Annotated in this window: 48 protein-coding genes (2 of these 48 cut by a window edge); 31 read left to right on the forward strand and 17 right to left on the reverse strand. The window is 75.8% G+C overall.

Annotated elements, in window-relative coordinates; genetic code table 11:
• Positions 1-420 carry the 3' portion of a DedA family protein gene (locus SH587_RS04300; RefSeq protein ID WP_320669338.1) on the forward strand. The gene continues 300 nt to the left of window position 1, outside the view, so the window shows 420 of its 720 coding nt (coding positions 301-720); its start codon lies off the left edge, out of view; the stop codon is at positions 418-420.
• On the opposite strand, the gene SH587_RS04305 is transcribed toward SH587_RS04300, so the two are convergent.
• The gene (locus SH587_RS04305; RefSeq protein ID WP_320669339.1) at positions 308-916 is read right to left on the reverse strand and encodes a TetR/AcrR family transcriptional regulator; all 609 of its coding nucleotides are present in this window, start codon (positions 914-916) and stop codon (positions 308-310) included. The two genes, SH587_RS04300 and SH587_RS04305, sit on opposite strands and share 113 nt — an antisense overlap.
• 105 nt (positions 917-1,021) lie before the next feature.
• Here SH587_RS04305 and polX point away from each other — a divergent pair, with 105 nt between their 5' ends.
• Positions 1,022-2,752: a DNA polymerase/3'-5' exonuclease PolX gene (gene polX / locus SH587_RS04310; protein ID WP_320669340.1), complete on the forward strand. Its 1,731-nt coding sequence runs from the start codon at positions 1,022-1,024 to the stop codon at positions 2,750-2,752.
• Positions 2,753-2,797: 45 nt separating this feature from the next.
• On the opposite strand, the gene SH587_RS04315 is transcribed toward polX, so the two are convergent.
• The 3 genes from SH587_RS04315 to SH587_RS04325 are packed head-to-tail and all read right to left on the reverse strand — an operon-like array spanning position 2,798 to position 6,995.
• The gene (locus tag SH587_RS04315) at positions 2,798-4,561 is read right to left on the reverse strand and encodes an ABC transporter ATP-binding protein (protein ID WP_320669341.1); all 1,764 of its coding nucleotides are present in this window, start codon (positions 4,559-4,561) and stop codon (positions 2,798-2,800) included.
• The gene (locus tag SH587_RS04320) at positions 4,558-6,327 is read right to left on the reverse strand and encodes an ABC transporter transmembrane domain-containing protein (protein WP_320669342.1); all 1,770 of its coding nucleotides are present in this window, start codon (positions 6,325-6,327) and stop codon (positions 4,558-4,560) included. Before SH587_RS04320 ends, SH587_RS04315 begins: the two co-directional genes overlap by 4 nt.
• 11 nt (positions 6,328-6,338) lie before the next feature.
• The gene (locus tag SH587_RS04325) at positions 6,339-6,995 is read right to left on the reverse strand and encodes a TetR/AcrR family transcriptional regulator (RefSeq protein ID WP_320669343.1); all 657 of its coding nucleotides are present in this window, start codon (positions 6,993-6,995) and stop codon (positions 6,339-6,341) included.
• A gap of 77 nt (positions 6,996-7,072) precedes the next feature.
• On the opposite strand from SH587_RS04325, the gene SH587_RS04330 reads away from it, so the two are divergent.
• Entirely contained in the window at positions 7,073-7,942 is an 870-nt protein-coding gene (locus SH587_RS04330; protein ID WP_320669344.1) for an SDR family oxidoreductase, read from the forward strand.
• Here SH587_RS04330 and SH587_RS04335 read toward each other — a convergent pair.
• The 3 genes from SH587_RS04335 to SH587_RS04345 all read right to left on the reverse strand — a co-directional run bounded on the left by SH587_RS04335 (position 7,939) and on the right by SH587_RS04345 (position 11,347).
• Complete coding sequence (locus SH587_RS04335) at positions 7,939-8,979, reverse strand: fatty acid desaturase (RefSeq protein ID WP_320669345.1); 1,041 nt, start codon at positions 8,977-8,979, stop codon at positions 7,939-7,941. The genes SH587_RS04330 and SH587_RS04335 overlap by 4 nt on opposite strands.
• A gap of 184 nt (positions 8,980-9,163) precedes the next feature.
• Positions 9,164-10,366 carry an acyl-CoA dehydrogenase family protein gene (locus SH587_RS04340; protein ID WP_320669346.1) on the reverse strand — a complete coding sequence of 401 codons (1,203 nt, stop codon included), beginning with the start codon at positions 10,364-10,366 and terminating at the stop codon, positions 9,164-9,166.
• Positions 10,367-10,486: 120 nt separating this feature from the next.
• On the reverse strand, positions 10,487-11,347 hold the full coding sequence (locus SH587_RS04345; protein WP_320669347.1) for an oxygenase MpaB family protein: 861 nt from the start codon (positions 11,345-11,347) through the stop codon (positions 10,487-10,489).
• Positions 11,348-11,464: 117 nt separating this feature from the next.
• On the opposite strand from SH587_RS04345, the gene SH587_RS04350 reads away from it, so the two are divergent.
• From SH587_RS04350 to SH587_RS04400, 11 genes are all read left to right on the forward strand, one after another.
• A complete protein-coding gene (locus SH587_RS04350; protein WP_320669348.1) occupies positions 11,465-12,607 on the forward strand; it encodes an acyl-CoA dehydrogenase family protein in 1,143 nt (380 codons plus the stop codon).
• Between the two features lie 18 nt (positions 12,608-12,625).
• Positions 12,626-13,543, forward strand: coding sequence for an oxygenase MpaB family protein (locus SH587_RS04355; protein ID WP_320669349.1), 918 nt, complete (start codon positions 12,626-12,628; stop codon positions 13,541-13,543).
• Positions 13,544-13,786: 243 nt separating this feature from the next.
• Entirely contained in the window at positions 13,787-14,581 is a 795-nt protein-coding gene (locus tag SH587_RS04360; RefSeq protein ID WP_320669564.1) for an MlaE family ABC transporter permease, read from the forward strand.
• Entirely contained in the window at positions 14,581-15,366 is a 786-nt protein-coding gene (locus tag SH587_RS04365) for an MlaE family ABC transporter permease (protein WP_320669350.1), read from the forward strand. The genes SH587_RS04360 and SH587_RS04365 overlap by 1 nt, the downstream gene beginning before the upstream one ends.
• Positions 15,363-16,676 (forward strand): MlaD family protein, encoded by a 1,314-nt coding sequence (locus SH587_RS04370; RefSeq protein WP_320669351.1) that lies wholly within the window; start codon positions 15,363-15,365, stop codon positions 16,674-16,676. The genes SH587_RS04365 and SH587_RS04370 overlap by 4 nt, the downstream gene beginning before the upstream one ends.
• On the forward strand, positions 16,673-17,938 hold the full coding sequence (locus SH587_RS04375; protein ID WP_320669352.1) for an MlaD family protein: 1,266 nt from the start codon (positions 16,673-16,675) through the stop codon (positions 17,936-17,938). Before SH587_RS04370 ends, SH587_RS04375 begins: the two co-directional genes overlap by 4 nt.
• The gene (locus SH587_RS04380; protein WP_320669353.1) at positions 17,935-19,365 is read left to right on the forward strand and encodes an MlaD family protein; all 1,431 of its coding nucleotides are present in this window, start codon (positions 17,935-17,937) and stop codon (positions 19,363-19,365) included. Before SH587_RS04375 ends, SH587_RS04380 begins: the two co-directional genes overlap by 4 nt.
• A complete protein-coding gene (locus tag SH587_RS04385; protein ID WP_320669354.1) occupies positions 19,362-20,891 on the forward strand; it encodes an MlaD family protein in 1,530 nt (509 codons plus the stop codon). The genes SH587_RS04380 and SH587_RS04385 overlap by 4 nt, the downstream gene beginning before the upstream one ends.
• On the forward strand, positions 20,891-22,165 hold the full coding sequence (locus SH587_RS04390; RefSeq protein ID WP_320669355.1) for an MlaD family protein: 1,275 nt from the start codon (positions 20,891-20,893) through the stop codon (positions 22,163-22,165). The genes SH587_RS04385 and SH587_RS04390 overlap by 1 nt, the downstream gene beginning before the upstream one ends.
• A gap of 31 nt (positions 22,166-22,196) precedes the next feature.
• Complete coding sequence (locus SH587_RS04395; protein ID WP_320669356.1) at positions 22,197-23,591, forward strand: MlaD family protein; 1,395 nt, start codon at positions 22,197-22,199, stop codon at positions 23,589-23,591.
• Positions 23,588-24,880 (forward strand): oxygenase MpaB family protein, encoded by a 1,293-nt coding sequence (locus SH587_RS04400; RefSeq protein ID WP_320669357.1) that lies wholly within the window; start codon positions 23,588-23,590, stop codon positions 24,878-24,880. The genes SH587_RS04395 and SH587_RS04400 overlap by 4 nt, the downstream gene beginning before the upstream one ends.
• 7 nt (positions 24,881-24,887) lie before the next feature.
• On the opposite strand, the gene speB (SH587_RS04405) is transcribed toward SH587_RS04400, so the two are convergent.
• The 4 genes from speB (SH587_RS04405) to SH587_RS04420 form a co-directional block, all read right to left on the reverse strand.
• Positions 24,888-25,844, reverse strand: coding sequence for an agmatinase (gene speB / locus SH587_RS04405; protein ID WP_320669358.1), 957 nt, complete (start codon positions 25,842-25,844; stop codon positions 24,888-24,890).
• A gap of 41 nt (positions 25,845-25,885) precedes the next feature.
• On the reverse strand, positions 25,886-27,058 hold the full coding sequence (locus SH587_RS04410) for a CaiB/BaiF CoA transferase family protein (RefSeq protein ID WP_320669359.1): 1,173 nt from the start codon (positions 27,056-27,058) through the stop codon (positions 25,886-25,888).
• A gap of 82 nt (positions 27,059-27,140) precedes the next feature.
• Positions 27,141-28,703 carry a 4-hydroxyphenylacetate 3-hydroxylase family protein gene (locus tag SH587_RS04415; protein ID WP_320669360.1) on the reverse strand — a complete coding sequence of 521 codons (1,563 nt, stop codon included), beginning with the start codon at positions 28,701-28,703 and terminating at the stop codon, positions 27,141-27,143.
• Between the two features lie 74 nt (positions 28,704-28,777).
• Positions 28,778-30,094 carry a PucR family transcriptional regulator gene (locus tag SH587_RS04420; protein WP_320669361.1) on the reverse strand — a complete coding sequence of 439 codons (1,317 nt, stop codon included), beginning with the start codon at positions 30,092-30,094 and terminating at the stop codon, positions 28,778-28,780.
• Positions 30,095-30,352: 258 nt separating this feature from the next.
• Between SH587_RS04420 and SH587_RS04425 the strand changes: the two genes are divergently transcribed.
• Together SH587_RS04425 and SH587_RS04430 are read left to right on the forward strand one after the other, a co-directional pair.
• Entirely contained in the window at positions 30,353-32,080 is a 1,728-nt protein-coding gene (locus SH587_RS04425) for an aldehyde dehydrogenase family protein (RefSeq protein ID WP_320669362.1), read from the forward strand.
• Between the two features lie 119 nt (positions 32,081-32,199).
• On the forward strand, positions 32,200-32,643 hold the full coding sequence (locus SH587_RS04430) for a VOC family protein (RefSeq protein ID WP_320669363.1): 444 nt from the start codon (positions 32,200-32,202) through the stop codon (positions 32,641-32,643).
• A gap of 3 nt (positions 32,644-32,646) precedes the next feature.
• Here the strand turns inward: SH587_RS04430 and speB (SH587_RS04435) are convergent, their stop codons facing one another.
• Entirely contained in the window at positions 32,647-33,606 is a 960-nt protein-coding gene (speB, locus tag SH587_RS04435; protein ID WP_320669364.1) for an agmatinase, read from the reverse strand.
• A gap of 75 nt (positions 33,607-33,681) precedes the next feature.
• Here speB (SH587_RS04435) and SH587_RS04440 point away from each other — a divergent pair, with 75 nt between their 5' ends.
• The 5 genes from SH587_RS04440 to SH587_RS04460 all read left to right on the forward strand — a co-directional run bounded on the left by SH587_RS04440 (position 33,682) and on the right by SH587_RS04460 (position 39,122).
• Positions 33,682-35,181 carry a helix-turn-helix domain-containing protein gene (locus SH587_RS04440; protein WP_320669365.1) on the forward strand — a complete coding sequence of 500 codons (1,500 nt, stop codon included), beginning with the start codon at positions 33,682-33,684 and terminating at the stop codon, positions 35,179-35,181.
• A gap of 113 nt (positions 35,182-35,294) precedes the next feature.
• On the forward strand, positions 35,295-36,782 hold the full coding sequence (locus tag SH587_RS04445) for an APC family permease (protein WP_320669366.1): 1,488 nt from the start codon (positions 35,295-35,297) through the stop codon (positions 36,780-36,782).
• Positions 36,779-37,483 carry an SDR family NAD(P)-dependent oxidoreductase gene (locus tag SH587_RS04450; protein ID WP_320669367.1) on the forward strand — a complete coding sequence of 235 codons (705 nt, stop codon included), beginning with the start codon at positions 36,779-36,781 and terminating at the stop codon, positions 37,481-37,483. The genes SH587_RS04445 and SH587_RS04450 overlap by 4 nt, the downstream gene beginning before the upstream one ends.
• A gap of 5 nt (positions 37,484-37,488) precedes the next feature.
• The gene (locus SH587_RS04455) at positions 37,489-38,268 is read left to right on the forward strand and encodes an SDR family NAD(P)-dependent oxidoreductase (RefSeq protein WP_320669368.1); all 780 of its coding nucleotides are present in this window, start codon (positions 37,489-37,491) and stop codon (positions 38,266-38,268) included.
• Positions 38,265-39,122 (forward strand): polysaccharide deacetylase family protein, encoded by an 858-nt coding sequence (locus tag SH587_RS04460; protein WP_320669369.1) that lies wholly within the window; start codon positions 38,265-38,267, stop codon positions 39,120-39,122. Before SH587_RS04455 ends, SH587_RS04460 begins: the two co-directional genes overlap by 4 nt.
• Here SH587_RS04460 and SH587_RS04465 read toward each other — a convergent pair.
• Positions 39,119-41,545, reverse strand: a complete 2,427-nt coding sequence (locus tag SH587_RS04465) for a hypothetical protein (protein WP_320669370.1) — start codon at positions 41,543-41,545, stop codon at positions 39,119-39,121. The genes SH587_RS04460 and SH587_RS04465 overlap by 4 nt on opposite strands.
• A 223-nt stretch (positions 41,546-41,768) precedes the next feature.
• On the opposite strand from SH587_RS04465, the gene SH587_RS04470 reads away from it, so the two are divergent.
• From SH587_RS04470 to SH587_RS04490, 5 genes are read left to right on the forward strand one after another with little or no spacing between them, the layout of a single operon-like run.
• On the forward strand, positions 41,769-42,797 hold the full coding sequence (locus tag SH587_RS04470) for an LLM class F420-dependent oxidoreductase (RefSeq protein WP_320669371.1): 1,029 nt from the start codon (positions 41,769-41,771) through the stop codon (positions 42,795-42,797).
• Positions 42,798-42,834: 37 nt separating this feature from the next.
• Complete coding sequence (locus SH587_RS04475) at positions 42,835-43,401, forward strand: RNA polymerase sigma factor (RefSeq protein WP_320669372.1); 567 nt, start codon at positions 42,835-42,837, stop codon at positions 43,399-43,401.
• Positions 43,398-44,645, forward strand: coding sequence for a hypothetical protein (locus SH587_RS04480; RefSeq protein WP_320669373.1), 1,248 nt, complete (start codon positions 43,398-43,400; stop codon positions 44,643-44,645). Before SH587_RS04475 ends, SH587_RS04480 begins: the two co-directional genes overlap by 4 nt.
• A 26-nt stretch (positions 44,646-44,671) precedes the next feature.
• A complete protein-coding gene (locus tag SH587_RS04485; RefSeq protein WP_320669374.1) occupies positions 44,672-45,949 on the forward strand; it encodes a hypothetical protein in 1,278 nt (425 codons plus the stop codon).
• 15 nt (positions 45,950-45,964) lie between these two features.
• Positions 45,965-46,168 (forward strand): hypothetical protein, encoded by a 204-nt coding sequence (locus tag SH587_RS04490; RefSeq protein ID WP_320669375.1) that lies wholly within the window; start codon positions 45,965-45,967, stop codon positions 46,166-46,168.
• Between the two features lie 7 nt (positions 46,169-46,175).
• Here the strand turns inward: SH587_RS04490 and SH587_RS04495 are convergent, their stop codons facing one another.
• The 3 genes from SH587_RS04495 to SH587_RS04505 form a co-directional block, all read right to left on the reverse strand.
• On the reverse strand, positions 46,176-46,544 hold the full coding sequence (locus SH587_RS04495; protein WP_320669376.1) for a cupin domain-containing protein: 369 nt from the start codon (positions 46,542-46,544) through the stop codon (positions 46,176-46,178).
• 39 nt (positions 46,545-46,583) lie between these two features.
• Positions 46,584-48,023, reverse strand: coding sequence for an NAD(P)/FAD-dependent oxidoreductase (locus SH587_RS04500; RefSeq protein WP_320669377.1), 1,440 nt, complete (start codon positions 48,021-48,023; stop codon positions 46,584-46,586).
• 91 nt (positions 48,024-48,114) lie between these two features.
• Complete coding sequence (locus SH587_RS04505) at positions 48,115-49,020, reverse strand: hypothetical protein (protein WP_320669378.1); 906 nt, start codon at positions 49,018-49,020, stop codon at positions 48,115-48,117.
• Positions 49,021-49,170: 150 nt separating this feature from the next.
• Here SH587_RS04505 and SH587_RS04510 point away from each other — a divergent pair, with 150 nt between their 5' ends.
• Entirely contained in the window at positions 49,171-50,793 is a 1,623-nt protein-coding gene (locus tag SH587_RS04510) for a PucR family transcriptional regulator (protein WP_320669379.1), read from the forward strand.
• A 109-nt stretch (positions 50,794-50,902) separates the two neighbouring features.
• On the opposite strand, the gene SH587_RS24595 is transcribed toward SH587_RS04510, so the two are convergent.
• Positions 50,903-52,333 (reverse strand): GNAT family N-acetyltransferase, encoded by a 1,431-nt coding sequence (locus tag SH587_RS24595; RefSeq protein ID WP_375341730.1) that lies wholly within the window; start codon positions 52,331-52,333, stop codon positions 50,903-50,905.
• Here SH587_RS24595 and mmsA point away from each other — a divergent pair.
• The 4 genes from mmsA to SH587_RS04535 form a co-directional block, all read left to right on the forward strand.
• Positions 52,235-53,761, forward strand: coding sequence for a CoA-acylating methylmalonate-semialdehyde dehydrogenase (gene mmsA / locus SH587_RS04520; RefSeq protein WP_320669381.1), 1,527 nt, complete (start codon positions 52,235-52,237; stop codon positions 53,759-53,761). The genes SH587_RS24595 and mmsA overlap by 99 nt on opposite strands.
• 29 nt (positions 53,762-53,790) lie before the next feature.
• Positions 53,791-55,233 (forward strand): aspartate aminotransferase family protein, encoded by a 1,443-nt coding sequence (locus SH587_RS04525; RefSeq protein ID WP_320669382.1) that lies wholly within the window; start codon positions 53,791-53,793, stop codon positions 55,231-55,233.
• Position 55,234: 1 nt separating this feature from the next.
• Positions 55,235-56,338: an alanine dehydrogenase gene (ald, locus tag SH587_RS04530; RefSeq protein WP_320669383.1), complete on the forward strand. Its 1,104-nt coding sequence runs from the start codon at positions 55,235-55,237 to the stop codon at positions 56,336-56,338.
• Positions 56,339-56,444: 106 nt separating this feature from the next.
• Positions 56,445-57,671, forward strand: the 5' portion of a protein-coding gene (locus SH587_RS04535) for a gamma-aminobutyraldehyde dehydrogenase (protein ID WP_320669384.1). The gene runs 225 nt beyond the window's last position; only the first 1,227 of its 1,452 coding nucleotides appear in the window; its start codon is at positions 56,445-56,447; its stop codon lies off the right edge, out of view.

Genomic DNA, 57,671 nt, shown 5'->3' on the forward strand with positions numbered 1-57,671 from the left:
GCCCGCGACACGCTGGTGCAACGGGGCGGCACGATCCTGATCGTCGCCCGCTACATCCCGGGCGGCCGGACGGCGGTGACCCTGACCGCCGGTGCCGTCGCCTACCCGCGGCGGACGTTCACCCCCTTCGTCGCGGTCGCCGCGCTCTCGTGGGGCGTCTACAGCGCGATGATCGGCTACCTCGGCGGCCACGCCTTCGAGGACCAGCCGCTGAAGGGGCTGGCGCTCGGGTTCGGGCTCTCGCTGCTGCTGGCCGGGGCGATCGAGCTGGCGCGCCACCGCGCCGCGCGCCGCCGGCGGACGACCGCTACGCCGCCGGCCCCAGCATCGCGTCGACCCCGTCGTCGACGACGCTCGCCGCCTGCGCCCGATCGATCAGGCTCGACCGCAGCGACGGCGCCAGCCCGTCGACCACGGTGATCAGGAACAGCGCGACCCGCTCGCGGTCGACGCCGTCGGCGATGCTGCCGTCGGCCTGACCGGCCTCGATCAGGCCGGCGACGTGGGTGATCCAGGCCGCCTGGCGGGTCCGGACCGCCTCGTGGATCACGGTCGAGAAGGTCGCGTGGGTCCAGACCTGGTGCCACAGCTCGAGGCCGTCGTCCGGCTCGGCGTCGGCGCGGACGCAGCCGTGGAGGAACGTCGTCAGCCGCGCGCGACCGGGCGCGTCGGCGTCGTCCTCGGCCTGGAGCGCCTGCAGCGAGCGCTCGTCGGCGCGCACGAACGCCTCGAGGATCAGCTCCTCGCGCGAGCGGAAGTGGGTCGAGACGAGCGGCTGCGAGACCCCGGCCTCGTCGGCGACGTCGCGGATCCGGAAGGCGTGCAGACCCTGGGCGACGATCACGCGGGCGGCCGCGTCGAGGATCTCGGCCCGACGCTCGGCGAAGGTCAGGCGGGTACGAGGTGCCCCGGACATCGGTCCCAGTATCCCAGTCCTGGCGCGCCACGACCCCACCACCGCGGCGCACGCCGGCCGCCGCGCTCGGGCCGTGTGGAGCAGGCGCTAGCCTCGCACCCAGCCATGGCCGCCGCGAAGGATCCCTCGAACGCCGCGATCGCCGAGCTGCTGGACGAGCTCGGCGACCTCTACGAGCTGGACGGTGCGGTGGTCCACCGCGTGCTCGCCTACCGCAACGCGGCGAAGGCGATCCGCGACGCGCCGCGGTCGGTGGCGGCGATGACCCGCGAGGGCACGGTCACCGAGCTGGCCGGCGTCGGCAAGACGCTGGAGGAGAAGCTGACCGCGCTGATCGAGACCGGCACGATCCCGGCGCTGGAGAAGCTGCGCGGGCGGGTGCCGGCCGGCCTGATCGTGATCACCCGGCTGCCGGGACTGGGGCCGAAGCGGGCCCGCAAGCTGTTCGACGCGCTCGGGGTCGACGGCCCGCAGGCGCTGCGGACGGCGATCGAGCAGCACAAGGTCCGCGACCTGGCCGGGTTCGGGGCCAAGAGCGAGGAGAAGCTGCTGGCCGCGCTCGACGCCGCCGGCGACGCGGTCGACGGGCCCAAGCGCGAGATCCTGTCGCGGGCGCTGGCCGTCGGCGAGGCGCTGGTCGAGGAGCTGCGCGCCCACCCGTCCAGCGACCGGGTCGAGCTGGCCGGCTCCGCCCGCCGCTGGGCCGACACGGTCAAGGACCTCGACATCATCGCCACCGCCGACGATCCGCGGGCGCTGATCGACGCCTTCGCCGGCTCCGAGCTGATCGCCGAGGTCGAGCGCTCGGGCGTCGCCGGGGCCCACGCCGTCGCCCAGTCGGGGATCGCGATCGACCTGCGGGTGGTCGCTCCCGAGCAGTTCGGCAACCTGCTCCAGCACTTCACCGGCTCGAAGGCCCACAACGTCGCGATCCGCGAGGCGGCGGTCCGCCGCGGGCTGCACGTCTCCGAGTACGGGATCCTCGACGACGAGACCGGCCAGAGCGAGCGGTTCGCGCGCGAGGAGGACGTCTACGCGCGGCTCGGGCTGCCGTGGATCCCGCCGGAGCTGCGCGAGGACCGCGGCGAGCTGCAGCTGTCCGAGCTGCCGCCGCTGATCGAGCCGGGCGACCTGCGCGGCGACCTGCACATGCACACCACCGCCAGCGACGGCACCGCCAGCGTGCGCGAGATGGCGGAGGCGGCGCGGGCGCTCGGGCTCGACTACGTGGCGATCACCGACCACTCGGCGTCGCACGGGTTCGGCAACGCGGTCTCGCCCGAGCGGCTGCGGGAGCTGATCGCCGAGGTCCGCGCGGTCGACGACGAGCTGGAGGGGATCACCGTCCTCGCCGGCAGCGAGGTGAACATCGGCGTCGACGGCTCGCTCGACTACGACGACGAGCTGCTGGCCGAGCTGGACTGGATCGTCGCCTCGGTCCACACCGCCTTCACCAGCGACCCGACCGCCCGGATCGTCGCCGCCTGCGAGCACCCGCTGGTCGACGTGATCGGCCACCCGACCGGCCGCAAGCTGGAGGAGCGGTTCCCCTACGACCTCGACGTCGACGCGGTGATCGCGGCGGCCAAGCGGACCGGCACCTTCCTGGAGATCAACGGCTCGCCGCGCCGCCGCGACCTCAACGACGTCCACGCCCGCGCGGCGCGCGACGCCGGGGTGCTGCTGACGATCGACTCCGACGCCCACCGCACCGACACGCTGACCAACACCCGCTGGGGCGTGGCGACCGCTCGCCGCGCCTGGCTGTCGGCCGCCGACGTCGCGAACACGCGCCCCTGGCCCGAGCTGCGGGCGCTGCGCAAGGGCGGCCGCTAGGCCGTCGAAGCTCTCGCGTGGCGGATCGGCCCCGGACGCCGGGGGTCAACCGCCACGCGAGCGGGGGGCGGACCAGGCGCTCCACAGGCGCGCGTAGCGGCCGCCGCGGGCCAGCAGCTCGTCGTGAGCGCCCTCCTCGACCACCCGGCCGGCCTCGAGCACCACGATCCGGTCGGCGCTCGCCGCCTGGGTCAGCCGGTGGGCGACGACCAGCGCGGTGCGGCCGGCCAGCGCCCGGTCGGCGGCGGCCTCCAGCGTCCGGGCGCCGGCGCTGCCGGCCTCGGCCGTCGCCTCGTCCAGCAGCACCACCGGTGGGTCGCGCAGCACCACCCGCGCCAGCGCCAGCTGCTGCGACTGGGTCGCCGTCAGCCGCTGGCCGCCCTCGCCGACGACGGTCGCGAGCCCGTCGGGCAGCGCCCGCACCCAGTCGGCGGCCCCGACCTGGTCGAGCGCCGACCACAGCCGCGGCTCGTCGGCCTCGGGCGCGGCCAGCCGCAGGTCGTCGGCGAGCGTCCCGGCGAAGACGTGGACCTCCTGGGTGACCAGCGCGACCGTCCGCCGGGCCCCGTCGGCGCCGAGTTCCTCGAGCCGCGCGCCGCCGATCCGGACGTCGCCGTCGGTCGGCCGGTGGATGCCGGCGATCAGCTTCGCCAGCGTGGTCTTGCCCGCGCCGGTGGTGCCGATCAGGGCCACCCGGTGGCCGTCCGCCACCCGCAGGTCGATCCCGTGCAGGACCGGGTGGCCGTCGACGTAGCCGTGGCGGACGCCCTCGACCGCGATCGACCCGTCGCCGGGCCGGGCCGGGCGCTCGGGCTCCGGCTCGGGCGCGAGCTCGGCCACGCCGACCAGCCGCGCGACGGCGGCGGTCGCCTCCTGGAGGTCGTCGAAGAGCATCAGCAGCTCGCCGATCGGGTCGAACGCGCGGTGGAAGTAGAGCGCGCCGGCGGTCGCGGTGCCGACGGTGATCGCGTCGGCGTCGACCAGCAGGAAGCCGGTCACGAGCACCGCCGACAGCCCCAGCAGCTCGGCCCCGTTGAGCACGTGGAGGAACCCGCGCAGCCGCGCGACGGCCAGCATCGCCACGTCGAGCGCGGTCTGCGACCCGGCCCGGACCCGCTCCTCGCGGCCCGCGCCGAGCCCGAGCGCGCGGGCGGTCGCGGCACCGCCGACCGCGTCGAGCAGCTGCTGGGTGCGCTCGCCCTGGGCCTCGCGCTGGCGGCGGTAGATCGGCACCACCGTCCGCAGGTACCAGCGCAGGCCGAGCAGCTGGATCGGCGCCGCCACCAGCGCGGCCAGCGCCAGCCGCCAGTCGAGCAGCAGCAGGCCGACGACGGTCAGTGCGACCGTCAGCCCGGCGCGGGCGATCGCGGGGAAGACGAACGTGACCGCCTGCGAGACGACCGCGACGTCGCCGCTGACCCGGCTCAGCAGGTCGCCGGTCCCGGCCCGCTCCAGCCGTGCGACCGGGATCGCCAGCGCCCGCGCCACCACCCGCTCGCGGAGGCGGGCGAGGATCGTCTCGCCGAGTCGCGCGGTCAGCGCGGCGCCGGCCCCGGAGAGCAGGCCCTGGACGAGCGCCGCCGCGGCCAGCAGCAGCGCCGGCGCGGTCAGCGCGCCCGACCCGTCGCCGTCGACGACCACGTCGACCAGCCGCCCCAGCAGCGGCGGCACGACCAGGCCGACGGCGGCCGCGCCGAGCAGCACCAGGAGCGTCGCGACGGCCAGCCCGCGGTGGTCGCGGGCGAGCGCGGCGACGGTCCGGCGGGCTTCGCGCGGGGTCGCGGTCGGCAGCAGCTCGGGGGCGCTCACCGCAGCACCGCCTCGCGGTAGCGGTCGACGGTCCGGGCCAGCTCGTCGTGGGCGCCGGCGGCGGCGATCCGTCCGCCCTCCAGCAGCAGCACCCGGTCGCAGGCGGCCAGCAGCGCGGGGCTGGTGGCGATCACCAGCGTGGTGCGGTCGCGGCGGATCGCGGCCAGGCCGGTGGCGATCCGGGCCTCGGTGACGGCGTCGACCGCGGTCGTCGGGTCGTGGAGCACGAGCACCGGCGGGTCGGCGGCCAGCGCCCGGGCCAGCGCCACCCGCTGCCGCTGCCCGCCGGAGAGTCGTCCGCCGCGCTCGCCGACGGGGGAGTCGGCGCCGTCGGGCAGCGCGGCGATCGCCTCGTCGGCTCCCGACGCGGCCAGCAGCGCGGCGCGGCGGTCGCCGTCCAGCGGCGGCCCGGCGACGGCGGCGGTCAGGTTCTCCTCGACGCTGCCGGCGAAGAGGTCGGCGTCGTGGTCGGCGACCAGCAGCAGCCGGTAGGCGTCGGCCACCGGCAGCGCGTCGATCGCCGTCCCGTCGACCGCGATCGTGCCCGCCCGCGGGTCGCGGCGGCGGGCCAGCCGGTCGAGCAGCCGGGTCGCCTCGGCGGGGTCGGGGGCGACGATCCCGACCTGCTCGCCGGCGGCGACGTGGAAGGTCAGCGGCCCGCCGGGACCGAGGTCGAGCCCGTCGACCCGCAGCGCCCCGGCCGGCTCCGGGGGCAGCGGCGCGCTGCCGCCGGCGACCGCCGGCGGGACGGCCAGCACCGTCGCCACCCGGCCGGCCGATCCGCGCGCCTGGGCCAGCAGCCCGAGCGCCCAGCCGAGCCGCTGGAGCGGGCCGATCAGGAACTGGGTCAGGCCGACCGCGGCTACCAGGTCGCCGATCGAGATCTGGCCGTCGAGCGCCAGCCGCCCGCCGACGTAGGCGACCAGCGCCAGGAAGGCGCCGCCGATCAGGACGTTCGCGCCCTCCAGCACGCTGTCGGCGACCGCCGCCCGCAGGGTCGCGTCCTTGGCCCGCTGGCTGGCCCCGCGGTAGCGCTCGACCGCGGCCCGCTCGCCGCCGATCCCCTTCAGGACGCGGATCCCGCGGACCAGGTCGCTGGCGACGCTGGCCGCCTCGGCGGCGCGCGCCTGCTGGGCGGCGCTGCGCCGTTCCAGCGGCCGCGCGATCAGGGCCAGCGCCACCACCACCGGCGGGGTGCCGAGCAGGATCAGCAGTCCCAGCGGCAGCGAGATCGTCAGCAGCGCGACGGCCGAGACGGCGAGCGCGGCGACGGCGGCGATCCCGACCACGACGCCCTGCAGCCCCTGGGCGGTCTCGCGCGCGTCGGAGCCGGCGACGTTGACCAGCGCCCCGGTCGAGCCGACCGCGTCGGCCGGCGCGTGGGAGCCGCCGACGGCGATCCCGGCCGGGTCGAGGATCCGCCGGGTCAGCCGCAGCCGCAGGTCGTGCTCGCGCTCCTCGCGGGCCCGCATCCCGACGGTGAACTGGATCCGGTAGGCGAGGGTCAGGACGACGAACAGCGCCGCCAGCAGCGCCAGCCACAGCACCAGCGCGCCGCCGTCGCCGGGGGCGATCGCGCGGTCGACGACGACGCCGATCACGACCGGGACCAGCGCCTCGGTGGTCTGGTGCAGGATCCCGCCGGCCGCGCTGATCGCGATCCGTCGCCGCTCGTCGCGCACGACCTGACGGAACAGGTGGGCGCCGCGGACCGGTGGGTCGGGAGGAGGCGCGACGTCGACGGCACCCGGGAGCGGGGCGGACATCGCGAGTTAGGTTACCCTGACGCGCTGCCCGCCGGCGGCCGCCCGAAGACCATCTCGGCGGCCGCGACGTAGAGCGCCGACGCCTGCTCGACCAAGGTCTCGCGCGGGGCCCGGGTCGGGTCGTCGAGCCACCAGTTGGCGAGCACGCCGACGCCGCCGGTCAGCATCAGGCTGACCACCCGCGCCGCGTCGTCGTCGGCGTGGGCGCCGTAGAAGCGCTCGCCGTGGCGGCGGCTGAGGTGGGCCCACTTCTGGAGCATCGTCTCGCGGGCGGCGGCCAGCGACGGGTCGACGGCCGAGTCGGCGAAGACGATCCGGCCCTTGCGCGGGTCCTCCTCGAAGATCCGCAGGCAGCCCTCGATCGCCGCCCGGACCTTGCTGCGGGCGTCGTCGGGCGCGGCCGCCGCGGCGCGGAAGATCTCGTCGGAGATCTCGCGCGCGACCGCGTCGTAGAGCGCGGTCAGCAGCGCCTCGCGGTTGGCGAAGCTCTCGTAGAAGTAGCGCGTGGCGAGGCCGGCGCGGCCGCTGACCGAGCGGACCCCGATCCCGCTCAGGCCCTCCTCGCCGAACAGCTCGAGCGCCGCGGCCAGCAGCCGCGCGCGCCGCTCCTCGCCGCGCTCGTCCGCGGTCTGGCCGCCGTAGGTCCGGGTGGTCGCCACGAGCGCCATCTTGACACGACCGTACGCAGATGCAACCCTGCGGCTCTGCGCACGACCGTGTGCAGATCGACCGCGAGGAACCCGAGATGACCACCGACCGCACCCTCTCCGGCAAGACGATCCTGATGTCCGGCGGCAGCCGCGGCATCGGCCTGGCGATCGCGCTGCGGGCCGCCCGCGACGGCGCCAACGTGGCGCTGCTGGCCAAGACCGACCAGCCGCACCCGAAGCTGGAGGGCACCGTCCACACCGCGGCGGCGGAGATCGAGGCCGCCGGCGGCCGGGCGCTGGCGATCGTCGGCGACGTCCGCGACGGCGACGCGGTGGCCGACGCCGTCGCGCGCACGGTCGACGCCTTCGGGGGGATCGACGTGGTGGTCAACAACGCCTCGGCGATCGACCTGCGACCGACCGCCGAGCTGCCGCTGAAGTCGTTCGACCTGATGCAGCAGATCGAGATCCGCGGCACCTTCGCCCTGGTCCAGGCCGCGATGCCGCACCTGAAGCGGGCGCCGAACGGGCACGTCCTGACCCTCTCGCCGCCGCTCGACCTGGACCCGCGCTGGTTCGGCGGCCACCTCGGCTACACGCTGGCCAAGTACGGGATGTCGATGACCACGCTCGGCTTCGCGGAGGAGCTGCGCCCCGACGGCGTCGCGGCCAACTCGCTCTGGCCGCGGACCCTGATCGCGACCGCGGCGGTCCGCAACCTGCTCGGGGGCGAGGAGTCGATCGCCCGCGCCCGCACGCCCGAGATCATGGCCGACGCCGCCCACGCGATCCTCACCCGCGACGCCCGCGGCTGCACGGGCAACTTCTTCGTCGACGACGAGGTCCTCTGGGCCGAGGGCGTCGAGGACCTCTCCGGCTACCGCACGATCCCCGGCGACGCCCCGCTCGGGATCGACATCTTCCTGCCCGACGCGCCGGTCGCCGACCGCGCGCCGGCGGCCTAGGCGGCCGGCGCCGCCGCGACCCGCGCCTCGGCGAAGGTCACCAGCCGGCGGCGCTCGCGGCACCACAGCTTCAGGCGGGTGGCGCGGAAGCCGTCGGCGATCGAGAGCACGGGGACGCCGTGGAAGATGGCGTTCTCCTCGTGCGCGCGCTGGAGGTTGTAGTTCGGGATCCGCGCGCTCAGGTGGTGGACGTGGTGGAGCCCGATGTTGCCGGTGAAGAACTGGAGCGGCTGGGGCAGCTTCAGGTACGAGGAGCCCTGCAGCGCCGCGTCGGCGTAGCTCCAGTTCTCGCCGCACTCCCAGTAGACGTCCTCGAACTGGTGCTGGACGTAGAAGAGCCAGACGCCCGCGCCGCCGGCCAGCAGCACCAGCGGCGCCTGCACCAGCAGGAACTGGACCGGGCCCATCAGCAGGCAGAGGCCGGCGATCGCCAGCGCCAGCACCACGTTGGTCAGGTGGATGCTGCGCTTGATCCGCGGCCGCGCGTCCTTCGGCACCAGCCGCGGCTGGATCACCAGCGCGTAGAACGGCCCGATCGTGAACATCACCCACGGGTTGCGGAACAGCCGGTAGCCGAGCCGGCCGCCCCACGACATCGCCAGGTACTCGTCGACGGTCAGCGTCGGCACGTCGCCGCCGCCGCGCCGGTCCAGGTCGCCCGCCGTCGCGTGGTGGATCGCGTGGTCGTGGCGCCAGGCGCTGAACGGCGTGTAGACGATCAGCGCCATCACCCGGCCCAGCCACTGGTTGCCGCGCTTGGTCGGCAGGAACGACCCGTGGGCGCAGTCGTGGAAGACGATGTAGGTCCGCAGCAGGAACCCGGCGGCCGGCACCGACAGCGCCAGCGTCAGCAGGTACGAGACGTCGAGCGCCAGGTACATCGCCGCGAACAGCAGCACGTAGGGCACGACCGAGGTCAGCAGGTCGAGCAGGCTGCGACCGACGTGGGGCCGGGCGTACGGCGCCAGCGTCGCCTTCCACGAGGAGGGCTCGGGCGGCGCGGCGTCGCTGGCGGCGGCGGGCGTGATGGTGGACATCGGACTCCGTCGGATCTTTCGGTTTCGAAGGATCCGACGGGCGTACACGTCCGCTGGATCCGGGCCGCGCATTCTCCTGTTCGGGCGCCCTTCGTGTCGCGCCAGGGACGAAAGATCCGGGTTCTGGAGCCGAAGTTGGCGCGTCGCCGCTCGGGTTGGCGCGCCGGAGCGTCGTTCGTGAGAGTCAGCCGTCGCGGCGGGCCGCCCGCACCACCCGCCGCGCGATCGCCCAGCGGTGGGTCTCGGACGGTCCGTCGTAGATCCGGAACGGTCGAACCTCGCGCAGGTAGCGCGACAGCAGCGCGTCGCCCGAGACCCCCAGCGCCCCGCACAGCTGCAGCGCCCGGTCGACCACCCGCCAGGTCGCCTCGGCGCAGAAGGTCTTGGCGATCGCGCTCGACTGGGCGCCCGAGCGGCCCTGGTCCAGCTCCCAGCACGAGCGCACGATCAGCCCGCGCGCGGCGGCGACGTCGATCTCGTTGTCGGCGATCATCGCCTGCGCCATCCCCAGCTCGGCCAGCGGCGAGCCGAACAGCTCGCGCTCGGCCGCCCGCGCGACGGCGATGTCCTGGGCCCGGCGGGCGATCCCCAGCCAGCGCATGCAGTGGGTCAGCCGCGCCGGCGCCAGCCGCACCTGGGCGTAGCGGAAGCCCTCGTCGAGCGCGCCCAGGATCGCGTCGTCGCCGACCCGGCAGTCCTCGAACGTCAGCTCGCAGTGGCCGCCGAAGAAGGTCTGGTCGAGGGTGTCGATGTGGCGGCCGACGGTCATCCCCGGCGCGCCGGCGTCGACGAGGAACATCGTCGCCCCGCCGCGGTCGCCCGCGGCGCCCGACGTCCGCGCCATCACGATCGCGAAGCCGGCCCCGTCGGCACCGGTGATGAACCACTTGCGGCCGTCGATCCGCCAGCCGCCGTCGACCCGGGTCGCGGTCGTCGCCAGCGCGGCCGGATCCGAGCCCGCGCCCGGCGCCGGCTCGGTCATCGCGAAGCAGGAGCGGGTCGCGCCGCTGGCCAGCGGCGCCAGGTAGCGCTCGCGCTGCTCGGGGTTCGCGACCTCGGCCAGCAGGTGGACGTTGCCCTCGTCGGGGGCGGCGATGTTGAGCGCCAGCGGGCCCAGCAGCGAGTAGCCGGCGGCCTCGAAGACCGGCGCCCGGTCGCTCATCCCGAGTCCGTGCCCGCCGACGTCGACCGGGGCGTGGGGGGCGAAGATCCCGGCCGCCTTGGCCGCGTCCTGCAGCCGCGACCGCAGCGCCTCGCCCTCGCCACCGGCCGGCCCGGGCACGCCGCCCAGCGCCTCCTCCTCGGGGATCACCGTCTCGCGCACGAAGGCCGCCGTGCGCTCGCGCAGCTCGGCGCTCTCGGGGCTGGGGTTCAGGTCGATCGGCATCCGGGGACCTCGTCGCGTTCGGGGCTCGCCGGCGGTCCGGAGCGGCCGCCGGTACCGCACGGTACCGACCGCTGGCGGGCGCGGCACCCGCCGATCGGCCGGACCGCGGACCGCCGCCGTCTAGGCCGCGGCGGCCGTCCGCCCGGCCGCGCCCGGCGCCCGCTGGGCCCGCCCGTAGGCCGCCTGCGCCAGCGGCAGGTAGCGCAGCCGCCACGGCAGCAGGTCGACCCGCCGGGCCGCCGTCCGCAGCAGCTCCAGCTCCAGCTGCATCCGGCCGCTCCAGGGCAGCTCCAGCCGCTCGCGGACCGCCGGCGGGAGGGTGCCGATGCTGGCCACCGTCGCCGCCCGTCCGGCCGCGATCCGCATCGGCAGCCAGGCCAGCGCCGGCACGTGCGGGGGCGGCGGGCTGGCGCCGAGGGTCTCCAGGAAGGCGTCGACCATCGGCGTCCGCTCGATCCGCTCGCGCAGCATCTCGCCGTACCAGCGGTCGAACGCGGCCAGGTCGGCCGGCATGTCGCGGTCGCGGAGGCCGAAGCGGCGGCCGACCTCGCGGAACTCGTCGTACATCCGCGCCTCCTCGCCGCGGGTCAGCGGGTGCCTCGACCAGCCGCGCAGCGTGCGGTTGCCGTCGACGCCGGTGGCCAGCACCCACCAGTAGGCCTCGGGCTCGAAGGCGCTGTAGCGCGAGCCGTCGGGCTTGACGCCGCGGATCCCGCGGTGCGACGCCCGCACCTGGGCGCCGACCGCGGCCCCGTCGGCGCCGTAGATCGTCCGCAGCACCAGCCCGAACGAGCCCTGCAGGCGGCCCCACGGGTCCTCGCGGAAGCTCGAGTGGTCGGCGACGCCGGCGCCGATCGTCGGGTGCGCCACCTGCAGTAGGAAGGCCCGGCCCAGCAGCAGGAAGACGCGCACGTCGCCGGCCACGCGCCAGAGCACGCTGTCGGCGTCGAGCAGGGTGGGCTCGTCGGATAGGTCGGTCATCGTGCCGTCTCCACGGGTTGAGACAAGTTAGCGACAGATGTACCATCGTCCGCGCGGCCGCCCACGTCAAGTCCGACGTCGCCCGCGGCCGCCGCCGTTCCCACCGCAAGGAGCACCGTGCCCCTCGATTTGACCGACGAGCAGCAGGCGCTCGTCGCCGCCATCCGCGACTTCTGTGCCCGCGAGTGCGGCACCCGCGAGCAGCGCGACGCGCTGACCGACGGCGGCAGCCAGCCCCACAGCGAGCCGCTGAACCGCAAGCTCGCCGAGCTCGGCTGGCTGGGGATCGCGTTCCGCGAGGAGCACGGCGGGCTCGGCGGCAGCACGGTCGACATGTGCCTCTTCCTGGAGGAGAGCCAGCGCGGCCTGGCCCCGATCAGCGGGATCGGCCCGACCTGGATCGTCGGCGCCGCGTTCGAGAAGTTCGGCAGCCCCGAGCAGCAGCGGGCGGTGATCGGCGGGATCGTGGCCGGCGACTCGCAGGCGATCGCGATGTCGGAGCCCGAGGCCGGCTCGGACGTCGGCGCGCTCGCCTGCCGGGCCGAGCGGGTCGAGGGCGGCTGGCGGATCAACGGCCAGAAGACCTGGATCAGCAACGGCCCCTGGTGCCGGCACATCCTGCTGGTGGCCCGCTCGACGCCGGGTGGCGCCAAGCACGAGGGGCTGACGATGTTCGACGTGCCGGTCCCGACCGAGGGGGTCGAGATCCGCGCGATCAGCACGATGGGCGGCCGCGAGCAGGCCGACGTGTACTTCACCGACGCCTTCCTGCCCGACGCGGCCGTCGTCGGTCGGGTCGACGGCGCCTGGACCCAGCTGATGGCCGGCCTCAACACCGAGCGGCTGATCCTCGGCGCGATGATGCTCGGCCGCGCCCAGCGGGCCTTCGACGACACGCTCGCCTACGTCAAGCAGCGGCAGCAGTTCGGCCGTCCGATCGGCAGCTTCCAGGCGCTCAAGCACCGGCTGGCCGACATCGCGCTCGAGCTGGAGTGCGCGCGGCTGCTGACCTACGACGTCGCCCGCCAGGTCGACGCCGACCCGACTGCGATGCTGGCCCGCGAGAGCTCGATGGTGAAGCTGAAGACCACCGAGCTGGCCAAGCACGCGGCGCTCGAGGGGATGCAGATGATGGGCGGGTACGGCTACGCGACCGAGTTCGACATGGAGCGCCACGTGCGCGACACGGTCGTCTCGACGATCTACGGCGGCACCTCCGAGATCCAGCGCGACATCATCGGCAAGACGCTCGGTCTCTGAGCGGAGAGCATCGGCGCCATGGCCCCGTCCGTCCTCCCTCCGCCCGAAGAGGCCGCCGCGCTGGTGCCGTCGCGGCGCGGCGTCACCTGGCGCTACGGCTCCGACCTGCGGATGGTCGGCTCGTCGGTCTACGTGCTGCTGCTGCAGGTCGCCCACCCGACCGTCGGCGCCGGCGTCCACGAGCACTCGGCCTTCGAGCTCGACCCGTGGGGCCGCCTCCACCGGACCCTCGACTTCGTCTCGACGATGGTCTACGGCGGACCGGAGGCGGCGGCCGAGATGGGCCGGCGGGTGCGGGCGATGCACCGCGGGATCCGCGGGGTCGACGAGCAGGGCCGCCGCTACAACGCGCTCGAGCCCGAGGCCTACGCCTGGGTCCAGCTGACCCTGGCCGAGGGCATGATCGGCGGCCACCGGGCGCTCGGCCGGCGGCTGCGGCCGGCCCAGCGCGACCAGCTGTGGCAGGAGTGGCGGCGGGTCGGGCGGCTGCTCGGCGTCCGCGAGCGCGACCTGCCCGACAGCTGGGAGCAGGCCGAGGCGCTGCGCGACCGCACGATCGCCGAGCGGCTGGAGCACACGCCGGCGGTCGACCAGGTGCTGCGGCTGGTGCTGGCCCCGCCGGCGCCGCCGCTGCCGGGGCTGCCCGGGTGGCTCTGGCGGATCGTCAGCGCACCGGCGGCGCGGATCGGGCTGCTGATCACCGGCGGGCTGCTGGGGCCGGTCCTGCGCGAGCGCTTCGGGCTGCCGTGGAACCGTCGCCGGCAGGCGATGTTCCGGCTGCTCGCCGGGCTCTCGCGGTTGGCGACGCCGGTCTTCTGGCTGCTGCCGCCGCTGCGGATCTTCGGCCCCACCTACCTGCGGATCCGGCGCGGGATCACACGCCGGCCGGCGGTCGAGCGGGTGGCCGTCGACCTGCCGCCTCGGGTCCCCGAATGACGCGCGCGGGGCCTGCGAGGCTGGCCCGCGACCACGTCCCCGATCGCCCGCGGACGGCACGGCCGTCCACCGTTCGTCCACCCCTGATCGCGTGACGCTGATACTGCTAGGGTCACATCGTCCCATGCTGGCGGGAGGCCTTCATCCGGGAGTGGGAAGCCCCCTGCGCGCACGCCGGTCCGGGGCGCGATCAGCTGCGGCCCGCGACGCGTCCGGCCGGTCGGAGAGGGTCCCGTCGTGAGCATGGTGCCGGTCACCGGCGGACCCCTGACCGCGCTGCCGGGCACGGTCGGCGCGATGGGCGTGCTGCTGCTGCGCACGACCCGGGCGATCATCCGCACGCCGCTGGCCTTCGGGCCCGAGCTGGTCTCCCAGATCGCGTTCGCGATGCGGGTCGGCTGGATGCCGTTGGTGCTCGCCGCGGTGGCGATGTCGTACGGGCCCGCGGGGATCCAGGCCGCCGGCTTCCTCAACCTGGTCGGGGCGATCGACCGGATGGGCGGGCTCTTCTCGATCACCGTGATCCGCGAGTTCGCGCCGCTGGTCTGCGCGATCGTGATGGCCGGGGTGGCCGGCACGGCGATGTGCGCCGACCTCGGGGCGCGCAAGATCCGCGAGGAGCTGGACGCGCTCTCGGTGCTGGGCGTCGACCCGATCACCAACCTCGTCGTCCCGCGGTTCCTGGCGCTGGTGATCGTGACGATGGTCTTCAACGTCTTCGCGCTCGTCTTCGGCTCGCTCGCCGGGCTGCTGGTGGCGATCGTCAACGGCTCGTCGAGCGGCGTCTTCTTCCACGCCTACTTCGACAACGCGGCCACGCTCGAGGTGGCGGCGTCGTTCGTGAAGACGGCGATCTTCGGCGGGATCATCGCGATCGTCTGCTGCTACAAGGGGCTGACCGCCGAGGGCGGCGCGGCCGGCGTCGGGCGGGCGGTCAACGAGGCCGTGGTGCTGACCTTCCTGGCCGTCGGGCTGGTCGACTACGCCTTCACCCAGGCGCTGCTGGCGCTCAGCCCCGACCTCTCGGCGGTCCGCTGATGGCCAGCGCGCGCGACGGGCTGGAGCGGTTCGGCGAGATCCTGCACTTCGCCTGGCAGGTGATCGTGCGGGTCCTCAGCGGACGCGTGCTGGCCTTCGCCGGCGAGTCGGTCCGCCAGGCCGGGATCCTGATCTCCGGCTCGGTCGGGGTGGTCTTCCTGCTCGTCTTCGCGCTCGGGCTGCAGTGCGGGATCCAGGGCGCGTACGGCACCCAGTCGATCGGCGCGCCGTCGATCGCCGGCGCCTTCACCGCGGTCTGCAACCTGCGCGAGGTCACCCCCTACGCCTTCGGCTACATGATGGCCGCGAAGGTCGGCACCGGGATCGTCGCCGAGCTCGGCGCGATGCGGATCAGCGACGAGATCGACGCGCTCGAGGTGATGGGCTTCGACGCGATCACCTACCTCGGCGCGACCCGCCTGCTCGGGTACATGATCGTGCTGCCGTTCGTCTTCATCGTCGCGGTGGCGGTCGGCTTCGCCGGCTCGTACATCGCGGTCGTCTGGCAGTTCGGGCGGGTCTCCGCGGCGGCCTACCTGGAGATCTTCTGGGTCTTCCAGACCCCGCTCGACATGGTCTTCTCGCTGATCAAGGGGATGAGCATGTCGGCGTTCGTGATCCTCGTCGGCTGCTACTTCGGCTACAACGCGAGCGGAGGACCGGTCGGGGTCGGGACGGCGACCGCCCGCTCGATGGCGGTCAACATCGTCGGGATCCACGCGATCGGGCTGCTCTCGACGCAGCTCTTCTGGGGCAGCGACCCGCGATCGCCGGTGGGCGGATGAGGCTGCCCCCGCGGCTGGTCCTGCCGGCCTTCCTGGTCCTGGCCGCGCTCGCCGTGGTGGCGATCGTGCGCGGCGGCGAGAACGACTACCGGATCGCCTTCCGGGTCGCCGACGCCGGCCAGCTGATCCCCGGCAACGACGTCACCGTCGCCGGCCAGCGGGTCGGGGCGGTGACCGCCGTCGGTCTGGCCCCCGACCGGCGGGCGCGGATCGAGCTGCGGATCGACGACGACCGCTGGCGGCCGCTGCGGCGCGGCACCCGCGCGGCGATCACCCCCGGCGGCCTGGCCGGGCAGTCGAACCGGGTGGTGGCGCTGGAGCCGGGCCCGCGCGACGGCCCGCGGATCGCCGACGGCGGCGAGCTGGCCGCGGCCGACGTCCGCGGGATCGTCGACCTCGACCACGTCCTGACCGCGCTCGACGCCCGCACCCGCGGCCGGCTGGCGCGGCTGCTGCGGCGGGCCGACGCGAACCTGGCCGGGACCGGGCCTGACGGCGCCCGGACGCTCGACGCCGCCGGTCCGGCCGTGACCGCCGCCGGCGACCTGCTGTCCGACGTCGCGGCCGAGGAGCCGGCGATCGACCGGCTGCTGCGCAGCGCCGACGCCCTGACCGGCACGATCGCCGCCCACGAGCAGGACCTGCGCGTCGGGCTGCGCTCGACCCGGCGGGTGGTCGGGACGGTCGCCGAGCACCGGGCCGAGCTGACCCGGACCCTGGAGCGCTCGCCGGCGCTGGTCCGTGACGCGACCGCGACCCTCCGCCGCGCCCGCCCGACGCTGGTGCGGCTGCAGCCGACGATCGACGCGGCGGCGCCGCTGGTCGGGCCGCTGACGGTGCTCGCGCGCCGGCTCGACGCCTCGGGGCCGCGGCTGCTGGCGGCGCTCGCCGACGGCGCCGACCTGGTCGATCGCGCCGGCCCGCTGCTCGACCGGCTGCCGGGGCTGCTGCCGCAGATCGAGACCGGGCTCCGCGACGTCCGCTCGACGCTGCGGACGCTGGTGCCGGCGATGGACCAGATCCGGCCCTACGTCCCCGACGTGCTCGGCGGCTTCACGGCCGGGTTCGCGGGCACCGCCGGCGGCTACTACGACGCCAACGGCAACTACGGCCGCGCCAGCGTCAACCTCGGCGCCGGCCTCTTCGACGGGATCCTGCCCAACCTGCTGCCGAACCTGCTCGGCCAGAAGGGGATCCGGACCGGGCTCACCAACCGCTGCCCGGGATCGGCCGCCGCCCCGGCCGCCGACCGCTCGAACCCGTGGGTGCCGGCCGGCGTCCACTGCGACCGCGAGGACGACGAGCGGTGAGTCGCAAGGCGCTGCTCGCCCTGGTCGCGCTGGCCGCCGTCGCGGTCGCGGTGGTGCTGGTCGTCCGCAACGGCGAGGACCAGCCGCGGACCCGGATCGACGTCGTCTTCGACAGCGCCCGCGGGATCCAGGAGGGCTCGCTGGTGAAGGTCGCCGGGGCCCGCGTCGGCCGCGTCCGCCAGATCGCCCTGACGCCCGAGAACCGCGCGCGCGTGGAGCTGGAGCTGGAGCGCGACGTGGCCGATCTCCGGCAGGACGCCAGCTGCGCGATCCGGCCCGAGGGGCTGATCGCCGAGAGCTACGTCGGCTGCGAGCCGGGCGACCGCCGGCGGCCGCCGCTGCGGGGCCGCGACGGCCGGCCGCCGACGATCCCCGTCGCCCAGACCGGCCGCCCCGTCAACCTGGCCGACCTGCTCAACCTGTGGTCGCTGCCGACCGGCGAGCGGACGCGGGTCCTGATCAGCCAGCTGGGCCTGGGGCTGTCGGCCAAGGGCAAGGACCTGAACGAGATCCTCGGCCGCACCAACCCCGCCCTCCAGCAGGGCCGGCGGCTGCTGGCGATCGTCGACCGCCAGCGCGACCGGCTGCGGCGGACGGTCGAGCGGACCTCGCGGGTCGCCGCGCTGCTGGCCGAGCGGCGCGGCTCGATCCACCGGATGGCGGTCAGCGGCGGGGCGCTCGGGCGGCGGGTCGCCCGCCACCGCGGCGAGCTGGCCGAGGCGGTGCGGCGGCTGCCGGCGCTGCTCGACCAGGCCGATCCGGCGCTGGCCGAGCTCGACGGCCTCAGCGCCCAGGCCGGGCCGCTGCTCGACGCCGCCGACCGCTCGGCGCCGGGGATCGCGCGGCTCAGCCGGACCGTCGGCCCGGTCGTCCGCCAGGCCGATCGGACCCTCGGCCAGCTGCGGACGCCGCTGCGCCAGACCCGCCGCGCGGCCCGCGAGCTGGCGCCGCTGCTGCCGCGCGTGGCCCGCGACCTGACCGACTTCGGCCCGACCGTCGCCTCCAGCGACCGGACCCTCTCGTCGCTACGTGACGCCGGCTTCTTCGAGGGGCTGTGGGGCTTCCTCTACTACGCCGCCGCGGCGATGGCCCGCTACGACTCGACCAGCCACGTGATCGCGGGCAACATCCTGATCACCCGCTGCATGCTCTACGCGCAGACGCGCGACCCGGAGTGCTCGGGCTGGCTGCGCGACGACCCGGCCGCGCGCCCGGCCGCGCTCCGCTCGACCCCGCCGGCGACGATCGGGGGCCGGCGGTGAGCCGCCGCAGCCCGCACGACCTGCTCGACCGGCTGGAGCAGCGCCAGCGCTGGTTCGGGCTGGTGCTGGTGGCGATCGCGCTGGTCGTCTTCGCGATCTCGTGGGGCGCCAGCCGCGGCCTGCCGTGGCGCGACTACCAGCGGGTCTCGGTGCTGGTGCCGGACGCGGCCTCGCTGGTCAAGGGCGACGACGTCCGGATCGGCGGCGCGCGGGTCGGCCGGCTCGACCGGATCTCCGCCCACCCGCTGCCCGACGGCCGGATCGTCGCCCAGCTCGACCTCCAGCTCGACCCCGACCAGGACCCGCTGCCGGTCGACAGCACCGTCGCGGTCCGCCCGGTCAACGTCTTCGGCAACAAGTACGTCGACGTGATCCGCGGTCACGCCCGCGCGACGGTCGCCGGCGGCCACGAGCTGCCGCTGCGGCAGGCCCGGCGGGTGGTCGAGCTGACCGACGTCCTGGCCGACGCCGACGCGACCTTCGCCCGCCGCTTCCGCACGATCCTCGACGAGGCCGGGACCGCCTTCGCCGGCCGCAGCCGCGAGATCACCGAGGCGGTCGACGCGGCGCGGGTGCTGCTGCCGCGGTTCGAGCGCTTCGCGGCGCTGCTCGCCGACCCGGTCAACCGGCTCGAGCCGCTGCTGGCCCACCTCGACGACACGGTCGGGCTGCTCGACGGCCTGCGCCCGCTGCTGCCGCAGCTGATCGACGACACGACGACCGTGCTCGGGGCGCTGGAGGCCTCGGGCCCGGCGCTGGAGCGGACGATCGCCGCCGCGCCGGCGACCGAGACGGCGGCGACCTCGGCCCTGCGCACCGCCCGCCCGCTGCTGGCCGACCTGCGGGTGCTGGCCGAGCGGATGCGGCCGTCGGCGGCGCGGCTGCCGCGGACCGTCGCCGCCGCCGAGCGGCTGCTGTCCGAGACCCGCCGGACCCTGGCCCCGGCGACCGGGGTGGTGGCGACCGCCCAGGGCGGCGGCCGGATCCTGACCACCCTCGCCGGCCTGCGCCCGACGCTGGAGACGATCTTCGACGACGTCGAGCGGACCAACCAGCCGCTGCGGCAGACGATGGACGCGGTCGGCGACGCCCAGGTCCACTGCAACAGCGGCGGTCTGCTGGGCCGCAACCTGACCAGCGCCGTCTCCGCCGGCGACCGCGCCGGCAGCTGGCTGGGCGGGATCTTCCTGATCGACCCGCGGCAGCTGCTGCCGGCCGCCGAGCAGTCCGACGACCTCCACGTCGACCCCTACCCGCGGCAGGACGCGACCGCCTGCGTGGCCGGCAACCAGCGCTACGCGCCCGGCCGCCGGGTCGGTCCGGCCGCGGCCGACCGGACGGTGGTGCCGACCGCGCCGCCGCCCGGGGTGCTCGACCGCGCGCGGCGGGCGGGGCTGCTCGACCGCTTCGAGGGGACGGGCCGGTGAGCGCCGCCCGGCGACGGCGACCGGCCGGCGGCGACCGCCGTCCGCCGTACCTGGCGATCGGCCTGGTCGGGACCGTCGTGCTGCTGCTGGTCGCCGCGCTGATCGTCAGCGGCCAGGGGCTTCCGGGCAGCGGCGGACGCCAGCTGCGCGGGGTCTTCAACGGCACGATGGGCCTGCGGGTCGGCTCGCCGGTGCGGGTCGCCGGGGTCCAGATCGGCAAGGTCAGCGGGGTCGACGCCGGGCCCGGGGCGACCGCCCGGGTGACGATGGAGCTGCGCGACGACGCGCCGCCGCTGCGGGCCGGCACGCGGCTGCGGATCCGCCCGCGGGTGTTCCTGGAGGGCGGCTACATCGTCGAGGTCGAGCCGGGCCCGCCGGGCGCGGCGCCGCTGGCCGACGGGGCCACGATCCCCCGCCGCGACACCGCCCTGGCCGTCTCGCTGCCGTCGGTGGTCGGGCTGCTCGATCGCGACGCGCGCGCCCAGATCACCACCAGCGTGAGCGAGCTGGACGTGGCGCTCGGCCGCAGCGGCAGCGCGGCCCCGCTGCTGCGGGCGCTGCCGCCGACCCTGCGCGACGCGACCCGGCTGGCGGTCGCCGCCCGCGGCACCCGCCCGGGCGAGCTGCGTGAGCTGCTGCGCAACGCCGACCGCGCGACCGCCGCCCTCGCCGCCCACCGCGACGGCCTCGGCCAGACGCTGGCCGGGGTCCGGCGGGTGACGGGGATCGTCGCCGACGAGGACGCCGCCACCCGCGCCGTCCTGCGCGAGATCCCGCGGATCGCCGAGCGGGCGCCCGGCGCGCTGCGGGCGATCCGCCGGGCGCTGCCGGTGGTCGACGGGCTGGTCGCCGACCTGCGGCCGGCGCTCGAGGTCGCCCCGCCCGCGCTCACCGCCGCCGACCGCACGCTGCGCCAGGCCGACCGGCTCTCGCGCCCGGCCGAGCTGCCGGCGCTGGCCCGCGCCGCGCGGCCGCTGCTGGACGAGTTGCCGGACGTGCTCGACCTCGGCAGCGCGACCCTCGCCCAGGCGACCCCGCTGGTCCGCTGCCTGCGCGACAAGATCCTGGTCGGCTTCGACCAGCGGGTCCCGGACGGCGAGCTGTCGACCGGCACCACGGTGCTCCAGGAGCTGCTGTCGCTGGCGGTCAACCTGGCCAGCGCCGGCCAGGGCTTCGACGCCAACGGGGCGAACGTGCGGCTGGCCGCGGTCCTCGGCCCGAAGATCTTCGCCGCCGACGCCACCACCGGCCTCGGCCCGCTGACCGCCACCACCGGCGACGAGATCGACGGCGCGCGACCGGCCTGGTACGGCACCAACGGGCTGCCGCCGTTCCGTCCCGACCTGGCCTGCGTCGACCAGCCGCTGCCGCCGCTGCGCTCGGCGACCGTCCGCGCCGGCACCACCCGCCCCGCGCCGGCCGGCGGCGCCGCGGGCACCCCGGCCGGCCCGGCCGACCGGGCGACGCTGCGGCGGGCCGTCCGCGCGCTCGACGCGCTGCTCGGCGAGCCGGAGGGGCGGCGCTGATGCTGCGGCGGCTGTGGCGCCAGCAGGGACGGTGGCTGGCGGTGATCATCGCCTTCGTCGCGCTGGCGGTGGTGGTCGGTGGCTACGTGGTCAGCCAGCAGCGGCTGCGGCTGCCGTTCCAGGACCGCTACCGGATCGACGTCGCCTTCACCACGGTCCAGTCGCTGACCCCGAACACCGGTCAGCCGGTGGCGGTGGCCGGGGTCCAGGTCGGCGAGGTCACCGGCGTCCGCCTGCGCGACGGGCGTCCGATCGTGTCGCTCTCGATCGACCCCCGCAAGCTGCCGCGGGTCCACGCCAACGCGCGCGCCGAGCTGGTGCCGCTGACGCCGCTGAAGAACATGCAGGTCGACCTCGACCCCGGCGACCGCTCGGCGCCGGTGCTGCGGTCGGGGGCGACGATCGACCCCTCGCAGACCTCGACCACGATCGACGTCGACCAGATCCTGGCCGCGCTCGACGCCGACTCGCGGCTCTACCTGGAGCAGCTGCTGGCGACCGCCGGCGACGGCCTCGACGGCCGCGGGCGGGAGCTCGGCGACGCGCTGGCGCAGCTCGGCCCGACCGCCCGGCAGGGCCGCCGGATCACCGCCGCGCTGGCCGACCGCGACCGCCTGATCCGGCAGCTGGTCCACGACCTGACGCTGGTCGCCGACGCGACCGGCGACGACGGCGAGCGGGTCGGCCAGCTGCTCGACGACCTCGGCGGGACGCTCGGCAGCCTCGGCCAGCAGGACGCGGCCCTGCGGCGCTCGCTGCGGCGGCTGCCGAGCACCCTGCGGCACGCGTCGAGCACCGTCGACCGCACCAGCGACCTGATCCGGACCGCCACCCGCACCGCCCGCACCCTGCGTCCGGCGATCCGGCGGCTGCCGGCCACCACCCGCGACGTCCGGCGGGTGCTGCGGACGGCCGAGCCGTTCCTCCGCGACGACGTCCGGCCGCTGGTCCGCCAGATCACGCCGACGATCCGCAGCGCGGTCCCGGTGCTGCGCCAGATCGAGGCGATCGCCCCGCCGGCGCGGCGGATCATGGCCGCGCTGGCCTACGGCTTCAACGAGCTGGTCGCCGATCCGGGCGACGGCCGCAAGGGCTACCTGTACTGGGGCTCGTGGTTCTTCCACAACGCCAACTCGATGCTCTCGACCGCCGACGCGGCCGGGTCGGCGTGGCGGCTGCTGCCGCTGGTCAACTGCTCGGCGCTGACCGCCGACCCGATCCTGGGCGCGGTGCTGAAGCCGCTGCTCGGCGGCCTGCTGGGAGCCTGCTCGTGAGCGTCGATCGGAGCCGCCCGTGCTGACCCGGATGCCCCAGCGGTCGGTGATCGTGGCGGTGATCCTGGTCGTCGCCACGGCCGCGGTCGCCGCGATCGCGCTCTGGGTCCGGGTCGACGGCGTCGTGCCCTTCCAGCCGAAGGCCTACACCGCGTCGGTCCGCTTCCCCGACGGCACCGGCCTGGTGCGCAACGCCGACGTCCGGATCTCGGGGGTCAAGGTCGGCCGCGTGGTGCGGGTGACCCCGGTCGGCACCGCCACCGACGCGCGGCTGGAGATCGAGCCGCGGTTCGCGCCGCTGCCGCGCGACACCCGCGCGCTGCTGCGCAGCAAGTCGCTGCTCGGCGAGCGGTTCGTGGCGCTCTCGCCGGGCACCGCGGGCGGGCCGACGATCGCCGAGGGCGGCCGGCTCGACCCCTCGCTGGTCGACGTCACGCCGACCGTCGGCGACGTCCTCGACGCGCTCGACCCGCCCACCCGGAAGGCGATCCGGCGGCTCTCGCGGACCCTCCAGGTGACCCTCCGCGGCCGCGGGACCGAGCTCAACCAGCTGCTCGGCCAGGTCGGCCCGACCACCCGCGACCTGGAGCGGACGACGGCGATCGTCGACCGCCAGCAGCCGCTGGTGGCGCGGCTGCTGCGGCAGAGCGACACGGTCCTGGCCGCCGTCGCCGAGAGCGGCGGGAGCCTCGACGGGATCGTCCGCGACGCGCGCGGGATCGTCGCCGACGCGGCCCGCCGGACGACGCCGCTGCGGCAGACGGTCGACGGCCTGCCGGCGCTGCTCGACGAGACCCGGCGGACGCTGGCCGTCGCCCAGCGGCTCAGCCGCCGCGCCGCCCCGACCGTCCGCCGGCTGCGCGACGCGGCGCCGGTGCTGCCGGGCGCGCTCGACGCCGCCAACCGGCTGGTGCCGGCGATGGCCGACCTGCTGCACGACGCGCGCCCGCGGCTGCGGCAGGCGAAGGCGGTCCTGCCCCGCACCGAGGCGGTCGTCGGCGAGCTGCCGACGCTGCTGCCGGCGGCCCGCGGCGCGACCCGCCAGATGCCCGGCTTCTTCGGGATCCTGGCCGCCTACCGCGAGCAGCTGGTGGCGTGGGCGGCGAAGCTCGGGGCGATGACCCAGACCACGATCCGCGGCGCCGACGGCCGCCGTCAGCACATCATCCGGCTCGCGGGCCTGGCCACCAACAGCTCCTTCTACGGCCTCAGCGAGCGCCAGCCGAGCTTCCGCGCCACGCCCTACCCGGCGCCGGGCGCGCTGCGGATGCTGAGCGGCGGCAACCTGCCGGCCTTCGACTGCCGCGACGCGGACAAGCCGCCGTCGTTCCTGGCCCTCGGCCCGGCGCCGCCGTGCGTGCCGCAGCCGCCGTGGCGCTTCGACGGCGTCGACCGCTCCTACCCGCACGTCGAGGCCCGACCGTGAGCACCGCGACCCCGACCCCGACCCCGATCCCGATCCCGACCGAGTTCCGCTACTGGGACCGCCGCGACGACCGCCGCGTGCAGCTGGCGCGGCGCGCCTGGCGGACCCTCTGGCGGTTCGACCCGCAGCCCTCCGAGGAGCTGGTGCGGGCCTTCGCCGCCGACTACTACGCGGCCGATCCGGTCGCCGAGGCGTTCGTCGACGAGGTCTACCTCCAGCGCGGCGCGGCCGAGGGCCGGCGGCTGCTCGACCAGGCGATCGAGCACGGGATCGAGTCGCTGCCCGACGCGCCGGCCTCGATGGTGGCGCTGTTCGAGGAGTTCGAGCGCGACCCGGCGTGGCTCGACCGCGAGCAGGTCGAGCTGGGCGCCCGGGTCTTCCGCCGCTGGGGCACGGCGGTCTTCAGCTTCGCCACCACCAGCACGCTGGAGATGTACTCCGAGTCCTCGATCACGATGCCGCTCTCGCTCGCCGGCGGCTACGCGGGCGACACCGCTCACAAGCGCCAGCTGGAGACGACCCGCTTCTGGATCGACGTCTCCGAGCCGGGCGGGCTCGACCGCCGGACCGGCGACGTCGCCCCCGACTCGCCGATCGGCCGTGGCCGCGCGACGGCGATGCGGGTGCGGGTGATGCACGTCTTCATCCGCCGGCGGCTGGTCCGCCACCCGGAGTGGGACTCCGAGGCCTGGGGCGTGCCGATCTCGATCAGCGACGCGACGCTGACCCTGATGGGGGGCAGCACGGTGCCGGGGCTGGCGCTCTGGAGCCTGGGCCACCAGACGACGATCCGCGAGATCGAGGCCACGCTCCACTACTGGCGCTACATCGGCCACCTGCTCGGGGTCCAGCCGGCCTGGTACCCGGAGACGTTCGAGGACAGCGTCCGGCTGATGTTCGCCGCCTTCGTCAAGCGCGCCTACGCCGCCGGCCGCCACGGCGAGGAGCTGGTCGAGTCCTACCTGCCCGCCTTCCGCCCGACGCCCGGCAGCCCCTGGCGCAAGCGGCTGCGGGACGAGCTGAACTACCGGGTCCAGATCGGCTACACCCGCTTCTGGTCGTTGCCGGGCACCTACCGCCGCCACCGGATGCCGTTCCCGTGGCCGTGGGCGATCCACCCGCTGCTCCAGTTCCCGGTCAACATGACGCTGGAGACCGGCCGGCGGCTGCTGCCGGGGCTCGACGACGTCGCCGACCGCGTCCAGCGCTGGCGACGCGAGCGCTGGTACCGCAACGAGACCGGCGGCCGGGCGGCGGAGTTCCAGCCGGTCGAGGAGTTCCGCCGCTGAGCCGCGGTCAGGCGGCGGCCCGGGCGCGGCGGGCGGCGGTGATGGCCAGGAACTCGAAGGCGATCCCGGCCGCGGTCAGGGCGGTGGTCTGGCCGGGACCGTCGTAGGGCGGCGAGACCTCGACCAGGTCGAAGCCGACGAACGGCACGTCGACCAGCGAGCGGACGAAGGCCAGCGCCTCGTGCGGCAGCACCCCGGCGATTTCGGGCGTGCCGGTGCCGGGCGCGAAGGCCGGGTCGAGCACGTCGATGTCGAAGCTGAGGAACGCCGGGCCGTCGCCGACCCGCTCGCGGACCAGCGCCCCGTACTGCTCCGGGGTCAGCGCCCGCAGCTCGTCGGTGGTCAGGATCCGGAAGCCCCAGTCGCGCGGCTCGTCGAGGTCGGAGGCGGCGTAGAGCGGGCCGCGCATCCCGGCCAGCAGCGACCGCGACGGGTCGATCAGGCCCTCCTCGAGCGCGCGCTTGAAGGGCGTGCCGTGGAAGTAGCGCTCGCCGTAGTACTGCTCCCAGGTGTCGGCGTGGGCGTCGAGCAGCACCACCGCCAGCGGCCCGTGGACCGCGGCGTGGGCGCGCAGCTCGCCGAGCACGATCGAGTGGTCGCCCCCGAGCACGATCGGCGTCGTCCCGGCGGCGAGCACCGGCGCCAGGCCCTCGGCGATCTGGGCCGCCGTCCGCTCGGCGTTGCCGGGGGTGACGTGCAGGTCGCCGCCGTCGATCACCGACAGCGTGGCGAAGACGTCGACCGCCAGCTGCGGGTGCCACGGCCGCAGCAGCTGGCTCTGGTCGCGGATCGCCGCCGGGCCGAAGCGGGGGCCGGGGCGGTAGCTGGTGGCGGTGTCGAACGGCACCCCGAGCAGCGCCACGTCGGCCTCCGCCCACTCGCGCAGGTGCGGGCAGCGGGCGAAGGTCCGGACCCCGGTGTAGCGGGGGGCGAGCGAGGCGTCGGGGGGACCGTGATGGGGCATGGCCGGCGAAGTCTCGCCGATCGCGGCCCGTCCGTCGCGGCTCAGATCTGGGCGATCGCGCCCGACGCCAGCAGCGCGTCGATCTCGTCGCCGTCGAAGCCGGCGTCGAGCAGCGTCGCGCGGGTGTCGGTGCCGGGGATCGCCGCCGCGTGGGGGCGGGTCGGCGGGGCGCCGTCGAAGCGCGGCGCCGGCGCGGGATGGGTCTGGCCGCCGACGTCGACGAAGGCGCCGCGGGCGACGTTGTGCGGGTGGCTCGGGGCCTCGCTCAGCTCCAGCACCGGCGCGTAGCAGGCGTCGCTGCCCTCGAACAGCGCGTCCAGCTCGTCGCGGGTGCGCTCGGCGACGACGGCCGCCAGCTTCTGCTTCAGCTCCGGCCAGCGGGCCTGGTCGAACTGGCTGCTACGGAGGTCGTCGTCCAGCTCCAGCACGTCGCACATCAGCGCGTAGAACTGCGGCTCGACCGGCCCCAGGCTGACCCAGCGGTCGTCCTTGGTCCGGAAGACGTCGTAGAAGTGGGCCCCGGTGTCGAGCATGTTGGTGCCGCGCTCGGGGTTCTGGAGGCCCGCGTTGTGGAGCCCGTGGAACATCGCCATCAGCGCCGAGGCGCCGTCGACCATCGCCGCATCGACCACCTGGCCGCGGCCGCTGACGCGCGCCTGCACGATCCCGCAGACCAGGCCGTAGGCCAGCAGCATCCCGCCGCCGCCGAAGTCACCGACCAGGTTCAGCGGCGGGATCGGGCCCTCGCCGCGGCGGCCGATCGCGTGCAGGGCGCCGGTCAGGGCGATGTAGTTGATGTCGTGGCCGGCCCGCGGGGCCAGCGGCCCGTCCTGGCCCCAGCCGGTCATCCGGCCGTAGACGAGCGCCGGGTTGCGCGCCTGGCACTGCTCGGGCCCGACGCCCAGCCGCTCGGCGACGCCCGGCCGGTAGCCCTCGAAGATCGCGTCGGCGCCCTCGCACAGCCGCAGCACGGTCTCGATCCCCTCGGGGCTCTTCAGGTCGACGGCGATCGAGCGGCGGCTGCGGTAGAGCACGTCGTGCGGGGGCGCGATCGCGAACGGGTTGCCGCCCGGACGGTCGATCCGGATCACCTCGGCGCCCATGTCGGCGAGCATCATCCCGGCGAACGGTCCGGGGCCGATCCCGGCCAGCTCGAGGATCCGCACGCCGGCCAGCGGCGCGGTCGCGGTGGGGGCGGTGTCGGGCGTGCTCACGGTCGCACCATCATACAGACCGTCTGGTCTGTACATACGCCCTGACCGGACGTGACGTTCCGGTCGCCGGACGACCGAAACGTCACACCGGCGCGTCGTCGTCGATGCCGGCCAGCGCCCGCGCCAGGCCGCGCTTCTCGTCCAGCCGCGCCCCGCGCAGGATCTGGATCCGCTGGCCCTGCGGCGATCCGGCCCCGTGCAGCGACTCGGTCAGGTAGCCGACGGCGTTGCGGCCGAGGGTCAGGTTCTCGATCAACCGCAGGATCCGCATCCGGTCCTCGGTCGAGACGTCCTCGCGCCCGGCCAGCATCCGCTCCAGCAGCGGACCGACCTCCTCGGAGCGGAAGTCGGCCTCGGACGGCATCGTCACCACGATCCCGCCGGCCAGGTCCTGGGCCAGCCGCGCGATCTCGTAGGGGAAGCGGGTGACGTTGTGCTTGCAGACGTTGGCCAGCATCTCGTCGTTCATCCAGATGCCCGAATCGAGCTGCGTCGCGCGCGCGGCCGAGGCGATCGAGGAGCTGTAGATCGTCTCGTTCAGGTGCACCATCTCGACCAGCTTGTCGCGCACGTGGGCCGCGGCGGCGACGCCGTTCTGGTCGGCGATCTCGGCCGCGGCGCCGGTCATCACGTCGCCGAGGCCGGTCTTGCAGACGTAGCTCGCCCGGTGGTAGGCGGTGAAGCGGCTGACCAGCGTCTGGGCGACCTCGGTCTCGCCGTCCAGCAGCACGTGCTCCCAGGGCACGAAGACGTCGTCGAAGTGGACCAGCACCTCCTGGCCGCCGAAGCAGGCGTTGCCCTGGTCGATCGTGCCCGGCTCCATCGCGCGGGTGTCCGACGCCTGGCGGCCGTAGACGTAGGTCAGGCCCTCGGCGTCGCCCGGCACCAGCGCCACCACCGCGTAGTCGCGGTCGGCCTCGCGCAGGTTCATCGTCGGCAGCACGCAGATCCAGTGCTGGTTCCAGCCGCCGGTCATGTGGGCCTTGGCCCCGCGCAGGTAGAGCCCGCGCTCGTCGCGGCCGGAGACGTGCAGGAACAGGTCGGGGTCGGCCTGCTGGTGGGGCGGCTTCGAGCGGTCGCCCTTCGGGTCGGTCATCCCGGCCGCGATCAGCACGTTCTTCCTCTGTGCCTCGCGCAGGAACTCCAGGTAGCGCTGGTGGTACGCGGTGCCGTGCGCGCGGTCGACGTCGAAGGTCACCGAGTGCAGCACGCTGATCGTGTCGAGCCCGGTGCAGCGCTGGAAGCAGGTGCCGGTCAGCTGCCCCAGCCGCCGCTGCATCTGGTGCTTGGCGATCAGGTCGTCGGGCGACTCGACCACGTGCAGGAAGCGGTTGACCGGGGCGTCGATCAGCGGCGAGTGGGCGGTGGCCAGCTCGGGCTCGGCGATCGCCAGGTCGTAGGTCGCCTTCAGCGCGTTGATCGAGGGCCGGATGATCGGGTGGTCGGCCGGCTCCGCGACCGGCTCGCCGAAGAGGAACAGCCGGGTCCCGCGGCCGCGGATCGACGCCAGGTAGTCCTCGCCGGTGACGATCGTCGGGATCCGCGCCCACCGCTCGGCGGCCGACTCCCGGCGCCGGGCGGCCCCGCCCGGCGCGGTGGCGACGTCCCCGCCGCGCTGCTCGATCAGCTGCTCGCTGGGCTCCATGCTCGGTACAACGTAGTCCCGATTGTCTCGCAGGGCAACCGCGACGGGGCGGGCGCCGCGCGGCGCCCGCCGGCTCAGGCCGCCGGCTCGAGCAGCTCGGGGCCGAGCGCGTCGACCAGCATCAACGCGCTCTCCAGCTCCACGCGGCGGTCCATCATCGTCTCGCCGACCAGCGAGGTGATCCGGCGGATCCGCATGTAGACCGTGTTGTGGTGCATGTTCAGCGCGCCGGCGGCGTGCTTGTAGCTGGCGCCGTGGACGAAGAACGCCCGCAGCGTGTGGCGCAGCTCGGCCGCCGACGGCTCGTCGATCGCCAGCGGGCCCAGGCGGCCGCTGACGAAGCGCCGCGCGCGGTCCAGGTCGCTGGCCAGCAGCGAGACCAGCTCGACCGCCGAGTAGGCCGTCACCGAGCCGCCGCTGGGGGCGAAGCGGGCCGCCTCGCGCGCCTCCTCGTGGCTGACGCGGAAGCCCTCGATCCCGCGCGCGGGACGGCCGACCGCGGTCCGCACGCCGTTGTGGGAGCGGGCGTCGCCGATCCGCTCGACCAGCTCGCGCGGGCCGATCGACGGCAGCGCGCACCAGGCCCAGACCGTCGTCGGGCCGCCGGCCACGATCAGCGGACCGGCGCAGCCGATCCGGCTGGCCGCGGTCAGCGCCTGGCGCTCCAGCAGCTTGGTGGTCGTGACGTCCGGATCGACCGCGTCGACGACGATCCCGACGTGGTGGGCGTCGAGGTCGTAGCCCAGGCGGGCGCTGGCCTCGCGCTGGTTGTGGACCGTGCCCTCGAGGATCGCGTAGGCCGTCTCCGCCCGCACCGCCGAGGCCGAGCGGGTCCACTGCTCGAACTCCTCGCGGTAGGTGGCGGCGACCGCCGTCGAGCCGTGGTCGATGTAGTCGAAGAGGAACCGCGAGACCGTGTCGAGGGTCGGGAAGAGCCGCTCGGGGTCGTCGTAGAGGTTCTCGCGCAGCGCCCGGCTGGTGGTGTCCCAGACGAAGGCGTGGCCGACGCGGTACTTGCGCAGCACCGTCTCCAGCGGGACCTTGCGGCGGGCGAAGCCGCGGACCAGGTCGATCGCGGGCTCCGGCATCACCATCCCGTCGGCGCCGGTCCCGCTCTGCAGCAGGCGCGAGACCTCCTCCAGGTGGGACGAGCAGCAGGTCTGCATCTCGACCGGCGCCGAGCGTTCGCGGATCTCGGGGATCTCGCGCCGCATCAGGTCGGACATCGCGGTCCCCAGCTGCTCGATCCGCTCCGCCAGGTCGGAGGCGACGCTGCGCGCCACCTCGGCCCCGGAGCCGACCATCAGCGCGGTGCCACCGGCGCCGTCGGGGGATCCTGCTGCCGTCAACGCGCGGTCTTCCCGCGCACGCGTCTGCTGCCTTCCGGCCATCACTCCTCCTCCCTCCTGGTGCGATTGAACCACATTCGGCGACCGTCGTTCGACACGGTGTCAGACAGCCCACCCAGTCCGGGGGTCCCAAGAACGTACGCCGTGTGCCGGCCTCAGAGCCCGAATCGGTGTGCGGTGGCCACAGATGGCGGGGACGGTTCTGTCGCCCGGGCCTGCCCGTCCGGCGCCGCCGATCGGGCAACGTGAGAGCGACGAGACGTCCGCCCGACGGACGTCCACCGCCCCAGGGAGCAGCGCATGTCCACCGTCACGGAAGGGCCCTCCGAGGCCGCCGTCCCCGACGCCTTCGACGCCGACCTCGCCGCCCTGCGCGCCGCCGCCGGCCGCTGGGCGCGGCTGCCGCTGGCCGACAAGCGGCGGATGCTGAGCGGGCTCCACGACGCGGTCGCCGAGCAGGCCGAGGAGTGGGTGCGGCTGACCTGCCAGGGCAAGGGCCTGGACCGCGACGCGCCGCTGGCCGGCGAGGAGTGGATCTCCGGCCCGTGGGTCCAGCTCGGCTTCACCGCCGCGCTCGGCCGCAGCCTCGACGCGCTGCTGGACGACCGCTCGCCGCTCGACGCGGTCGGCGTCGGGCTGGCCCCGGGCGGGCGGCTGTCGGTGCCGGTGCTGCCCTTCGACGTCTTCGACCGGCTGCTGCTCTCCGGCTTCAAGGCCGAGGTCTGGCTGCAGCCGGGGATCACCCTCGACGAGGCCCGCCGCCAGGCCGCCTCGCGACTCAAGCAGCCCGACGACGGCGGCGTCGCGCTGGTCCTCGGCGCGGGCAACATCTCGTCGATCGCGCCGCTCGACACGCTCCACAAGCTCTACACGGACAACCGCGTGGTGCTGCTGAAGCTGAACCCGGTCAACGCCTACCTGCTGCCGGTGCTGGAGCGGGTCTTCCACGAGTTCATCGCCGCCGACTTCGTCCGGATCGTGGCCGGCGACGGGGCGGTCGGCGCGCGGCTGGTCCACGACCCGCAGGTCGACGAGATCCACGTCACCGGCTCGGCGGCGACCCACGACGCGATCGTCTTCGGCGGCGGCGAGGAGGGCGCGCGGCGGAAGGCCGCCGGCGAGCCGCAGATCGCCAAGGAGGTCACCAGCGAGCTGGGCGGCGTCTCGCCCGTGATCGTGGTGCCGGGACGCTGGAAGGCCGCCGACCTGAAGTTCCAGGCCGAGCACGTCGCCACCCAGCGGCTCCACAACGGCGGCTACAACTGCATCGCCGCCCAGGTCGTGATCCTGCCCGCGGGCTGGGAGCAGGGGCCGGCGTTCCTCGAGCACCTGCGCGAGGCGATCGCCCGCGCCCCCGCCCGTCCGGCCTACTACCCGGGCAGCGACGCGCGGGTCGAGCGGGCGATCGAGGTCCACGGCGACGCCCACGTCTGGAGCGACGCGCCCGGCCGCTCGCTGGTCCAGGTCGACGCGCAGGCCTTCGACGACGCCTTCTGCACCGAGTACTTCGCGCCGGTGCTGGCCGTCACCGAGCTGCCGGCGCCGGGTCCGCAGGAGTTCCTCGACGCGGCGGTCGCGTTCGCCAACGAGCGGCTGGTCGGGACGCTGGGGGCGAACCTGATCGTCGACCCGCGGACCAAGCGCCAGCTGGGCGCCGGGCTGCGGGCGGCGGTCGCCGACCTGCGCTACGGGACGGTCGCGATCAACTGCTGGACCGGCGTCGGCTACATGACGCCGCGGGCCCCGTGGGGCGCCTTCCCCGGCCACAGCGCCGAGGACATCCAGAGCGGCGTCGGCGTGGTCCACAACGCGCTGCTGCTGGAGGGCACGGAGCGGACGATCGTCGAGGGCCCGTTCCGGCCGGCGCCGCGGGCGCTGCTCGGCGGCGAGCTGACGATGTCGCCGAAGCCGCCGTGGTTCGTCACCAACCGCACGGCCCACCGCACCGCCCGGCGGCTGACCGCGTTCGCCGCCCGTCCGCGCTGGTCGCGGCTGCCGGGGATCTTCGCCTCGGCGCTGCGGGGGTAGTCGAGCGGCGCCCGGCGAGCGGCAACGCGCCAGAATCGCGGCGGGGCGATGAGTCCCCGCCGCGGCCCGGGTCTTGTGCGGCGAACCCGAGACCACCCCCTCCGGAGGAGCCCCACACCATGTCCCAGTCCCGCCTGCTGTTCGTGAACCTGCCCGTCGCCGACGTCCAGGCCAGCCGTGCCTTCTTCGCCCAGCTCGACTTCGGCTTCAACGACAAGTTCGGCGACGACGCGACCGCCTGCATGGTCGTCAGCGACCAGGCCTACGTGATGCTGCTGCAGCGCGACAAGTTCGCCGAGTTCACCGTCAAGCCGGTCGCCGACGCCGGCCAGGCGACCGCGCTGACCGTCTGCGTCTCGGCCGACAGCCGCGAGGGCGTCGATCAGCTGGCCGACGCCGCCCTGGCCGCCGGGGCCGGCGAGGCGAAGGACCCCCAGGACTACGGCTTCATGTACGGCCGCAGCTTCCACGACCTCGACGGCCACCTGTGGGAGGTCATGTGGATGGACCCCCGCGCCGCCGAGCAGGGCCCCGAGGAGTTCGCCGCCAACCAGGCCGGCTGAGCCTCAGCCCGCCGTCACGCCCGTCGCCGCCCGGCGGCGGGCCAGCAGGCTGAGCATCTCGTAGGCCGCCGTCGCCGCCACCAGCGCCGTCGGCTGGCCCGGCCCGTCGTAGGGCGCGGCCACCTCGACCACGTCGAAGCCGCGGAAGTCGATCCCGGTCAGCGACCGCAGCAGCCGCAGCACCTCGTGGCTGGTCGGGCCGCCGACCTCCGGCGTCCCGGTCCCCGGCGCGAACGCCGGATCGACCACGTCGACGTCGAAGGTCAGGAAGGTCGGCCCGTCGCCGACCCGCTCGCGGGCGATCTGGCCGAACTGCTCCGGCGACAGCTGCGCCAGCTCGTCCCACGGCAGCACCTGCAGGCCCAGCTGCGCCGGCAGGTCGGCGTCCTCGGGCCCGTAGAGCGACCCGCGCATCCCCGCCTGGAGCGTGCGCGCGGGGTCGATCAGGCCCTCCTCGAGCGCCCGCCGGAAGACCGTGCCGTGGTTGTAGGGCAGGCCGAAGTACTCGTCCCAGAGGTCGCCGTGCGCGTCCAGGTGGACCAGCCCCAGCGGGCCGTGGATCCGGTGCAGCGCCCGCAGCTCGGCGAGCGTCACCGAGTGGTCGCCGCCGAGCCCGACCGGGATCGTGCCGCCGGCGGCGAGGTCGTGGACGAAGGCCTCGATCCGGCTCAGGGTCTGCTCGATGTAGCCCGGCACCGTCGGGGCGTCGCCGGCGTCGGCCACGCTCAGCGCGCCGAACACCTGGACCCCCTGGCCGGGGTTGTAGGGCCGCAGCAGCGCCGACGCGCTGCGGATCGCCTCGGGCCCGCTGCGGGCACCGGCGCGGAAGGTCGCCGCCCCGTCCCACGGCATCCCGAAGACGGCCACGTCGGCGTCGCGCACGCCCGGCACGTGGGGCAGGCGGGCGAAGGTGCGGGGGCCGGTGAAGCGGGGTGCGGACAGGGCGTCGGTCGGCTCGTACATCGAAGACCTCGAAGGGGCGGGGACGACGCCACGCTAGCCTCGGCAGCGACGCGCGGACAATTGGGAGGACGTCCAATGCCACTGCCCTCAGTTGGTGATCTCGTTTCCGAGCCGGAGCTGCCCCTGCGCCAGATCGCGGGCACCGCGGCGCGCTCGCGGCCGGTCCGCAGCGTCCACGTCACCGACCTCACCCAACCCGGCCGCTACCTGCTGCCCGGCGAGCTGGTGCTGACCAACGGCCTCTGGGCCGGGAAGGTCGACGTGCGCGCCTGGGTCGACGAGGTCGCGCGGGCCGGCGCGGCGGCGGTCGGGTTCGGGCTCGGCACCCCGCACCAGCAGCTGCCCGACGGTCTCCACGCCGCCTGCGACGCCCACGGCCTGCCGCTGCTGGAGGTGCCCGAGTCGCTCTCCTTCGCCCGGATCCAGTCGGTCGTGGCCGAGCGGCTGGCCCGCGACGAGCAGGCGATCCTCCGCCGCCACCTGGACCGCACCCGCGAGCTGCTGCTGCGGCTGGCCGAGGGCGGCGGCCACGACGGGCTCGTCTCGCTGCTCCAGCGCGAGACCGGCCACGCGGCGGCGCTGGTCGGCCCGGGCGGGCGGCTGCTGGCCCACGCCGGGCTGCGGCCGACCCGCGAGCAGGCGCTGGCCGCGGTCCGGGCGGCGCGGTCCGGCGAGCTGCCGGCGGCGGTCGACCGCGGCCTGACCGCGTTCGGCGCGCCCGGCGACGCCTACCCCGCCTCGACGCTGCTGGTCGACGTGCCGCTGGAGCGGGTCAGCGACGAGACCCGCGTGGTCGCCGGCCAGGTCGTCACCCACGCCGCGCTCGAGGAGGCCCGCGCCCGCGCCGGCCGCGAGGCCCGCGGGGCGCTGGCCCGCGAGCTGCTGGGCCTGGTCCGCAGCGGCGACCTCAGCGACGCCGGGCTGGCGGTGCGGCTGCGGGGGCTGGAGCTGGACCCGGGCCGGGCGCTGGCGGTGGTGGCGTCGACCAACGCGCCGATGGCCGTCGCCTACGCGGCCGAGGCGGCCGGGATGCCCTACGCGATCACCCAGCGCGACGGGGTGGTGCTGGTGCTGCTGGCCCCGGGCCGCGCCGACGACCCGGTCGGGGCGCTGGCGGCGACGATCGAGGAAGGGGGAGAGGTGGCCGTGCTCGGCGGCGGGCGCGCCGGCCGCGGGGCCGAGCGGCTGCGACGGTCGCTGCGCGAGGCGCTGGCCGCGCTGGCCCTGGCCCGGGTCCGCCCGGTCGGCGAGCGGGTCGTCCGCCACCTCGACGTCGGCTCGCACCTGCTGCTGCTCGACCTGGTCGAGCCCGACGTGCTGCAGGCGTTCCGCGACACGGTCCTCGGCCCGGTCGAGCGGTGGGACGCCGAGCACGACAGCGAGCTGGTCGCGACGCTGCGGGCGTTCCTGGAGAACGGCGGCCGCTGGCGGGCGACGGCGGCGCTGCTCCACGTCCACCACAACACCCTCCGCCACCGGCTGGCGCGGGTCGAGCAGCTGACCGGCCGCGAGCTCGACGCGACCGCCGACCGGGTCGACCTGCACCTGGCGCTGGCGGTGGAGCCGTCGCGATGAGTCGGCAACGTTCTCCCAACCGATCGGGTCAACGTTGGATGGTCGTCCACTATCGAGGGCGGACGATCCGCTCCTAGATTCGCGTCGGAACCGTCCGGGAGAACGAGGAAGCCGTGTCAGGGACAGCCCAACCGCCGCAGGTGCTCAAGCGGGAGTTCACGCTCTGGTCCGCGTTCGCGATGGCGTTCGCGTTCATCTCGCCGATCGTCGCGCTCTACGCGATCTTCGGCTTCACCGTCCAGGCCGGCGGCCCCGCCTCGTGGTGGGGCTTCCTGTTCGTGACCCTCGGCCAGGGGCTGCTGGCCCTGGTCTTCGCCCAGCTGGTCTCGCGGTGGCCGTTCGAGGGCAGCATCTACCAGTGGTCGCGGCGGCTGGTCGGCGAGCGCTACGGCTGGTACGCCGGCTGGGCCTACATGTGGACGCTGGCGATCGCGATGGCCGCCGTCGCCTACGGGGCCGCCGGCTTCCTGCCGGTCGTGCTCGGGATCGACCCCTTCTCGACCGGCGTCCACTTCCTGGTCGCGCTGGCGATCGTCGCCTGCGCCACGCTCCTCAACACCGCCGGCCGCCGCGGGCTGAAGATCTTCGTCGCGCTCAGCATCGGCGCCGAGGTGATCGGCAGCGTCGGCGTCGGCCTGGTGCTGCTGTTCTTCCACGGCGCCCACCCGGTCAGCGAGATCTTCCACACCGCCGGGGCCGGCGACGGCGCGGGCGGCTACCTCTGGAGCGGGATGCTCGCCGGGATGGCGTTCATCGGCTGGGCGTTCGTCGGCTTCGAGAGCGCCGGCGCGATCGCCGAGGAGGTCCACGAGCCGCGCAAGGCGCTGCCGAAGGCGATCATCTTGGCGCTGGTGATCATCGCCGCGGTGGTGATGTTCTCCGCCCTCGGCCTGATCCTGGCGATCCCCGACTACGGCCCGGTGCTCAGCGGCCAGGTCGCCGATCCGGTCGCCGACACGATCACCCAGGCGCTCGGCGCGGGCGTCACCCGGCCGCTCTTCATCCTCTTCGTGATCGGCTTCTTCGCCAGCCTGCTGGCGCTCCAGGCCTCGGCCTCGCGGATGGTCTACGCCTTCGCCCGCGAGGGCACCCTGCCGGCCTCGCGGACGCTGGCGCGGCTGTCGCACGGCGACGCGCTGCCGATCCCGGCGATCGTGCTGGCCGGCGTCGTCGCGGGCCTGGTGCTGGCCACGACGCTGGTCAACGAGGTCTACTCGACGCTCGTGAACTTCACCAGCGGCGGCTTCTTCATCGCCTTCTGCTTCCCGACCCTGGCGCTGCTGGTGTCCCAGCTGCGCGGACGCTGGCAGCCCGGCGGCTTCACGCTCGGCCGCTGGAGCCTGCCGCTGACGGCGATCGCCTCGCTGTGGGCGGTCTTCGAGCTGGTCAACATCGCCTGGCCGCGCGCCACCGACCTGCCCTGGTACCAGCAGTGGGCGGTGCTGCTGATGACCGCGATCGTGGCCGTGCTCGGGGTGATCGTGCAGCTGACCCGCCGCCGCCACGTGGCCGCGGCCGGCGTCCGCCGCCAGGCCCACGAGCGCGAGCACGGGGACGACGAGGCCCCCGCCCCGCTGACCCCGGCGAGGTCGATCGCGTGACCGGCGGCGCGCGCCGCGTCGCCCTGGTGACGGGGGCGGCGAGCGGGATCGGGGCGGCGATCGCCGCCCGCCTGGCCCGCGGCGGGTTCACCGTCGCCGGGCTCGACCGGGCGGTCGCCGCCGACGTCGCGCTGGCCGTCCAGGCCGACGTGACCGACCGGGCCGCGGTCGAGGCCGCCGTCGCCCGGGTGGTGGCGGAGCTGGGCCCGATCGAGGTCCTGGTGACCGCCGCCGGCAGCTACGAGGTCGCCCCGATCGACGAGATCGACGGCGCCCGCTTCGCCCGGATGCTGCGGATCCACCTCGGCGGCACGATGCACGCCTGCGCCGCGGTCGTCCCCGCGATGCGCGCCGCCGGCCGCGGCTGCATCGTCACGATCTCGTCCGAGCTGGCGCTGGCCGGCGGCGACCGCGAGGTCCACTACGCGGCGGCCAAGGGCGCGATCGTCGGCCTCAGCCGCAGCCTCGGGGCCGAGCTGGCCCCGCACGGGATCCGCGTCACCAGCGTCGCGCCCGGGCCGACCGACACGCCGCTGCTGGCCGCCGACTCGCCGTGGCGCGCGCCGGAGTACCTGGCGACGCTGCCGCTCGGGCGGCTGGTGCGGCCCGAGGAGATCGCCGAGACGGTCGGCTTCCTGGTCGAGGAGGGCACGTTCTTCACCGGCACGGTCGTCTCCCCGAACGCGGGGGCGGTGATCTGATGCTCATGACGCTCGATCCGGCGAACGGACCGCTGCACGGCCACACCGCGCTGGTGACCGGCGCCGCCCAGGGGATCGGCCGCGCGATCGCCGCCCGGCTGGCCGCCGACGGCGCCCGGGTGGCGCTCAACGACCTCGGCGGCGACGGTCGCCTGGAGCGGGCCGCGGCCGCGGTCGGCGGGCTGGCGGTCCCGGCCGACGTGGCCGACGAGGCGGCGATCGCCACCGCTGTCGCGACCGCCGCCGACGCCCTCGGCGACCCCGACCTGCTGGTCTGCAACGCGGCCGCGATGGACCTGGAGCCGTTCGGCGACCACGACCACGACCGCTGGTGGCGCCAGGTCGACGTCAACCTGGCCGGGACCTTCCACGCGATCCGCGCCGCGCTGCCGGGGATCCGTCGCCGCGGCGGCGGGCGGATCGTGGTGATCGCCTCCGAGTGGGGCGTCGTCGGCTGGCCGAACGCGTCCGCCTACAGCGCCTCGAAGGCCGGCCTGATCGCGCTGGTCAAGTCGCTCGGGCGCGAGCTGGGCCCGGAGGGGATCGCCGTCAACGCGATCGCGCCGGGGGTGATCGACACCCCGCAGCTCGACCACGACGCCGCCGACGCCGGGGTCGACGCGGCCGAGATCCGCCGCCGCTACGCGGCCGCCGCCCCGTCGGGCAGGATCGGCAGCGTGGACGAGATCGCCGCCGCCGTCGCCTTCCTCTGCTCGCCCGGCGCGGGCGGCCTGGTCGGCCAGGTGCTGCAGCCGAACGGCGGCACCACGCGGGGCCCGGCGTGAGCGATCCGGCGCCGGACCGGCCCCACGGCCCCCCGCGCGAGCCGGCTCCCGCGGACTGGGGCGGCGGTGCGGCCGCGACCGTCCTGCTCTGCTTCGACGTCGACGCCGAGGCGCCGATCCTGGCCGAGGGCGCCCACCACGCGCACGACCTGTCGGCGATGTCGCACCAGGCCTACGGGCCGTTGGTCGGGATTCCGCGGATCCTGGCGATGCTCGACCGCCACCAGGTCCCGGGCACGTTCTTCGTCCCCGGCGCGACCGCCGAGCGGTGGCCGTCGGCCGTCCGCGCGATCGTCGACGCCGGCCACGAGGTGGCCCTCCACGGGCACACCCACGCGACGTTGCCGGGGGTCGCGGCGGACGAGCAGCGGGCCGACTTCGAGCGGGCGCTGGCCGCGCTGCGGGCGCTCGGGATCGAGCCGCGCGGCTACCGGGCCCCGTTCTGGCGCCAGACCGCCGAGACGCTGGCGCTGGTCGCCGAGCACGGGCTGGCCTACGACTCGTCGCTGATGGACGACGACCGGCCCTACCGGCTGCGGGTCGGCGAGCGGGCGATCGCCGAGCTGCCGGTCCACTGGAGCCTCGACGACTGGGAGCAGTACGCGTTCCTGCCCGAGCCGGACGTCGGCCAGCGAATCGTCGCCCCCAGCCGCGCGCTCGAGATCTGGCTCGAGGAGCTGGACGCGATGCGGGCGACCGGCTCGCTCTGCGCGCTCACGGCCCACCCCTTCCTCAGCGGCCGGCCGTCGCGGATCCGGGCCCTGGAGCGGTTCGTCATCGCCGCCCGCGAGCACGGCGACGTCGCCTTCGCCCGCGCCGACGCGCTGGCCGAGCGGGTGCTCGCCGACGCCTAGGCCGGGCGCGGCGTCACCGGCGGTCGGGTCCGGCGCCCGCGCCGGGGCCGGGCGCCGGCGGCGCCCGCCGGCTCGTCCTCGGGCCCGTGCCAGAGCGCCCGCGCCAGCGCCTGCCGCTGGTCGTCGTCGAGGCCGTCGTGGACCGGGGCCAGCCGCGCCGCCAGCGCCGCCCGCGGCTCGTCCGCGCCCAGCAGCCGGCCGATCCGGGCCGCCCGCCGGATCGCGTGGTCGCGGGCCTCCGGGTCGCCGTGGCGGATCACCGTCCGCAGGATCCGCGCCACCGCGTCGATCCGCCGCGCGGCGGCCGCGACCTCGGCCAGTTCGAGCGCCAGGTGCAGCAGCACGTCGCCGGCGACGGTCGGCCCGCGGAGGTCGTCGAGCAGCGCGTCGGCGGCCTCCGGCTGGCCGGCACGGGCGAGCACCAGCGCCAGCCGCAGCAGCCGGTAACCGGTCAGCTCGGCGGCGGCGCGGCCGCGCGGGTCGTCGTCGAGCCCGCTGTAGGCGGCCAGCGCCAGCCGCCGCCAGATCGCGTGGGCCTCGATCGCCTGCTGCGGTTGGCCGCGCTCGCTCAGCCGCAGCGCCGCGTCCAGCAGCCCGGCGCCGATCCGCAGCCGCTCGGCCGGCGGGAGCGGGCGGTCGGCGTGGCGGTGACCCCAGGCCCGCAGCTGCCGCTCGCTGGTGACGGCGGGACCGGGCAGCAGCCGCTCCAGCGCCCGCAGCGGGTCCTCGGGCGCCGGCGGCGGCCGGCGGCCGTGGCGGCGGACGGCATCGGTCAGGGCCGGCGGCGGGTCCAGCTCGCGGGCGGCGAAGGCGGTCGCCAGCGCCCGCAGCTGGTCGCCGTCGGCGTCGCGCAGCCAGCGGTCGAGCCCGTCGGCGGCGATCGCGTGCAGCAGCGGCTCGCCGCGGTCGCCCAGCTCGCCGATCCGCCACAGCGCGTCGGCCCGGCCGGCGGCCGATCCGTGGTCGAGCGGCCGCGGCCGGCGGGCGGCGGCCAGGCAGGCCGGGGTCCCGTGGCAGCGCCGCAGCAGCGCGCCGCCGCGCCGCTCGCCGGCGGCGTCGGCACGGGCGGCGAGCGCATCGACCACCCGCGCCCGCTGACCGGCCGAGAGTCCCCGCCAGTCGCGGGCCCAGGCGGCGGCGACCGGGGCGTGCCAGTCGAACGGCTCGTCGGTCGCCCGCTCCCAGGCGGCGGTCAGCTCCAGGTAGCGGCGGACGGCGGCGGCCTCCAGCTCGGGCGCGTTCCCGGCGCAGAGGGTGGCCAGCAGCTGGGCGGAGAGGGCGGCGTCCCAGAGCGCGAACGGCCGCCGCTCGCCGGGATCGACCGCCTGCACGTGGGCGACCAGCGTGATCCGCAACGCGGCCAGCGCGTCGCCGCGGCCGGGCGGGACGACGCCGTGACGACGGCCGGGCACCAGCGCGTCGTCGGCCCAGGCCCGGCGGTGGCGCTCGCGGATCGCGGTCGCGACCTCCGCCAGCGGGGCCGACCGGCGGCCGCCGGTCCGGCGCCAGAGGGCGTGGGCGAGGGCGGCGTCGTCGGGCGCGAGCGCCACCGCCGGCAGCGGCGAGCGGCCGTGGCGGCGGTGGTCGACGGCGAACAGGCGGACCAGGTCGCCGGCGGTCCAGCGGGCGACGCGGAACCAGAGCGGGCCGCCGTGGGCGGCGGTGGCGGTGAGGACGGCGAGCGCGTCGGCGCGGGCGGTCGCGGGCGGGGTCGGCGCGGCGTCCGCGATCGGCGGGTCGGCGACCAGCGGCACGACCGCCTGGGGATCGACCGGCAGCCGCCGGCGGACGACCGTCGTCCGGCGAGTGAACCGCGCCGGGCGGTCGCGCGGCAGCCGCGCGACGGTCGCCAGGGCGTCGGCCAGCGCCCCGGCGGCGGTCGGGCCGGGACGGGCGGAGGTGATCAGCAGCAGCGGGGCCAGCGCCTCGGCCCGCGGCCGCCGCGAGCCCTCGTCGGGCGCGGGCGGCGGGAACAGCAGCCGTTGCAGCAGCGCCGCGGCGTCCGGGCGGAGGGCGTGCAGGTCGTCGACGTGGACCACCAGCAGCCGCGGTCGCGGGCCGCGCAGGCCGCCGCGGCGGAGCGCGGTCGCCGCCGCGGTCGCCGGGTCGCCGCCGGGCGCGCGCAGCGTCGGCGCGCCGGCCACGTGGAGCGCCCGGTCGAGCGCCTCGGGGCAGCCGAAGCCGGTCCCGACGGTGCGGTCGATCGCCAGCCGGCGGACGTCGGGCAGGCTGCCGAGGGCGGGCGCCAACCGCTGCGCCAGCCGTCCGGCGGCGCCGCCGTCGGGGTCCTCCAGCGCGATCCAGAGGCCGGTACCGGCCGGGCCGCGGGCCAGTTCCAGCGCGCGGGCGCCGACCCAGCGGGCCAGCGCCGGCTCGCCAGCCGGCTCCGCGGCCGGCAGCGGTCGGTCGGCCCGCAGCGCCACGGCTGCCGCTCGACGCCCCCGTCGTCGTTCTCCCTCCCGCACGCGTCCCCCCACGCGTCGCCGATCGCCGCGGTCAGCCGTGGGGGAGGCGGCCCGGCGATCGTCATCACCCAGTTCTGCGCGGCAGCGTATCCGGGGCGGGGGACGCCGGCCAGCGGTGGGCGACGGATAGCGTTCGGGCGACCGCCGCGCGTGGCGCGCGGCCCGACTCCGGGAGATCGCCGTGCGCATCCAGCTGTTCCTCGCCTACTGGCCCTGGTTCTCGCTCGACGAGCAGATCGCGCTCGCCGAGCAGGCCGACCGCGAGGGGCTGGACGCGGTCTGGGTCTCCGAGGCGTGGGGTCAGGACGCGGTCTCGGTGCTCGGCGTGCTGGCCTCGCGGACCGAGCGGGTGGGGATCGGCTCGGCGCTGTTCCAGATCCCGGCCCGCCAGCCGACCGCGGCGGCGATGGCGGCGGCGACGCTCGACGTGATCTCGAACGGCCGCTTCCGGCTCGGGCTCGGCGTCAGCGGTCCGCAGGTCTCCGAGGGCTGGTACGGGGTGCCGTTCTCGCGCCCGCTCGGCCGCACGCGCGAGTACGTCGAGATCGTCCGCCGGGCGCTCGCGCAGGAGAAGGTCGTCCACGAGGGGCGCGAGTGGACGCTGCCGGTGGCCGAGGGCACCGGCCTCGGCAAGCCGCTGAAGCTGATGATCCGCCCGGTCCAGGAGCGGCTGCCGATCTACCTGGGGGCGATCGGCCCGAAGGCGATCGAGCTGGCGGGCGAGATCGCCGACGGCTGGCTGCCGGCCTTCCTCAACCCGCACGACACCGCGGTCCTCTACGACCGGCTGGACGCGGGCCTGGAGCGGGCCGGTCGCACGCGCTCCGACGTCCAGGTCGTCGCCGGCGTCCCGGTGGCGGTCGAAGACACGCTGGAGGCGGCCCAGGAGGCGGTCCGCCCGTGGATCTCCTTCTACCTGGGCGGCATGGGCGCCAAGGACAAGAACTTCTACGTCGACCTCTGCGACCGCTACGGCTTCGGCGATGCCGCGCGCGAGGTCCAGGACCGCTTCCTCTCCGGCGACCGGATCGGCGCCATGCGCGCGGTCACCCCCGACCTGATCGAGGTCGCCGGCATCGCCTGCACCCCCGACGAGCTGCCGGCCCGCGTGCGCGCCTTCGCCGACGCCGGCGTCGACGGCCTCAGCGCGGTCGTCTTCGGCAGCGACCGGGCGCGGACGGTCGGGCTGCTGGCGCGGGCGCAGGGGTAGCCGGTCACAGGGACGGCGGCGTGCTCGTATAGAGGACGTGGGGCGTCCCGACCAGCGAAGCGACCAGGAGCTGCTGCACGCCGCGGGCCGCGAGCCCGAGGCGTTCGGCGTCTTCTACCGCCGGCACGTCGAGGCGGTGCTGGCCTACCTGCTGCGGCGGACCCGGCGTCCCGAGCTGGCGGCCGACGTCTGCGCCGAGACCTTCGCGCTGCTGCTGGAGCGGCTGGACGCCTTCGATCCCGAGCGGGGATCGGCACGCGGCTGGCTGTTCACGATCGCCGGCCACCAGCTGATCGACGCCGTCCGGCGGGGCCAGGTCGACGACCGCGCGCGGCGGCGGCTGGGGATGGAGCGGCGCGAGCTGACCGACCGCGACCTGGCCCGGATCGACGACCTGCTCGACCACGAGGCGGCCGACGCCGTGCGGACCCTGGTCGACGACCTGCCGCCGGACCAGCGCGACGCGCTTCACGCCCGGATCGTCGAGGAACGGGACTACGCCGAGATCGCCGCCTCGCTGGCGGTCTCGGAGGCGGTGGTGCGCAAGCGCGTCAGCCGCGGCCTGGCGCTGCTGCGCGGACAGCTGGGGGAGGTGCGACGGTGAGCGACTTCATCGACGGGCTGGAGCGGGACCTGGTGCGGGCGGCGGCCCGGCGGGCAGGCGTGGCCGAGCCGCGGCGGCTGCGGGGCAAGCGCGTGGGCCGCTGGTCGCTGCCCACCGTGCTGGCGGCGATCGTCCTCTCGCTCGGCGTCACCGCGGGCGCCGCGGCGGCGACCCTGCTGGCGCTGCGCGGCGCGGTGATCCCGGCGCCGGCCAAGGAGGACGTGCCGCCGACCCAGACCCCGGTGCCGACCTCGGCCCGCGTCCTGCCGCTGCGGGTGGAGGATCCCGACGCCGCCGTCCCGCCCTGGACCCTGCGGATCGCCCGCAGCGAGACCGGCTACACCTGCAGCACCGTCGGCCAGGTCCGCGACGGCGCCTTCGGCCTGGTCGGCCTGGACGGTCGCTTCCGCACGATGGCCGAGGGCGTGACCGACGCCTGCGGCGCCGAGCAGCGCGGGCCGCGGGCGACGCTGGTCGGCGCGCGGGTCTTCGACGGCCGCCGGCCGCGGGACGTGCGGACCGTGGTCAGCGGGGTGGCGGGGGCGGGGCTGCGGTCGGTGGAGGTCGACGGCGTCGACGGTCCGCGGCGGCTCCCGGTCGCCTCGGGCGGCGCGTTCCTGACCGTCTACGCCGGCTACCCGGAGAACCTCGGGCTGGTGGTGACGATGACCTTCTCCGGCGGCCGCAGGCAGGTCGAGCCGCTGGGCAGCGACAGCCGGGTGGTGCGCGATCCCGCCGGCGGCAACGCCTGGACGACCGACGGATCCGGCACCAGCAGCGGCGACGCCCGCACCTGCGTCGCCTTCACCTGGGCCCGTCAGAGTCGCCGAGCGCCCACCAGCCCGGCGGCCTGCGGACTGCTGCGCGGGGGCGGCGGACGGGTCGCACCGGACCGCGGCTCGGACGTCTTCTTCGCGATCCGCCGGCTGCGCGCTCCGGTCCGGGCGCTCGCCAGGGGCCAGATCAGCGGCAGCGGACGCTGGCCGCGCGGGCTGGTCCGGACGGCGGTCTGGGGCGTCGGCGGTCCGAACGTGCGGTCGGTGACGGTGCTCGGCGCGCCCGGCGGTCCTCGCGCGGCGTTCCAGCGCTACGGCCGGATCGTGCTCGCGGTGCTGCCGGCCACGGTCGATCCGCGGCGGCTGCGGGTGCGGGTGCGGACCGCCGACGGCCGGGTCCGGATCTATCGCGGCGACACGAACCTGGTGCCCGATCCGGTGCCGGTCCGGCGAGGAGGAGCGGGATGACGCGGACGTGGCTGAGGAGCGGCGCGGTGTTGGTCGCGATCGGCGTCGCCGGCGGCACGGCCGCGGCCGTCGCCCTGCCCGAGGACCGCCCGGAGGACGCGCGCGCCGTCGACGCCCCGGTGCTGCGTCGGGCGGCGGCGCGCCCCGAGCCGTCGCACGACGGAGCCGTCCGGGTGCGGGCGGTCGGTGGCGTGATCGTCGCGGCCCGCGTCGCCGATCCCGCCGGGGGCCCGGACTGGGCGCTGTGGCGCTTCGACGGTCGCCGCAGCTACCGCGACCGCGGCCGCATCCGGCCGCTCGGCGGGCCCCAGCGCTGCACGCAGCTGGTCCGCCTGGATCGCGGACGCCCCGGCTGGTTGGACGGCGTCGGGACGTTCCGTCCCGTCCGCCCCGGCAGCCAGGCGACGCCGCTGGTCTGCGGCAGCCGCCGGCCCGACCAGGGCGGGGTCCCGACGCTCGAGCTGGTGCGGCCGTTGGCCGGCCTCGACGGCCCGGCGCCCCGGATTGCCAGCACGGTGCTGTGGGGCAGTGTCGGGCCGGCGGCCCGGACCCTGCGCGTGCGACTGGGGGACCGGCTGCGTCCGGTCGCGGTCGGGCGCGACGGCGTGGTGCTGGCGACGGTCGACCGGACCGCGATCGGCATCAGCCCGCAGGCGGTCGTCGAGTACCGCGGGCGCGGTACCGTCGACACGGCTCGGCGCGCGGAGCCGGTGATGCGCGACGAGCCGGCCTGGGCGCGCCGCCGGCGAAGCGAGGAGCGGGCCCGTCGGCCGAGGCCCGGTGCGCCGGTGCAGGTCGGGGCGCGAGCGGCTGATCCGGCCGGTGGCCCGCCCTTCGGCGTCGTGGTCGTGCGCGGCCCGCAGGGCTGGTGCATGGGACCGGTGGGGCGGCTGGTGGACGGGCTCGTCGGCAGCATCGACTTCCGACGCGGGCTCCTGCGGGTGCCGCCGGCCGAGGCCGTCCAGTGCGTCGACCCGACCCGCCGTCGGCAGCCGTTGATGTGGTCGATGTCCGGCGGCGACCTGGGGCAGGAACCGGAGCGGGAAGCCGGCGCGTCGGCGCGGGGCCGGATCGCCCGCAGGGTCCTCCCCGACCTGACGGTCGTTTCCGGGCTGTTGCCGCGCGGGCTGCGGACCCTGACGCTGCGCTCGCCGCGCGACGTCCGCACGGTCGCTCCGGAGGCGCCCGCCGGGGCCTACCTGGTCGTCTACGACGGGCGCTTCACCACCGGCGCGCTGCGGATGGAAGGCCGCTTCGCCGACGGCCGGATCCAGCGCGAGATGCTCCGGCTGAGCGGGCTCTGAGCCGGCGGGCCTGCCGTGACCCTCCTGGTCGAGACCCCCGCGGGCGTGCTCCAGATCGAGCGCGTCGGCTCCTACCGGACCTACGTCGCGCGGCTCGACGGCGGCCCGTGGACCGCGTGGGGCGACCTGCGCGGGGTGGTCGCCGAGGCGCTCGGCCGCGATCCCCAGGACGAGGCGGTCACGGCCGTGCTGCGGCCCGCCGCCGCCACCACCTGGTGACCGCCCCCTATCCCTCCGACCCCGACCCCTCCACCGTCACCTGGTAGACCTTCCGCAGGGTCTCCTCGACGCGCCAGGTGGTGCGGTCGCCGGCGCGCAGCACGCCGAGGGTGCCGGGGCGGAGGTCGAGCGTGGCGCCGTCCTCGATCTCGACCGTCGCGCGACCGCTGATCACGACGAACAGCTCGTCGGCCTCGACGTCGGTGCTGACGCCGGGCGTGATCTGCCAGATGCCGCGGACCACGCGGCCGTCGGGCGACGTGTCGAGGGTCAGCTCGGAGACCTGGGGATCACCGTCGAGCACCTGGGATGGATCGAGGTCGACGGGGCCGAGGACGGCGGTGGCGACGTCGACGGCGAAGGCGGGAAGGGTCATTCGGCGAGGGAGATGGTCGAAGGGACGGTCGGGCCGGGCTCAGCTGTCGAAGCCCAGGCCCAGCCGGTCGAGGGTCCGCAGCCACAGCCCCCGCCGGCCGCCGTTGCGGTCGGCCGCGGCCAGGCGGTTGCGGGTCAGCTGGATCCCCGCCGAGCGCAGCGGCTCGGGCGGGAACGGGGTCGGCTTGCGCTGCACGTACCGCAGCCGGGTGGCCTCGGTCTCGCGCCCGTCGACCAGGTCGAGCGCCACCCGGGCCCCGAAGCGGGTCGCGGCCACGCCCAGCCCCGTGTACCCCGCCGCGTACGCCACCCGCCCACGGTGGGCGGTGCCGAAGAAGACCGAGAAGCGGCTGCAGGTGTCGATCGCCCCGCCCCAGCGGTGGCTGAACCGCAGCCCGCGCAGCTGCGGCAGGGCGGTGAAGAGGTGCTGCGACAGCCGTGCGAAGGTCGCGTCGTGGTCGTCGAGCCGCGGCGCCACCGGTCCGCCGTAGCGGTAGACCGCGTCGTAGCCGCCCCACAGGATCCGGTCGTCCGCCGTCAGCCGGTAGTAGTGGAACTGGTTCGCGGCGTCGCCGATCCCCTGGCGGTTCGACCAGCCGATCGACGCCCGCTGCTCGGCGCTCAGCGGCTCGCTCACCAGCACGTAGTCGTAGACCGGCGCCACGTAGCGCCGCAGCGCCCGGACCAGCGGAGGGAAGGCGTTCGTCGCCAGCAGCACCCGCCGCGCCTCCACCCGACCCTGCGCCGTCAGCACCTCGATCCCGCCGGCGGTCGTCTCCCGCAGGTCGCTGGCCGCGCTGTGCTCGTGGATCCGCACGCCGGCCCGCAGCGCCGCCGCCCGCAGGCCCAGCGCCAGCTTGCCGGGGTGGACCAGCGACGCGCCCGTCTGGTCCCAGAGCCCGCCGTGGAGGACCGGCGACGCCAGTTCGGCCCGCACCGCCTCGGCGTCGAGCACGACCGCGTCGTGGCCGAACCGCCGCAGCGCCGCGGCCGCCTCCTCCAGCTCCTCGGCCTGCTCGGGGTGCAGCACCACCTCGAGCTCGCCCGTGTGCTCGAGCTCGGCGTCGATCGCGTGCCGCTCCAGGTCGGCGCAGAGGCCGGCGTGGTTCTCCAGCCCCAGCCGCTCGAGCGTCGTCATCTCGTCGGGGAACCGGCCCAGGCCGTTCTCGATCCCGTGGGTCAGCGACGCGACGCAGAAGCCGCCGTTGCGGCCGCTGGCCCCGAAGGCGCAGGTCTCCGCCTCCAGCAGCAGCACGTCGCGCGCGGGATCGTCGGCCTTCGCGTGGAGCGCCGCCCACAGCCCCGTGAACCCGCCGCCGACGATGCAGAGGTCGGCCTCGGTCGCGCCCACCAGCGCCGGCGCCGGATCGGGGATCGTCACGTCGGTCGCGTCCGGGTCGAGCCAGAAGGGACGCACGGCCGCGTCGGCGTAGGCCGCCCGGTGCTCGGCGGTCGGGGCGGTGCGCGGCCACGGCGACATCGCTCGCCAGGCTAGCCGCGCGCGAGCGATCGGCGCGTGCGACAGGACGTCTGGCGGCTCCCGGCCGGCCGCGACGCAGCGTCCGGGGCGCTCAGCCCGCCAACACCGCCGCCGGGTCCAGCCGACCGTTGTCGCGCAGGGTCCGCACGGTCAGCGTGCCGCGCCACTCGATCGTCCCCGCCGGCGACCACGAGGCCCACTCGACCGGCCAGCCGCCGTCCTCGCGCTGGAGCCCCGCCAGCCGGTCGAGGTCGGCGGCGATCGCGGCCGGGTCGATCCGCGACCGCAGCGGCGTCCCCGGCGTCGGCGCGAAGTCGAGCGGCCGCATCGCCTCGTCCTCGGTCCCGCCCGCGACCGGCACCGTCGCCGACGCCGGCAGCAGGCCCGCCAGCCGCTCCAGCTCGGCCGCCAGCGCCGGGTCGTCGTCGCGCGCGACCAGGGCGTCGAGCAGCTGCAGCACGTAGCGCAGCGTCATCGCCGCGCTGCTGTCGTGCAGCTGCTCGCGCGCCGCTCGCAGGCACCAGCGGGTCGCGCCGACCAGCCACGGGTGCGTGGCCAGCGCCGGGTCGCGACGGGCGATCCGCTGGGCGCCGCCGGCCAGCGCCGCGGTCAGGTGCAGCGACGACCGATCGCGGTCGGCGGCCGCGAACCAGGCCGCCACGCCCGGCCCGTCGGCGTCGGCGGTCGAGAACGGCACCCCGCCGTCCGGCCTCGCCACCGACCCCAGCCAGTCGCAGACGGCGTGGGCCGCGACGTCGCCCGCCGGCCCGGCGTCCTCCAGCAGCTCGAGCGCGTGGAGGGCGCCGATCGGCTGGCTCGACGGGCTGCGCTGGTCCGGCTCCAGCCCGCTGCCGTAGCCGCCGTCGTCGTTGCGGTAGGCGGCCAGCGCCCGCAGCAGCGGCTCGGGCTCGCCGCGGCCCAGGAGCAGCGCCAACCAGCGTCGGTCGAGCAGCCGCGCGTGGGTGGCCAGGAAGGGAACGATCGTCGCGGGGTCCACGATCAGCACCGTAGTCCCGCCCTCCGGCCCCGTCTTGTCGCTTTCGGACGGGCCTGTGGGCAGCACACAGATCGTCCAGTACGGTCGGAGGGAAATTGGACGATCTGCCACGGACCGATCGCGGTTCAGCGGCGATCATGAACCCCCTCGATGCCGATCACCCCCAAGCCCGTCGCCCCGCCCGTCCCCCGGATCACCGTCGCCCAGGCGCTGGCGCTGCCGGTCCTCCGCCGGGCGCTGCCCGACGTGCTCGCCGGGCGCGACCACCTCGATCGGCCGATCCGCTGGGTCCACGCCGGCGAGGTCGCCTACATCGCCTCGATGCTGACCGGGGGCGAGCTGCTGCTGACGACCGGGATGGGGATCGGCCGCCGCGCCAGCGACCAGCGGCGGTTCATCGCCGCGCTGGCGGAGAAGGGCCTGGCCGCGCTGGCGATCGAGCTGGGGCCGACCTTCGCGGCGCTGCCCGACCCGCTGGTCCAGGCCGCCGAGCAGCACGGGCTGCCGCTGATCGCGCTCAACCGCGAGGTCGCCTTCATCAGCGTCACCGAGGCGATCCACACCGAGATCGTCAACGCCCACTACGCGCTGCTGCGGCGCGGCGACGACGTCCACCAACAGCTGACCCAGCTGCTGCTCGACGGCCACGGCATCCCCGAGGTCCTGCGCGCCACCTGCGAGATGCTCGGCAACCCGATCTTCCTCGAGGACGGCGACGGGCGGCTGCTGTTCCACGCCGGCAAGGCGGGCGACGGCGTCGATCCGCTCGACGCCTGGAAGGCCGTCGGCAGCGAGGGCGGCCGGGCGCCGTGGCGGGCCGGGCTGGCGGCGCCGGTGCCGATGGGCGCCAACCAGCACCCCGGGCGGCTGCTGGCGCTGCCCGTCTCCGGCCCGCTCGACGAGATCGCCGAGGTCGTCCTCCAGCGCGCCGCGGCGATCGTGGCGCTGTCGCTGCTGCGCGCCCGCCAGGAGGAGGAGCTGGTCGCCCGCGAGCGCGGCAACTTCCTGGCCGACCTGGCCGAGGGCCGGATCGCGGGCAGCGACGCCGAGCGCCAGGCCGGCTCGATCGGCTTCAGCTCGCAGGCCGCCCAGGTGCTGCCGATCGCGGCCGAGAGCGGCGCGGTCGCCGGCTCGGCCGCCTGGAGCCTGGTCCTGCGCGACGCCCAGGCCGACCTCGAGTCGCGCGGGCTGGCGGCGCTCGTCGGCCAGCGCGACCGCGCCGGCCGGCTGCTGGCGGTGGTGGCGCTGCGCGACTCCGACCAGCGGCAGACGGTGGCCAACGCCGCCGCCCGCGCGATCCGGGTCGCCGCCGAGCGCCGCCTGGGGGCCAGCGACGTGCTGATCGCGGTCGGCGCCGGGGTCCGCTGGCGCGATGCCGGTCCGGCGCTGAAGCTCGCCGCCGAGACCGCCGCCAGCGCCGCCGCGCTGCCGCCCGCCGACTGGCACGACGTCCGCTCGCTGGAGCTGCAGCGGCTGCTCTGGCATTGGCGCGACGACGCCGAGCTGGCCGGCTTCGTCCAGCGGCGGCTGGGCGCGCTGATCGCCCACGACGCCCAGCGCAAGCACCACCTGCTGCCGACGCTGGAGGCGCTCTGCGCCAACGGCTGGCGGAAGGCCGAGACGGCCCGCGCCCTGCACCTCAACCGGCAGGCGCTCTACAACCGGCTGACCCGGATCGAGGAGCTGCTCGAGGTCGACCTGAGCAACCCCGAGCAGACGATGACCCTGCACCTGGCGCTGCGCGCGATGCCGTACGTCGACGGCCAGCGCTGAGGCCCTGAGCGCCTGAGCCCCCTGAGCGCCCGCCCCATTCCCCTCGCGTGGCGGATCGCCCCCGGACGCCGGGGGTCAACCGCCACGCGAGCGGGGGGGGGAGGGCCGATCACCCCGTGCGGGCGATCAGGACGCTGCAGGGGGCGTGGCGGACGACCTTCTCCGCCACCCCGCCGAGCAGGAACCGCCGCGCGCCGCGCAGGCCCTTGCTCCCGACCACCACCAGGTCGGCCCCGCGCTCGCCGGCGACCGCGACCAGCACCGACGCCGGATCCCCGCGCCGGGCCTCGCCGGTCGCCTCGACCCCGGCCGCCAGCGCCGTCCGCTTGGCCCCGTCGACCACCGCCCGCGCGTCGTCGGCGGTGGCGATCATCCAGCCGAGGTCGGAGACGCCCTCCGGCACCGCCCGCAGCCCGGCCGGCAGCACCCCGGCCGCCGCCCCGTAGTAGGCGGAAACGACGTGCAGCGACGCCCCGAGCCCGGCGGCCAGCGTCGCCGCCTCGGCCACGGCCTGGGCGGCGGTCGCCGACCCGTCGCTGCCGACCACGATCCGCGTCGGCACGCCGGCCGCGGGCAGCGGCGCCCGCTCGCCGTGGGGCACCGCGTCGGCCCCGGCCGCCGCCCGCAGGACCGCCCCGAGGACGACGATCGAGCCGCCGGCCGCGGCCTGCAGCAGCGTCCCCAGGTCGCCGCCGATCCCCTCCTCCTCGGGCAGCGCCACCCGCAGCTCGACCACCTCGCCGCGGCGGCTGGTGCCGGCGTCGTCGCCGAGCCCGGAGATCACGTGCATCGCGCCCGGGTTCTGGGCCAGCACCGACGCGGTCAGGGTCGCGATCCCCTCCTCCCGCGCGCGGTCGGCGACCGCCTCCAGCAGCAGCCGGCCGAGGCCCTGGCCCTGCCAGTCGTCGAGCACGGTGACGGCGATCTCGGCCTCGTCGCCGCCCGGCTCCAGGCGGATGTAGCGGGCCACGCCCAGCCCCTCGCCGGTCCGACCGCCACGATCGCCTCGTGGTCGTGGTGGTCGACCTCGGTCAGGTAGCGGAGCATCCGCTGGCTCAGCCGCGGCATCGGACCGAAGAAGCGGGTGTAGCGGGCCTCCTCGCTCAGCCGCCCCAGGCCCCGCTGGAGCGCGTCGCGGTCGTCCGGCCGGATCGGCCGCAGCCAGGCGACGCGCCCGTCGTGCAGGCGGACCGGGCGGTGGGAGGCGTCGGCCACCGGCCCGTTCTACACCACCCCGGCACGGCTGCGGGAGCGCCGGCGGACGATCCGGACCCGACCCCCGTCCCCCCGACACAACGTCTGTCCCCGCGCGGGGGAGTCTCGACGACCTGACCACTGCCCCGCCCCGGGGGCCTGCGTCACGCTCGATCTGGGTCCACCACGCGACCGCCCCGCGCGGTCCCCTGCGGATCCCCCGGAACCCGAGACGAGAGCCCGCCGCATGACGACCGACACCCTGACCGCCGAGGCGACCACCGACGCCCGCACCCTCAAGCTCTACGTCGGCGGCGCCTGGACCGACTCGGCCGCCAGCGACCACCTGGAGTCGCGCGATCCCGCGACCGGCGCGACGCTGGCGCGGGTGCCGCTCGGCGGTGCGGCCGACGTCGACGCCGCCGTCCGCGCCGCCCGCGAGGCCCAGAAGGCCTGGCGCCGCACCGCCCCCCAGGTCCGGGCCCGCGCCCTCTACCGGCTGCGCGACGTGCTCGACCAGCACCGCGAGGAGCTGGCGCAGCTGATCGTCAGCGACATGGGCAAGACCTTCGACGACGCCCTCGCCGAGGTCGGCCGCGGGATCGAGTCGGTCGAGGCCGCGATGGGCGGGGTCCACCAGCTGAAGGGCCAGAACCTGGAGGGGATCGGCAGCGGCGTCGACGTCGAGCTGCACCGCCAGCCGGTCGGCGTGGTCGCCGCGATCACGCCCTTCAACTTCCCGGTGATGATCCCGCTCTGGTTCCTGCCCTACGCGCTGATCACCGGCAACGGCTTCATCCTCAAGCCGTCCGAGCAGGACCCGCTGGCCAGCGAGCGGATCGTCGAGCTGGTCGGTCAGGTCGAGGAGATTCCCGCCGGCCTGGTCAACCTGGTCCACGGGGCCAAGGACGCGGTCAACGCGATCCTCGACCACCCCGGGATCGACGCGGTCAGCTTCGTCGGCTCGGCCGCGACCGCCCGCTACGTCGCCTCCCGCGCGACCGAGCAGGGCAAGCGCGTGCAGGCGCTCGGCGGCGCCAAGAACGCGATGATCGTGATGCCCGACGCCGACCCGAAGCTGATGCCGGCCCAGATCGTCGGCTCGGCCTTCGGTGCCGCCGGCCAGCGCTGCATGGCCGGCTCGCTCGCCGTCCTCGTCGGCACCCAGGAGGAGCAGGATCGCTCGCTGCAGCTGATCGTCGACGCGGCCTCCAAGCTCACCACGGGTCCCGGTGGCGACGCCGCGACCGACGTCTGCCCGGTGATCTCCGCCGATTCCCGCGAGCGGCTGGTCGGCGAGATCGACGCCGCCGAGCGCGACGGGATCCGGATCGCCGTCGACGGCCGCACCGCCGACGCCGGCGCGGGCGGGGCGAACCTCGGCGCGACCGTCCTCGACGGCGTCCCGACCGACCACCGGGTGGCGGTCGAGGAGCTGTTCGGCCCGGTCCTCGGCGTGATCCGCGTCGCGACCCTCGACGAGGCGATCGAGTTCGCCAACAGCAGCCGCTACGGCAACTCGACGATCCTCTTCAGCGAGTCGGGCGGGGCCGCCCGCGAGTTCCGCTACTCGGCCGACGCCGGGATGCTCGGCGTCAACGTCGGCGTCGCTGCGCCGATCGCCTGGATGCCGTTCGGCGGCTGGAACGACTCGATCGACGCCGACCTCTCCGCCAACGGCGAGGACGGCTTCCGCTTCTACACCCGTCAGAAGGTCGTCACCTCCCGCTGGGGCGGGACGTCGGCCGCGCCCGCCGGCGGGATGCGCTTCTAGCGCCGGTCGGGGAGAGAGAGGACAACGACATGGCCACCACCGCCAGCCCGACCCGCCACGACGACCTCCAGCAGTCGGCGCGCGAGCACCTGCTGCTGCACTTCACCAAGCACGCCGCGGCCTACGGGAGCGAGCAGGCTCCGCCCGCTCGCGACCTGCTGGTGCTCGAGCGCGGCGAGGGCCCCTACGTCTTCGACACCAAGGGCCGCCGCTACATCGACGCCCTCTCGAGCCTCTTCTGCTCGCAGATCGGCTACTCGTACGGCGAGGAGATGACCGCGGCGATCGCCGGGCAGCTCTCGACGCTGGCGTTCAACACCAACTGGAACACCGCCCACCCGGCGGCGATCGAGCTGGCCGAGCAGCTGGCCGAGCGCGCCCCCGGCGACCTCAAGCACGTCTTCTTCACCAACGGCGGCTCCGAGGCCGTCGAGTCGATGTGGAAGATGGCCCGCGAGTACTACCGCGCGATTGGCCAGCCGCAGCGGACGAAGGCGATCGCCCGCCACATCGCCTACCACGGGGTGACCCTGGGAGCGCTCTCCTTCACCGGCGTGCCCGGCTTCAAGGAGGGCTTCGGCACCCCGCCGGTCGACGTCACCCACGTCGCCAACACCAACCGCTTCCGCGCCCCCGAGGGCGACGACGAGGCCGCCTTCACCGCCCGTCTGCTGCAGGAGGTCCGCGACGCGATCGCCGCCGCCGGCGCCGACGAGGTCGCGGTGATCATCGCCGAGCCGGTCCAGAACGCCGGTGGCTGCCTGACGCCGCCCGCCGGCTACTGGAAGGGCCTGCGCGAGATCGCCGACCAGCACGGGATCCTGCTCGTCGCCGACTCGGTGATCTGCGGCTTCGGCCGGATGGGCAACTGGCTCGGGATCGAGCAGGAGGGCGTCGTCCCCGACATGGTCACCACGGCCAAGGGGATCACCTCGGCCTACCTGGCCGGCGGCGCGGTCTTCGTCAGCGACAAGGTCGCCGAGGGCCTCTACGACCCCGGCACCGTGCTCCGCCACGGGATCACCTTCGGCGGCCACCCGGCGATGGCCGCGGTCGGCCTGAAGAACATCGAGATCTTCGAGCGCGACGGCGTGCTCGAGAACGTCCAGCAGCACACGGCCTACCTGGGCGCCCGGATGAACGAGCTGCGGTCGCTGCCGATCGTCGGCGACGTCCGCGGCCAGGGCTTCTTCTGGGCGGTCGAGCTGGTCGCGGACGAGGCGGCCACCCGCTTCGACCAGGCCCAGCGCGACGACCTGCTGCGCGGGTTCCTGCCCGGGCGGCTGCTGGAGGCGGGCCTGATCGCCCGCGCCGACGATCGCGGCGACAGCGTGCTGCAGATCGCTCCGCCCCTGATCTCCGACACCGGGGTCCTCGACGAGATCGTCGACCGGCTCGGAGAGGTCCTGACCGACGCCGGCACCCACATGCGGGTCGGCCCTTCCACCACCACCCCCTCCGAGGTTCACTGAGATGCGCGTTGGCGTTGTCACCGAGATCAAGCCGGCCGAGCGCCGGGTCGCCCTGACCCCCGCCGGCGCGCACGAGCTCGCCGACCGCGGGCACGAGGTCCTCGTCCAGGCCGGCGCCGGCGTCGGCTCCGGGTTCGCCGACGCCGCCTACGTGGCGGCCGGCGCGCGGATCGTCGACGAGGCCGAGCAGGTGTGGGCCGACAGCGAGCTGCTGCTGAAGGTCAAGGAGCCGATCGCTCCCGAGTACGAGCTGCTGAACCCGAACGCGACCCTCTTCACCTACCTGCACCTGGCGGCCGCCCCGGCGCTGACCGAGGCGCTGGTCAAGTGCGGCACGACCGCGATCGCCTACGAGACGGTCACCGGTCCGGGCGGCAAGGGCCTGCCGCTGCTGGCCCCGATGTCCGAGGTCGCGGGCCGCCTGGCCGCGCAGGCCGGCGCCTACTTCCTGCAGGCCCCGCTCGGCGGCCGCGGCGTGCTGATCGGCGGCGTCCCGGGCGTCGCCCCGGCCCGCGTGGTCGTGATCGGCGGTGGCGTCGTCGGCACCAACGCGGCCCGGGTGGCGGTCGGCATGGGCGCCGAGGTGACGATCCTCGAGCGCTCGATCGCCCGCCTGGTCGAGCTGGAGCAGTACTTCGACGGCCGCGCCCGGGTGCTGATGAGCGACGCCCTGACCCTCCGCGAGGAGGTCGCCCACGCCGACGTCGTGATCGGCGCGGTGCTGGTGGCCGGGGCCGCCGCGCCGAAGCTGATCTCGCGCGAGATGCTGTCCGAGATGCGCTCGCGGGCCGTGATCGTCGACGTCGCCATCGACCAGGGCGGCTGCGCCGAGACCTCGACCCCGACCACCCACGACGACCCGACCTACCTGGTCGACGACGTCCTCCACTACTGCGTGGCGAACATGCCGGGCGGCGTCCCGGCGACCTCGACCCGCGCGCTGACCAACGCGACCCTGCCCTACGTCAAGGCGCTGGCCGACCACGGCCCCGACGCCGCCTTCGACGCGATGCCGGGCCTGCGCGACGGCGTCAACGTGCGCGACGGGAAGATCACCATCCCGGCCGTCGAGGAGGCGCTCGCCGCCAGCAAGGCCGCGGCCTGATCCAGGCCGTGGGACGACCGGCGGGCCGCCTGCCCGCCGGTCGTCCCGCTCCCGCTTCACCCCCCGCCATCCCCCCAGCCCGAGACCCCGCCCCGCGGAGCCCCGAATGAGCACCACCGGAGTGACCACCCTGCAGAACGTCGTCGGCGGCCAGCTGGTCGACGCCACGACCGACGCGTTCGAGGACGTGATCGACCCCTCCACCGAGGAGGTGATCGCGCGGGCGCCGCTCGGCGGCCCCGAGGACGTGGTGCGCGCGGTCGACGCCGCCCGCGGGGCGGCCCGCGAGTGGGGGCGGACGACGCCGGCCGAGCGCCAGACCGCGCTGCTGGCGATCGCCGACCTGCTCGACGAGCACCTGGACGAGATCGCCGACAGCGAGGCCCGCGACGCCGGCAAGCCGCGCGGCGTCTCGCGCGACGAGATCGCCCTCTCCGCCGACCACCTGCGGTTCTTCGCCGGCGCGGCGCGCAACCTCGAGGGCAAGGCGGCCGGCGAGTACGTCGAGGGCTACACCTCGTTCGTCCGCCGCGAGCCGCTCGGCGTGGTCGGCCAGATCACGCCCTGGAACTACCCGTTGGCGATGGCGATCTGGAAGATCGGCCCGGCCCTGGCCGCCGGCAACACGATCGTCCTCAAGCCGTCGGAGCTGACGCCGCTGACCACCGTCCGGCTGGCCGAGCTGGCCGCGCAGGTGCTGCCGGCCGGCGTCTTCAACGTCATCACCGGCCACGGCCGCCCGGTCGGCGAGGGGATCGTCACCCACCCGGCGGTGCGGCTGGTGTCGCTGACCGGCTCGGTCGCGACCGGCAAGGCGATCGCCCGCGCCGCCTCCGACACGCTGGCCCGGACCCACCTGGAGCTGGGCGGCAAGGCGCCGTTCGTCGTGCTCGACGACGCCGACCTCGACGCGGTCGTCGAGGGGATCAAGGTCGGGGCCTTCTACAACGCCGGCCAGGACTGCACCGCGGCCTGCCGCGTGATCGCCACCGCCGGCATCTACGACCAGCTGATCGAGGCGCTGGTGCCGGCGGTCGAGTCGATCCGGATCGGCGAGCCGTTCGGTCCCGAGGGCGACCAGGTCGAGCTCGGCCCGGTGATCTCGGCGGCCCAGCGCGACAAGGTGCTCGGCTTCGTCGACCGCGCGGCCGAGGAGGGCGGCCAGGTGGTGACCGGCGGCGAGCGGGCCGGCGAGCGCGGCTGGTTCGTGCGCCCGACGGTGATCGCGAACCCCGCCCAGGACAGCGAGATCGTCCAGCGCGAGGTCTTCGGCCCGGTCGTCTCCGTCCAGCGCGCCGCCGACGAGGCGCAGGCGCTGGAGTGGGCCAACGAC

The sequence above is a fragment of the Patulibacter defluvii genome, assembly GCF_034096925.1.
GTDB lineage: Bacteria > Actinomycetota > Thermoleophilia > Solirubrobacterales > Solirubrobacteraceae > Patulibacter > Patulibacter defluvii.

Coding starts and splice junctions, on each gene's coding strand:
- SH587_RS04305 (WP_320669339.1), bottom strand. CDS start 916: ATGTCCGGGGCACCTCGTACCCGCCTGACCTTCGCCGAGCGTCGGGCC.
- polX (WP_320669340.1), top strand. CDS start 1,022: ATGGCCGCCGCGAAGGATCCCTCGAACGCCGCGATCGCCGAGCTGCTG.
- SH587_RS04320 (WP_320669342.1), bottom strand. CDS start 6,327: ATGTCCGCCCCGCTCCCGGGTGCCGTCGACGTCGCGCCTCCTCCCGAC.
- SH587_RS04325 (WP_320669343.1), bottom strand. CDS start 6,995: ATGGCGCTCGTGGCGACCACCCGGACCTACGGCGGCCAGACCGCGGAC.
- SH587_RS04330 (WP_320669344.1), top strand. CDS start 7,073: ATGACCACCGACCGCACCCTCTCCGGCAAGACGATCCTGATGTCCGGC.
- SH587_RS04335 (WP_320669345.1), bottom strand. CDS start 8,979: ATGTCCACCATCACGCCCGCCGCCGCCAGCGACGCCGCGCCGCCCGAG.
- SH587_RS04340 (WP_320669346.1), bottom strand. CDS start 10,366: ATGCCGATCGACCTGAACCCCAGCCCCGAGAGCGCCGAGCTGCGCGAG.
- SH587_RS04345 (WP_320669347.1), bottom strand. CDS start 11,347: ATGACCGACCTATCCGACGAGCCCACCCTGCTCGACGCCGACAGCGTG.
- SH587_RS04355 (WP_320669349.1), top strand. CDS start 12,626: ATGGCCCCGTCCGTCCTCCCTCCGCCCGAAGAGGCCGCCGCGCTGGTG.
- SH587_RS04360 (WP_320669564.1), top strand. CDS start 13,787: ATGGTGCCGGTCACCGGCGGACCCCTGACCGCGCTGCCGGGCACGGTC.
- SH587_RS04365 (WP_320669350.1), top strand. CDS start 14,581: ATGGCCAGCGCGCGCGACGGGCTGGAGCGGTTCGGCGAGATCCTGCAC.
- SH587_RS04370 (WP_320669351.1), top strand. CDS start 15,363: ATGAGGCTGCCCCCGCGGCTGGTCCTGCCGGCCTTCCTGGTCCTGGCC.
- SH587_RS04390 (WP_320669355.1), top strand. CDS start 20,891: ATGCTGCGGCGGCTGTGGCGCCAGCAGGGACGGTGGCTGGCGGTGATC.
- SH587_RS04395 (WP_320669356.1), top strand. CDS start 22,197: ATGCCCCAGCGGTCGGTGATCGTGGCGGTGATCCTGGTCGTCGCCACG.
- speB (WP_320669358.1), bottom strand. CDS start 25,844: ATGCCCCATCACGGTCCCCCCGACGCCTCGCTCGCCCCCCGCTACACC.
- SH587_RS04415 (WP_320669360.1), bottom strand. CDS start 28,703: ATGGAGCCCAGCGAGCAGCTGATCGAGCAGCGCGGCGGGGACGTCGCC.
- SH587_RS04420 (WP_320669361.1), bottom strand. CDS start 30,094: ATGGCCGGAAGGCAGCAGACGCGTGCGCGGGAAGACCGCGCGTTGACG.
- SH587_RS04425 (WP_320669362.1), top strand. CDS start 30,353: ATGTCCACCGTCACGGAAGGGCCCTCCGAGGCCGCCGTCCCCGACGCC.
- SH587_RS04430 (WP_320669363.1), top strand. CDS start 32,200: ATGTCCCAGTCCCGCCTGCTGTTCGTGAACCTGCCCGTCGCCGACGTC.
- speB (WP_320669364.1), bottom strand. CDS start 33,606: ATGTACGAGCCGACCGACGCCCTGTCCGCACCCCGCTTCACCGGCCCC.
- SH587_RS04440 (WP_320669365.1), top strand. CDS start 33,682: ATGCCACTGCCCTCAGTTGGTGATCTCGTTTCCGAGCCGGAGCTGCCC.
- SH587_RS04455 (WP_320669368.1), top strand. CDS start 37,489: ATGACGCTCGATCCGGCGAACGGACCGCTGCACGGCCACACCGCGCTG.
- SH587_RS04495 (WP_320669376.1), bottom strand. CDS start 46,544: ATGACCCTTCCCGCCTTCGCCGTCGACGTCGCCACCGCCGTCCTCGGC.
- SH587_RS04500 (WP_320669377.1), bottom strand. CDS start 48,023: ATGTCGCCGTGGCCGCGCACCGCCCCGACCGCCGAGCACCGGGCGGCC.
- SH587_RS04510 (WP_320669379.1), top strand. CDS start 49,171: ATGCCGATCACCCCCAAGCCCGTCGCCCCGCCCGTCCCCCGGATCACC.
- mmsA (WP_320669381.1), top strand. CDS start 52,235: ATGACGACCGACACCCTGACCGCCGAGGCGACCACCGACGCCCGCACC.
- SH587_RS04525 (WP_320669382.1), top strand. CDS start 53,791: ATGGCCACCACCGCCAGCCCGACCCGCCACGACGACCTCCAGCAGTCG.
- ald (WP_320669383.1), top strand. CDS start 55,235: ATGCGCGTTGGCGTTGTCACCGAGATCAAGCCGGCCGAGCGCCGGGTC.